General features: G+C 56.1%; 26 protein-coding genes and 2 pseudogenes. 14 read left to right on the top strand and 14 right to left on the bottom strand.

All coding sequences use genetic code 11. The annotated features are described in order from the left end of the window. The 3 genes from ACJHWK_RS21755 to fsr all read right to left on the bottom strand — a co-directional run. A partial coding sequence (locus tag ACJHWK_RS21755; RefSeq protein WP_260836756.1) for a transposase occupies positions 1-278 on the bottom strand: 278 nt, incomplete at its 3' end. A gap of 104 nt (positions 279-382) precedes the next feature. Further along, complete coding sequence (gene ybaL, locus ACJHWK_RS21750) at positions 383-2,059, bottom strand: YbaL family putative K(+) efflux transporter (protein ID WP_000546224.1); 1,677 nt, start codon at positions 2,057-2,059, stop codon at positions 383-385. Between the two features lie 237 nt (positions 2,060-2,296). After that, the gene (fsr, locus tag ACJHWK_RS21745) at positions 2,297-3,517 is read right to left on the bottom strand and encodes a fosmidomycin MFS transporter (protein ID WP_001251634.1); all 1,221 of its coding nucleotides are present in this window, start codon (positions 3,515-3,517) and stop codon (positions 2,297-2,299) included. A 217-nt stretch (positions 3,518-3,734) separates the two neighbouring features. Between fsr and ushA the strand changes: the two genes are divergently transcribed. Then, positions 3,735-5,387 carry a bifunctional UDP-sugar hydrolase/5'-nucleotidase gene (gene ushA, locus ACJHWK_RS21740; RefSeq protein ID WP_001522042.1) on the top strand — a complete coding sequence of 551 codons (1,653 nt, stop codon included), beginning with the start codon at positions 3,735-3,737 and terminating at the stop codon, positions 5,385-5,387. A gap of 36 nt (positions 5,388-5,423) precedes the next feature. Here ushA and ybaK read toward each other — a convergent pair whose 3' ends face one another. From ybaK to copA, 3 genes are all read right to left on the bottom strand, one after another. Beyond that, positions 5,424-5,903, bottom strand: a complete 480-nt coding sequence (gene ybaK / locus ACJHWK_RS21735) for a Cys-tRNA(Pro)/Cys-tRNA(Cys) deacylase YbaK (protein WP_000186631.1) — start codon at positions 5,901-5,903, stop codon at positions 5,424-5,426. A gap of 203 nt (positions 5,904-6,106) precedes the next feature. After that, positions 6,107-6,901: a TraB/GumN family protein gene (locus tag ACJHWK_RS21730; RefSeq protein WP_000365154.1), complete on the bottom strand. Its 795-nt coding sequence runs from the start codon at positions 6,899-6,901 to the stop codon at positions 6,107-6,109. Between the two features lie 428 nt (positions 6,902-7,329). Further along, complete coding sequence (gene copA / locus ACJHWK_RS21725) at positions 7,330-9,834, bottom strand: copper-exporting P-type ATPase CopA (protein WP_001522043.1); 2,505 nt, start codon at positions 9,832-9,834, stop codon at positions 7,330-7,332. Positions 9,835-10,096: 262 nt separating this feature from the next. On the opposite strand from copA, the gene glsA reads away from it, so the two are divergent. The 7 genes and pseudogenes from glsA (at position 10,097) to cueR (ending at position 38,644) form a co-directional block, all read left to right on the top strand. After that, positions 10,097-11,029: a glutaminase A gene (glsA, locus tag ACJHWK_RS21720; protein WP_000883024.1), complete on the top strand. Its 933-nt coding sequence runs from the start codon at positions 10,097-10,099 to the stop codon at positions 11,027-11,029. Between the two features lie 2 nt (positions 11,030-11,031). Next, on the top strand, positions 11,032-12,324 hold the full coding sequence (locus ACJHWK_RS21715; protein ID WP_000982170.1) for an APC family permease: 1,293 nt from the start codon (positions 11,032-11,034) through the stop codon (positions 12,322-12,324). 337 nt (positions 12,325-12,661) lie between these two features. Then, positions 12,662-14,016: pseudogene (locus tag ACJHWK_RS21710) on the top strand (TolC family outer membrane protein). A 108-nt stretch (positions 14,017-14,124) separates the two neighbouring features. Beyond that, positions 14,125-34,902, top strand: a pseudogene (siiEA, locus tag ACJHWK_RS21705) (BapA-related adhesin SiiEA). A 3-nt stretch (positions 34,903-34,905) separates the two neighbouring features. Further along, positions 34,906-37,068, top strand: a complete 2,163-nt coding sequence (locus tag ACJHWK_RS21700) for a type I secretion system permease/ATPase (protein WP_020233592.1) — start codon at positions 34,906-34,908, stop codon at positions 37,066-37,068. Next, positions 37,065-38,240 (top strand): HlyD family efflux transporter periplasmic adaptor subunit, encoded by a 1,176-nt coding sequence (locus ACJHWK_RS21695; RefSeq protein WP_001522051.1) that lies wholly within the window; start codon positions 37,065-37,067, stop codon positions 38,238-38,240. Before ACJHWK_RS21700 ends, ACJHWK_RS21695 begins: the two co-directional genes overlap by 4 nt. Next, positions 38,237-38,644, top strand: coding sequence for a Cu(I)-responsive transcriptional regulator (gene cueR, locus ACJHWK_RS21690; RefSeq protein WP_001026747.1), 408 nt, complete (start codon positions 38,237-38,239; stop codon positions 38,642-38,644). Before ACJHWK_RS21695 ends, cueR begins: the two co-directional genes overlap by 4 nt. 3 nt (positions 38,645-38,647) lie before the next feature. On the opposite strand, the gene ACJHWK_RS21685 is transcribed toward cueR, so the two are convergent. From ACJHWK_RS21685 to ACJHWK_RS21675, 3 genes are read right to left on the bottom strand one after another with little or no spacing between them, the layout of a single operon-like run. Beyond that, positions 38,648-38,851 carry a hypothetical protein gene (locus ACJHWK_RS21685; RefSeq protein WP_000664216.1) on the bottom strand — a complete coding sequence of 68 codons (204 nt, stop codon included), beginning with the start codon at positions 38,849-38,851 and terminating at the stop codon, positions 38,648-38,650. Next, a complete protein-coding gene (locus ACJHWK_RS21680; RefSeq protein WP_001305512.1) occupies positions 38,848-39,270 on the bottom strand; it encodes a hypothetical protein in 423 nt (140 codons plus the stop codon). Before ACJHWK_RS21680 ends, ACJHWK_RS21685 begins: the two co-directional genes overlap by 4 nt. A gap of 53 nt (positions 39,271-39,323) precedes the next feature. Next, the gene (locus ACJHWK_RS21675; RefSeq protein WP_001522054.1) at positions 39,324-40,340 is read right to left on the bottom strand and encodes a YadA family autotransporter adhesin; all 1,017 of its coding nucleotides are present in this window, start codon (positions 40,338-40,340) and stop codon (positions 39,324-39,326) included. Positions 40,341-40,706: 366 nt separating this feature from the next. Here ACJHWK_RS21675 and ACJHWK_RS21670 point away from each other — a divergent pair, with 366 nt between their 5' ends. Next, a complete protein-coding gene (locus ACJHWK_RS21670) occupies positions 40,707-41,069 on the top strand; it encodes a hypothetical protein (RefSeq protein WP_001001643.1) in 363 nt (120 codons plus the stop codon). 184 nt (positions 41,070-41,253) lie between these two features. On the opposite strand, the gene ACJHWK_RS21665 is transcribed toward ACJHWK_RS21670, so the two are convergent. Together ACJHWK_RS21665 and ACJHWK_RS21660 are read right to left on the bottom strand one after the other, a co-directional pair. Continuing rightward, positions 41,254-41,712 (bottom strand): NfeD family protein, encoded by a 459-nt coding sequence (locus ACJHWK_RS21665; protein ID WP_000970318.1) that lies wholly within the window; start codon positions 41,710-41,712, stop codon positions 41,254-41,256. Continuing rightward, positions 41,709-42,626: an SPFH domain-containing protein gene (locus ACJHWK_RS21660; protein WP_000904502.1), complete on the bottom strand. Its 918-nt coding sequence runs from the start codon at positions 42,624-42,626 to the stop codon at positions 41,709-41,711. Before ACJHWK_RS21660 ends, ACJHWK_RS21665 begins: the two co-directional genes overlap by 4 nt. A gap of 145 nt (positions 42,627-42,771) precedes the next feature. On the opposite strand from ACJHWK_RS21660, the gene fetA reads away from it, so the two are divergent. Both fetA and fetB read left to right on the top strand, forming a co-directional pair. Then, on the top strand, positions 42,772-43,449 hold the full coding sequence (fetA, locus tag ACJHWK_RS21655) for an iron efflux ABC transporter ATP-binding subunit FetA (RefSeq protein ID WP_001522056.1): 678 nt from the start codon (positions 42,772-42,774) through the stop codon (positions 43,447-43,449). Beyond that, positions 43,436-44,215, top strand: a complete 780-nt coding sequence (gene fetB / locus ACJHWK_RS21650) for an iron efflux ABC transporter permease subunit FetB (RefSeq protein ID WP_001295323.1) — start codon at positions 43,436-43,438, stop codon at positions 44,213-44,215. The genes fetA and fetB overlap by 14 nt, the downstream gene beginning before the upstream one ends. A 62-nt stretch (positions 44,216-44,277) precedes the next feature. On the opposite strand, the gene cnoX is transcribed toward fetB, so the two are convergent. From cnoX to tesA, 3 genes are read right to left on the bottom strand one after another with little or no spacing between them, the layout of a single operon-like run. Beyond that, a complete protein-coding gene (gene cnoX / locus ACJHWK_RS21645) occupies positions 44,278-45,132 on the bottom strand; it encodes a chaperedoxin (RefSeq protein ID WP_001295322.1) in 855 nt (284 codons plus the stop codon). Between the two features lie 60 nt (positions 45,133-45,192). Beyond that, positions 45,193-46,002 (bottom strand): NADP(+)-dependent aldehyde reductase, encoded by an 810-nt coding sequence (gene ybbO / locus ACJHWK_RS21640; RefSeq protein WP_410234925.1) that lies wholly within the window; start codon positions 46,000-46,002, stop codon positions 45,193-45,195. Beyond that, positions 45,992-46,615, bottom strand: a complete 624-nt coding sequence (tesA, locus tag ACJHWK_RS21635; protein ID WP_001295836.1) for a multifunctional acyl-CoA thioesterase I/protease I/lysophospholipase L1 — start codon at positions 46,613-46,615, stop codon at positions 45,992-45,994. The genes ybbO and tesA overlap by 11 nt, the downstream gene beginning before the upstream one ends. Here tesA and ybbA point away from each other — a divergent pair. The 3 genes from ybbA to ACJHWK_RS21620 all read left to right on the top strand — a co-directional run. After that, positions 46,586-47,272, top strand: coding sequence for a putative ABC transporter ATP-binding protein YbbA (gene ybbA / locus ACJHWK_RS21630; RefSeq protein WP_170886251.1), 687 nt, complete (start codon positions 46,586-46,588; stop codon positions 47,270-47,272). The two genes, tesA and ybbA, sit on opposite strands and share 30 nt — an antisense overlap. Continuing rightward, positions 47,269-49,683 (top strand): putative ABC transporter permease subunit YbbP, encoded by a 2,415-nt coding sequence (gene ybbP / locus ACJHWK_RS21625; protein WP_001522060.1) that lies wholly within the window; start codon positions 47,269-47,271, stop codon positions 49,681-49,683. The genes ybbA and ybbP overlap by 4 nt, the downstream gene beginning before the upstream one ends. Before the next feature lie 428 nt (positions 49,684-50,111). Next, the coding region (locus ACJHWK_RS21620) for a DUF6531 domain-containing protein (RefSeq protein ID WP_410234923.1) at positions 50,112-52,646 on the top strand (2,535 nt) is incomplete at its 3' end.

Below are 52,646 nucleotides of genomic sequence, written 5' to 3'. Positions count from 1 at the left end.
ACCGTGTTGTGGCTGGGAATGTTAAACCGGGCAGCTACCCGGGGTAGAGACTCAGAATGCCCGAGAGCATAAAGAACCACGCAAAGTTTATCTTCAGGAGAATAGCTACGCCTGTGTCTGCAATCCAGTGCCCGAGGACCGTGAAGAAGAAAAAGATTAATCCAGTGTGAGAGGCTGGTGTGAGAAAGTTGAAAGAGTTTTGCCGTAGAAATGATGCCTGCATGACCAGCCAGGTAATGATTTACAGCGGCAAGTTTTACTTCAAATGAATGTTTCATAAACTGCACCTTCAGATGTCAGATTATGTCCAACATTTGGGGTGCAGTTCATGGCGCGTCTTATCAGGCCTACATATCCGCGCCTATTATCCGGCAACCACCGTTTACCCCGTCACCACCTCACCCGCCGGTGGCGTTTCAAGCAGTTCCAGCATAGTACGGGCGATTTCACGCTCACCCATCACTACCTGATTTGCCCCACGTTCGGTGATATACGCCACTTCATCGTCATAATGGGCGCGGGCAATAATCTCAATATCCGGATTTTTCGCGCGGGCAGATGCCACAATCTCGCCCGCTTCATAACCGTTGGGAATCGTCAGGATCAGCCATTTAGCACATTCCAGATGCGCCAGTTGCATAATTTCTTCGTTCGCCGCATTGCCCAATACTGCGCGGACCCCGCGCTCTCGCAGTTCATCAACACGGGTTCGTGACGTCTCAATCACCACTAAAGGAATATCAGAGGCGAGCAATTTCTCCCCCAGCAGGCTGCCTACACGACCGTAACCTACCAGTAGCGCATGGTTGCAAATATCCACTGGGATCTGCTTCTCTTCTTCGATAGCCTCTTCCAGCGTCTGCTCTTCCAGCGTTTCGGTCTTCGCCAGATATTTCTCCAGCAGCGCAAACAGGACCGGGTTGAGCATAATCGACAAAATCGCCCCTGCCAGTACCAGGTTCTGCCCGGCTTGCGGCAACAGATCCAGCGCCATGCCCAGTCCCGCCAGGATAAACGCGAACTCACCAATTTGCGCCAGGCTGGCGGCGATAGTTAATGCCGTACGTTGGGAGTGACCAAACAGTCGCACCAGGAAAAACGCGGCTAACGACTTACCAAACAGAATAATCGCCAGCGTCGCCAGCACTGCCAGCGGTTGCTGAATCAGAATTAACGGATCAAACAACATCCCGACGGAGACAAAAAACAGCACCGCAAACGCGTCGCGCAATGGCAGCGTATCGTGGGCGGCACGGTGACTCAGTTCAGACTCGTTCAGTACCATCCCGGCAAAGAACGCACCGAGTGCAAAGGAGACATCAAACAGCTCCACCGCACCAAAGGCAATCCCTAACGCCAGCGCCAGCACCGACAGGGTAAACAGCTCACGGGAACCGGTTGCTGCGCTGCGTGCCATAATCCACGGCACCAGACGGCGACCTACCAGCATCATAATGGCGATAAATGCGATCACCTTGCCGATGGTGATCCCCATATCGACAGCAAGAGTGGCAAAGCCCACATCGCCTTGTTCCATCATTCCTGCCACTGCGGGCAGCAACACCAGCGTCAGAACCATTACCAGGTCTTCCACAATCAACCAACCGATGGCGATTTGCCCACGCTGACTGTCTATTAATTGCCGTTCTTCAAGTGCGCGCAGTAACACCACGGTACTGGCGGTGGAAAGGCATAAGCCGAACACGATACCGGTCATTAACGACCAGCCCAGCACGGCGGAGAGCGCCATACCCAGCAGCGTCGCCACGGCTATCTGGGCGATCGCACCGGGAATGGCGATGGCCTTTACCGCCATCAAATCCTTGAGCGAAAAGTGCAGACCCACGCCAAACATCAACAGAATGACGCCCAGTTCAGCCAGTTCCGGCGCAAGCTTGGTATCGGCAACAAAGCCCGGAGTGAATGGTCCTGCCAGCACACCCGCTAACAGATATCCCACCAGAGGAGAAATACGTAGTTTATTGGCCAGCATGCCGAGGATAAAGGCGAGCACAAGGCCGCCAACAATGGTGGTGATAAGCGGGGTGGCGTGATGCATTCCGTCTCCTTTTCCTGGTGGTTATTGTCCATTTTTGGCCGGGAAAACCAAAATTACAGGTAATAGTTTATGACAATTTCATTGATGATGTTTATGAATAATTGTTGAATTTTGCAGAAAAATGGAATTAGCTGCAAAAAAAGCACGGATCGGAAAACAGAAGGCGATTTAACAGAGGAAAGGCTTATGGCGACTGTAAAACGATGCAGCCAAAGTTTGCCTTTGGCTGCAATGAAATCAGTCTTTATGCCGGTTATCAGGCAGGAATATGGTCAACATCCCCAATAGTGGCAGGAAAGCACAGATTTTATAGACTAACTCGATGCTGGTGTGGTCGGCGATAAGCCCCAGAACTGCCGCTCCCAGACCTCCCATGCCGAAAGCAAAACCGAAAAAGAGTCCAGAAACCATACCGATACGTCCCGGAAGCAGCTCCTGAGCGTAGACCAGAATGGCAGAGAATGCCGAAGCGAGGATAAATCCAATAATCACTGTTAAAACCCCCGTCCAGTGCAGGCTGGCGTAGGGTAAAATCAGCGTAAACGGCGCAACGCCGAGGATAGAGCCCCAAATCACATATTTCCGTCCAATTTTATCCCCTACAGGCCCGCCGATCACCGTACCAGCCGCAACGGCAAACAGGAAGGCAAACAGATGAAGCTGGGCATTCTGGATAGATAATCCGAATTTTTGCATCAGATAAAAGGTGTAATAGCTGCTGATGCTCGCCATATAGAAATATTTCGAGAAAATGAGGATTAACAGAATGCTGACCGCCAGTACCACTTTGTTGCGCGGCAGTGGATTGATAATCGTCGCTTTTGGTTTTCCTTTATTCATTCGGTGCTGTGCCGAGTACCAACGGCTGATTTGCGCCAACACCACGATCGCCAGCAGTGCCGCAAGCACAAACCAGGCTACGTTGCCTTTGCCATAAGGCGCGATAATTACCGCTGCCAGCAAGGGCCCCAGGGAACTGCCAAAGTTGCCGCCGACCTGAAAGATAGATTGCGCCAGACCATGCCGCCCGCCGGAAGCCATACGGGCTACGCGAGAAGATTCCGGATGAAAGACCGATGAACCGGTACCGACCAGCGCCGCCGCCAGCAGAACTGCGCCAAAACTGCCCGCCAGCGCAAGCAGCACCAGACCACTTAAGGTAAAGCACATGCCAATTGGCAACGACCACGGCATCGGATATTTATCGGTCCAGTAACCGACCACCGGTTGCAGTAGCGAAGAGGCGAGCTGGAAGGTGAGGGTTATCATGCCAATCTGCATAAATGTCAGAGAAAACTCTGACTGAAGCAGCGGATAAATCGCCAGAATCAGCGATTGGATCATGTCGTTCAGCAGATGTGAGAGGCTGATAGCACCTAAAATACCAAACGATGTTCGGGCCTTGGTCGTTGACGCAGCCGCGCCCGCCACAGGCTGGGTTTGTTCACTCATTGCCATAGGAAAGTCACTTTTTCAGGGTTGCGATGTAAAGAATGATCTTATTTGTGATTATTACCCGACTAACATACCTGTATGCGTCGCCTGAAGGAAGTCTCAACGCTGAATACAGAATTTCTAATCTGGATGCAGATTTATCTTCACCGGACGCAGACTTGTCTATGATGTCGCGTCATACTATTTTTCAACACGTTGAAATCAGGTCAGGGAGAGAAGTATGAAATTATTGCAGCGGGGCGTGGCGTTAGCACTGTTAACCACATTTACACTGGCGAGTGAAGCTGCTCTGGCGTATGAGCAGGATAAAACCTACAAAATTACAGTTCTGCATACCAATGATCATCATGGGCATTTTTGGCGCAATGAATATGGCGAATATGGTCTGGCGGCGCAAAAAACGCTGGTGGATGGTATCCGCAAAGAGGTTGCGGCTGAAGGCGGTAGCGTGCTGCTACTTTCCGGTGGCGACATTAACACTGGCGTGCCCGAGTCTGACTTACAGGATGCCGAACCTGATTTTCGCGGCATGAATCTGGTGGGCTACGATGCGATGGCAATCGGTAATCATGAATTTGATAACCCGCTCACCGTATTACGCCAGCAGGAAAAGTGGGCAAAGTTCCCGTTACTTTCTGCCAATATCTACCAGAAAAGTACCGGCGAGCGCCTGTTTAAACCATGGGCGCTGTTTAAGCGTCAGGATCTGAAAATTGCCGTTATTGGCCTGACGACGGATGACACAGCGAAGTTAGGCAACCCAGAAAACTTCACCGATATTGAGTTCCGTAAGCCCGCCGATGAAGCGAAGCTGGTGATTCAGGAGCTGCAACAGACAGAAAAGCCAGACATTATTATCGCGGCGACCCATATGGGGCATTACGACAATGGTGATCACGGCTCTAACGCACCGGGCGATGTGGAGATGGCGCGCGCGCTGCCTGCCGGATCGCTGGCGATGATCGTCGGTGGTCACTCGCAAGATCCGGTCTGCATGGCGGCAGAAAACAAAAAACAGGTCGATTACGTGCCGGGTACGCCATGCAAACCAGATCAACAAAACGGCATCTGGATTGTGCAGGCGCATGAGTGGGGCAAATACGTGGGACGGGCTGATTTTGAGTTTCGTAATGGCGAAATGAAAATGGTTAACTACCAGCTGATTCCGGTGAACCTGAAGAAGAAAGTGACCTGGGAAGACGGGAAAAGCGAGCGCGTGCTGTACACCCCTGAAATCGCTGAAAACCAGCAAATGATCTCGCTGTTATCGCCGTTCCAGAACAAAGGCAAAGCGCAGCTGGAAGTGAAAATAGGCGAAACCAATGGTCGTCTGGAAGGCGATCGTGACAAAGTGCGTTTTGTACAGACCAATATGGGGCGGTTAATTCTGGCAGCACAAATGGATCGCACTGGTGCCGACTTTGCGGTGATGAGTGGAGGCGGAATTCGTGATTCTATCGAAGCAGGCGATATCAGCTATAAAAACGTGCTGAAAGTGCAGCCATTCGGCAATGTGGTGGTGTATGCCGACATGACCGGGAAAGAGGTGATTGATTACCTGACCGCCGTTGCGCAGATGAAGCCAGATTCAGGTGCCTACCCGCAATTTGCTAACGTTAGCTTTGTGGCGAAAGGCGGCAAACTGGACGACCTTAAAATCAAAGGCGAACCGGTCGATCCGGCGAAAACTTATCGTATGGCGACATTAAACTTCAATGCCACCGGCGGTGATGGCTATCCGCGCCTTGATAACAAACCGGGCTATGTGAATACCGGCTTTATTGATGCCGAAGTGCTGAAAGCGTATATCCAGAAGAGCTCGCCGCTGGATGTGAGTGTTTATGAACCGAAAGGTGAGGTGAGCTGGCAGTAATCCGAAAGTGCCGGATATTTGCATCCGGCACAATGCTTAATCGCGGCGGGCGATATCAGCAAATTTGGCATCGAGGATCTTTGCCAGATCGCCTGCCGCCAGTTCGATATCCAGCCCGCGCTTGCCGCCGGAAACATAAATAGTGGCAAATTCTTGTGCGGGGGCGTCGATAATCGTTGGCAGACGTTTTTTCTGCCCCAGTGGGCTAATCCCCCCAACCAGATATCCCGTCGAACGCTGCGCAACCATCGGATCGGCCATCTCAACTTTCTTGGCACCCAGCGCTTTTGCTACTTTTTTAAGATCCAGTTGACCTGCAACCGGCGTAACGGCCACGGCAAGGTGTTTCATATCACCGTTCACTGCCACCAGCAGCGTTTTGTAGACCTGATCCGGATTCAAACCTAATTTTTTGACGACTTCATCGCCAAAATTGGTTTCAGCCGGATCGTGCTCGTAGGTATGGATTTGAAACGAAATCTTGTTTTTTTCGAGTAATTTAACTGCGGGTGTCATGGTAATTTTCCTGCCTTAAACAAAAAAACGAAGCAAGCATACGCCTGATGGCGGTCCAAAAAAAAGAGTCATCTTGCCTAAGAGTATTGGCAGGATGGTGAGATTGAGCGACAATCGAGTTACACCGTCGCTTAAAGTGACGGCATAATAATAAAAATATGAAATTCCTCTTTGACGGGCCAATAGCGATATTGGCCATTTTTTTAGCGCAACATCTGCGGCAAATTCCCTTCTCCATACAGGTGTAGTGCACCGACTGCGACCACATAGCGCCCCGGCGGCATGGCGCATAATTTGTCCCGCCAGGCGAGATTTCGCTGATGCATCAGCACATCGTACAGCGATTGACTGAACGTATTAGGCAGCGTTATTTCATTATTTTGCGGCGGCGCATTCAGCCACCAGCTCATCATTTGTTGCAGCAACCGTGCATTGGTGTGCCAGTGGGTCAGCGTATCGTCCAGCAGTGCCAGTCCGTTGTCAGGGAGCTGGAGCAACATGGCAATCTGGTTTTCAGCCCCTTCCAGTTCAATCACGGGTTTATGTTGTTGCTTCGCCGCCTGCAATAGCTGGTAATCGATACCGTATTCTGCCCGCAGCCCCAGTTTTTGTGCCTGCGTCGCCTGAAGAACCATCGCGATTTGCCACAGCGGTTGGGTAGAAAAGAGTGAGGGAGAAATGCCCATCTCCTGGCTAATGTGCTGCAGGTTTTGGAGTTGCTCCTCGCTAATGCGCTCTTCCAGCGCCTCGCAGGCAGGCAAATTAGCAAAAGGCGTATCGCTGGTGGAAACATCCGCCTCGACGATCAGCGCATCGGCGTTTTTGAGCTTTTTGAGCAAACGGGTGGGCAGGGGAGCCATATCGTGGCTGCCCATATGAATACTGCCAATCAGATGAAAATGGCGATTGCCGGGAAGAGAGATATCGATAGCAGGCCAGGTGTAATGATTACCGCGCAGCGCGGCCCAAAGCGTTTTTACCCGGTACAACAGATCCATACGACCTCCCTTTGTGAAATATCATGCTAGCGCGCGGGGAGGGATGGCGCAAATGGAGTTATGAGGCTTGTTCAGTGGTAGCTTAAATATGATCGAAAAATTGTTTTTGCTTTGAAACGAAAGACTGCACCGGTGTTGGTGGCGTCAAAATCGCCGAGGCGTTCCCTGAAGGCCGGGGCAGCCCACATGGATGTGGGCTGAGGGCGCGTTTTACAGGGATGTTACCTCGCGCCCGACCCGGTAGCCGCAAGGGATAAGCTGAGGGTACCGCGCAGCGGCGATTTTGTTCGCCAGAGCCCGGGGGTGCAGGGGGCGGCGGCGATTGGCCGCCCCCTGCGCGCTCCCTGCGCCAGTCACTTTATATGGCATTACTCATAAAAGGAGCGCAACAAGAACTGGATCTCACAAACGCATTAAGTAAATACCAATCATTCCTTCGGTTTAAACCGCAGCAATCGGTTGGCGTTACTCACTACGGTAATCGACGAGAGCGCCATTGCCGCTCCGGCAACCACCGGGTTAAGCAGTGTTCCAGTGAACGGCCACAAAATACCGGCGGCGACCGGAATACCAATGCTGTTGTAGATAAACGCACCGAGCAGGTTCTGCTTCATATTGCGCAGCGTTGCGCGGGAAATCGCGAGCGCATCTGCAACACCCATCAGGCTATGGCGCATCAGGGTAATCGCCGCGGTTTCAATGGCAACATCACTGCCGCCACCCATCGCAATACCGACATCCGCCTGAGCCAGCGCTGGCGCGTCGTTAATGCCGTCGCCCACCATTGCCACCTGACGTCCTTCACTTTGCAGACGTTTGATCGCTTCGGCTTTACCGTCCGGTAGCACCCCGGCTATCACCTCATCAATCCCTGCTTCTTTGGCGATCGCATTGGCGGTGGTTGGGTTATCCCCGGTTAGCATCACCAGACGATATCCCGCTTTATGCAGGCGTTGCAGCGCCGCCACGCTATCACTACGCAATGGATCGCGTACAGCCAGCAGGGCTACCGCTTTCCCGTCAACCGCCAGCAGCACAGGCGTTGCCCCTTGCGATGCCTGAGCTGAAATATCTGCCTCAATCGCTTTAGTATCAACTTGCTGGTCATTTAACAGCGCCTGATTGCCCAGCAATACCGCATGACCTTCAGCTTCACCGCTCACACCCAGCCCGCGCAATGTGCGGAAACCGTTGACCTGCGGTAGCTGCATATCACCTGCTTTATCGAGGATCGCCCGTGCCAGCGGGTGGCTGGAACCTTGCTCCAGCGCCGCCGCCAGACGCAATGCCTGCGCTTCATCAACATCAGCAAACGTTTTTACTGCGACAACCTGCGGTTTACCTTCGGTCAGCGTCCCGGTTTTATCGAACACTACGGTGTCGAGCGTACTGGCGCGTTGCAGAGCGTCGGCGTCCCGCACCAGCACACCAAACTCAGCCGCCCGCCCGACGCCCGAAATAATCGACATCGGCGTCGCCAGTCCCAGCGCACACGGACAGGCGATAATCAGCACCGTGGTGGCAATCACCAGGGTATAGACAATCTGCGGTGCCGGACCAAAGAAATACCAGATTGCCGCACTGATCAGCGCAATGACTACCACCACCGGCACAAACACAGCGGAGATTTTATCCGCCAGTTGGCCGATTTCAGGCTTGCTGCTCTGGGCCTGGCGCACCATGCGAATGATTCGTGACAGCGTAGTATGGCTGCCGACCGCACTGGCACGAAACAGCACACTGCCGTCCTGTACCACTGTCCCGGCATGGACGCTATCGCCTTCGCCTTTTTGCTGCGGGATTGGTTCGCCCGTCAGCATCGCTTCATCCAGCCACGCTTCGCCCTGGGTAATCTCGCCATCTACCGGCACGCGATCGCCGGTCGTCAGGCGCAGCAACATACCTGGCTGCACTTCCGCCAGCGGCACGCTTTTTTCACCTTCGTCAGTTACCAGGCGCGCCGTCGGTGGGGTTAAATCGAGTAATTTCTCCAGCGCCTTTGAAGAACGCTGACGTGCGCGCGCTTCCAGCATATGACCGAGATTGATCAGACCGATAATCATCGCGCTGGCTTCGTAATAAAGATGTCGCGCTTCCATCGGGAACCACTGCGGCCACAGGTTGACGCTCATCGAATAGAGCCACGCCACGCCAGTACCCAGCGCCACCAGCGTATCCATCGTCGCTGCACCGTTCAGCAGGCTTTTCCATGCGCTGCGGTAAAAATGCCCGCCGGCGAAAACCATTACCGCCAGGGTTATCAGGCCGATAACCAACCACAGGCTGCGGTTGTCGGCGGTGACCATCATGTTATCGCCGATCATCCCCCAGACCATCACCGGGATACCCACCGCCAGTGCGACAATCGCCTGCCAGCGGAAGCGCTTCATCGTAGCGACGGCGGTTTCTTGCTGGCGCTCGCGGCGTTTAGCGTCATCTTCAATCGCTTCCGCGCCGTAGCCCGCTTTTTCCACCGCCTGCACTAAATCTTGTGGGGAGGCACTGCCCATCACCAGCGCAGTACGCTCCGCCAGGTTTACCCGTGCCTGAGTGACGCCCGGTACGCTTTGCAGCGCATTTTGTACGCGGGTGACACAGCTGGCGCAGCTCATGCCGCTCAGCAGCAACTGCTGGCTGTCATCGTCATCGGCGGTCGCTGCCGGAAGCGCCTCAGAAACCGCTGTCAGTGCTTCCGACGGGATTGATGACTCCGCCAGCGGTTTAGCCTTTGGGTGGCTTACAGATGCGTCATAACCCGCTTGTTTGATGGTTTCGATCAGCTGTTCTGCACTGGCAGTCCCGGTAACGTGCGCTTCAGTGACAGACACATCCGCCTGCTCAACATCCGGGCGCTGTTCGAGACTTTCTTTCACGCGTTTAACGCAGTGACCGCAGGACAGGCCGTCCAGGGTCAGGTCGATAGTTTGTGACATAAAACACTCCTTTTAAGACAGTTTTGACTGGCTGTGATAAAGGTTAAACCTTCCAGCAAGGGGAAGGTCAAGAAATTAATAAACCAGGCGGGTAAAAGTCCGTAAAGATTAAAAAATCGGCTCGATTTGCATCAGGATTAGACATTTATCTCTTTGTTTTCCTGTAGTTAAGTTGCGGGTGCTAAGTTAAATCAGGATGCCTGAAAATCGGCACCGGGGTGAGGAATTACCTCCCGCATCTATAAAAAGGAGTTAACAAAAGATGTTAGATGCAAACAAATTACAGCAGGCAGTGGATCAGGCTTACACCCAATTTCACTCACTTAACGGCGGACAAAATGCCGACTACATTCCCTTTCTGGCGAATGTACCTGGTCAACTGGCAGCAGTGGCTATTGTGACCTGCGATGGCAACATCTATCGCGCGGGTGATAGTGATTACCGCTTTGCGCTGGAATCCATCTCGAAAGTCTGTACGTTAGCCCTTGCGTTAGAAGATGTCGGCCCGCAGGCGGTACAGGACAAAGTTGGCGCTGACCCGACCGGATTGCCCTTTAACTCAGTTATCGCCTTAGAGTTGCATGGCGGCAAACCGCTGTCGCCACTGGTAAATGCTGGCGCTATTGCCACCACCAGCCTGATTAACGCTGAAAATGCCGAACAACGCTGGCAGCGAATTTTACATATCCAACAACAACTGGCTGGTGAGCAGGTAGCGCTCTCTGACGAAGTAAACCAGTCGGAACAAACAACCAACTTCCATAACCGGGCCATTGCCTGGCTGCTGTACTCCGCCGGATATCTCTATTGTGATGCAATGGAAGCCTGTGACGTGTACACCCGTCAGTGCTCCACGCTCATCAATACTGTTGAACTGGCAACGCTTGGCGCGACGCTGGCGGCGGGTGGTGTGAATCCGCTGACGCATAAACGCGTTCTTCAGGCCGACAACGTGCCGTACATTCTGGCTGAAATGATGATGGAAGGGCTGTATGGTCGCTCCGGTGACTGGGCGTATCGCGTTGGTTTACCGGGCAAAAGCGGTGTAGGTGGCGGTATTCTGGCGGTCGTCCCTGGCGTGATGGGAATTGCCGCGTTCTCACCACCGCTGGACGAAGAAGGCAACAGTGTTCGCGGTCAAAAAATGGTGGCATCGGTCGCTAAGCAACTCGGCTATAACGTGTTTAAGGGCTGATCATGATGAACACGGAAGGTAATAACGGTAACAAACCCCTCGGTTTATGGAACGTCGTTTCCATCGGCATTGGGGCAATGGTGGGGGCGGGGATCTTCGCGCTGCTGGGGCAGGCTGCGTTGCTAATGGAAGCCTCGACCTGGGTCGCCTTTGCTTTTGGCGGTATTGTGGCGATGTTTTCCGGTTATGCCTATGCGCGCCTGGGGGCGAGCTATCCCAGCAATGGCGGTATTATCGACTTCTTTCGTCGCGGATTAGGCAACGGCGTCTTTTCGCTGGCACTCTCGTTATTGTACCTGTTGACGCTGGCGGTGAGCATCGCCATGGTCGCCCGTGCTTTTGGCGCTTATGCCGTGCAGTTTTTGCATGAAGGCAGTCAGGAGGAGCACCTTATATTGCTCTACGCGTTGGGGATCATTGCGGTGATGACGCTTTTCAACTCCTTAAGCAACCATGCGGTAGGGCGGCTGGAAGTGATCCTCGTCGGCATTAAAATGATGATCCTGTTATTGCTGATCATTGCAGGTGTCTGGTCGCTGCAACCGGCGCATATTTCTGTCTCTGCGCCCCCCAGCTCCGGTGCGTTCTTCTCCTGTATCGGGATAACCTTCCTTGCCTATGCGGGCTTTGGCATGATGGCGAACGCGGCGGATAAAGTGAAAGATCCGCAGGTCATTATGCCACGGGCGTTTCTGGTGGCGATTGGCGTTACCACGTTGCTTTATATCTCGCTGGCGCTGGTTTTGCTTAGCGATGTATCGGCATTAGAGTTAGAAAAATATGCCGATACCGCCGTAGCGCAGGCAGCTTCTCCGCTGCTCGGGCATGTGGGTTATGTGATCGTCGTCATCGGCGCTTTACTGGCGACGGCTTCAGCCATCAACGCGAACCTGTTCGCCGTGTTTAACATCATGGACAACATGGGCAGCGAACGCGAACTGCCGAAGCTAATGAATAAATCCCTGTGGCGGCAGAGTACCTGGGGCAACATCATTGTCGTGGTGTTGATTATGCTGATGACGGCGGCACTAAATTTAGGCTCACTCGCCAGCGTTGCCAGTGCCACCTTTTTGATCTGCTATCTGGCGGTGTTTGTGGTGGCGATCCGCCTGCGTCATGATATTCACGCCTCGTTGCCGATTCTTATCGTAGGTACGTTGGTGATGTTGTTGGTGATCGTTGGCTTTATCTACAGCCTGTGGTCCCAGGGCAGCCGTGCGTTGATATGGATTATTGGTGCAATCTTACTCAGCCTTATTGTGGCAATGGTCATGAAGCGCAATAAAACCGTATAACACCTCTCTGCGCGCAGTACTGCCTGTACTGCGCCTTTGTCTTTAATTCAAATTACCTTTCTTATTCCTTTAATAAATAAGTCACAAAAAAATGATATATACGCGATAAATCTGTGATGCTAATCACTTATTACCGTGGATTATTCTTAATGTGTATGATGGTAATCTAATAGTCGTAGTGTATTCTAAATAAATAACGTATAAGCTTTTTAGCTGCATTTCTTTGCCCATATCAATGATCAACAAAAGAGATGCACAAGTTATTACCCTTCTTAATAAAATGAGATTGGTTATAAAAACCAGTTAAAATAATGACCTGGAAGGAAGTGACTTATCTATGGCGCGATTCCAGTTTAAAAACCGTAAAAATAATGGACTTATTTTTTTATAAGTTTTATGGTGATGGGAGAAGCTGCAATTGCTGCACCGCTGCCACAATGGGCGAATGCCCCAGCGGTAACGCCAGTTGCCCAATTATCTTTACAGGAAAGTATATTACGCGCCTTTGCGCGAAATCCCGACGTCACTCAACAGGCGGCGCAGATAGGCATTGGCGAAGCGCAAATTGATGAAGCCAAAAGTGCCTGGTATCCGCACGTTGGATTAACCGGCAATGCGGGACCGTCCCGACAAACGGACTCCAGTGGCAGGCTTGATAACAACGTTTCGTATGGCATAACCCTGACACAGCTGGTGTATGACTTTGGTAAAACTAACAACGATATCAAACTGCAAACTGCCGCCCGTGACAGCTACCGCTTTAAATTGATGGCAACATTAACCGATGTTGCAGAGAAAACGGCGACTGCCTATATGGAAGTCAGTCGTTATCAGGCTTTGTGCGATGCGGCTCAACGCAATATTCACTCGCTGGAAAACGTCTACAACATGGCGGCATTGCGCGCTAATGCTGGCCTGAACTCATCGTCGGATGAATTACAAGCCCAGACGCGCATTGCCGGAATGCGCTCAACGCTGGAGCAATATCAGGCGCAGATGGCAAGCGCCAAAGCGCAACTGGCGGTGCTCACTGGCGTACAGCCGGAGGCGATAGCCGCGCCACCTGCTGAATTAGCCGAGCAGCCGGTATCGCTGAAAAATATTGATTACCAGTCCATCCCGCTGGTGCTGGCGGCAGAAAACTTACGCCAGTCAGCACAGTACGGCGTGGAAAAAACGAAAGCGCAATACTGGCCAACGCTCAGTATTCAGGGGGGCAAAACGCGCTACCAGACCAGTGACCGCTCGTATTGGGACGATCAGTTACAACTGAACGTTAACGCGCCGCTGTATCAGGGCGGCGCAGTTTCAGCCCAGGTGCAACAGGCTGAAGGGCAACAAAAAATCTCTGCCTCGCAGGTCGAACAGGCAAAACTGGATGTGCTGCAACGAGCGTCTGTGGCATATGCCAACTGGACAGGCGCACGGGGTCGCGAAGAAGCCGGTTTAGCACAATCCGAAAGTGCGCACAAAACGCGAGATGTGTACCAAAATGAATATAAATTGGGCAAACGCAGTCTGAATGATCTATTAACCGTCGAGCAAGATGTCTTTCAGGCGCAATCGGCTGAAATAAATGCCAATTATGATGGCTGGGTCGCCGCCGTAAATTATGCCGCTGCGGTGAATAACCTTATTCCATTAGCGGGAATTAAACAGGGCTTATACAACGACTTACCCGACTTGAAATAATCCTGCCATTATTAATATCAGGTATGCCTCGTTGTTAAGTGATTACCTTTGTCTTATTTAGATAAATGGACTCGCTAAGGATATGCGCCATTTATCAGGAATGCCATTATGAGCCTGATTATTGATGTTATTTCGCGTAAAACATCCGTCAAACAAACGCTGATTAATCCTGGCGACGTCACGGTTGTTATTTATGAGCCTTCCGTGGTGCAGGTTCATGCTCAGGCCTCTGCCGTTTCGCGTTACGTCCGTGAAGGAAATGACCTGCTGATCTATATGCAGGACGGCACGGTGATCCGTTGCAACGGTTATTTCCTGCAAGCGGCGAATACCGCTGAACAATCGGAACTGGTGTTTGCCGATGGGCAACAGCTAACCCATGTCACCTTTGCCGATACTGCTGCGGGTGGTTTAGCCCCCGTAGAACTGACTGCCCAGACCACTGCGATTGAAAGCATTGCGCCATTTCTTGATACCGTTGCTCAGACCAGCGCCTTCCCGTGGGGTTGGCTGGCGGGGGCGGCGGTAGGTGGTGGTGCGCTTGGTGCACTGCTGGCAAGCGGTGGTGATGGCGACTCGAAAACGGAAGTGATTAATAACCCTACGCCACCCGCTGAGCCTGGCAACGCCACACCATCATTTTTAGTTACCGATAATCAGGGCGATCAGCGCGGCATTCTCGCCACCAATGACATCACCGATGACACCACGCCAACCTTTAGCGGCAGCGGGCAGGCGGGGGCGACTATTCAGATTAAAGACAGTAACGGCAATACTATTGCCAGTACTCAGGTAGACAACAACGGTCACTGGAGTGTCTCGTTACCCACGCAAAGTGCAGGTGAACATACCTGGTCAGTGGTGCAAATTGTCGGCAGTACCATCACTGACGCCGGTTCGATAACGTTAACCATCGACAATAGTCAGGCCAGCGTGCAGGTTGCCACCACCGCAGGCGATAACATTATTAACGCCAGCGAACAGGCCGCCGGGTTTACGCTTTCTGGCACCAGTAGTCATCTGGCACAGGGAACAGAACTCACCGTTACGCTAAACGGCAAAACCTACACCACCAGCGTAGGCGCTAACGGTGCCTGGAGCGTGCAGGTACCGACCGCCGATGCGCAGGCGTTAGGCGAAGGGAATCAGGCAGTGCTGGTCAGCGGGAAAGACGCCACAGGCAATACGGTCACCGGCGCGCAGCTTTTAACGGTCGATACCCAACCGCCAACGCTTGCCATCAACACTATCGCTCAGGACAACATCGTCAGTGCTGCGGAACATAACGCCGCGCTGGTACTGAGCGGCACTTCGAATGCAGAAGCGGGGCAAACCGTAACCCTGACCGTCAACGGGAAAAGCCATTCAGTAACCGTCGGTAGCGACGGAACCTGGCAAGTGACGCTGCCTGCCACGGAGGTACAGGCACTGGCGGAGGGGAACTACGCTGTCAATGCCAGTGTCAGCGATCGGGCAGGAAACACCACCAGCAACAGCGCGAATTTCACGGTAGACACCTCAGCACCCGTGGTCAGCGTTAACACCGTGGCGGGCGACGATATTCTTAATAATGCCGAGCAGGCCGTCGCGCAGATCATCTCCGGACAAGTCAGCGGTGCTTCTCCTGGCGATACGGTAACGGTGAAATTGGGCACTCATGTCCTGACGGGCATTGTGCTGGCAGATGGCAGCTGGAATGTGGCGCTGGACCTGGCGGTAACCCGCACGCTGGATCGCGGAGCCAATACGATTTTCGTCACCGTGACAGATACTGCAGGAAATACCGGCGCGGCGTCTCGAGCAATCACGCTGGTCGGTGTCTCTCCGTTAATCACCATTAACACCGTCTCCGGCGATGACATTATCAGTGGCGCAGAAAAAGGTGCGCCACTGACCCTTACCGGTAGCACTCAACAGGCCGAGACAGGACAAACCGTCACAGTAACCCTGGCTGGACAGAGTTTTACTACTACCGTGCAGGCTGATGGCTCCTGGAGTCTGACGGTACCTGCCGCCGCGATGGGAAATCTGCCTGACGGCGCGGTGGCGATTACCGCTTCTGTGACGGATCTCAGCGGCAATACCGGCAACACCTCCCGCACCATTACCGTCGACAGCCAGGCCCCGACGTTGAGCATCGATCCACTGACCGCTGATAACATCATCAACGCCGCCGAAAGCGGGCAGGATCTTCCCATCACCGGCACCACTGACGCCCAGCCGGGGCAGACGGTGACCGTTACGTTGAATGGGCAGACCTATCAGGGCGTCGTGCAGTCCGACGGCACCTGGAGCGTGACCGTTCCCGCCACCAATGTTGACGCACTGGCTGACGGCAACGCCACGGTCACCGCCAGCGTGAACGATGTCGCCGGTAACCCGACCAGCGTTTCACGGGTGGCGCTGGTCGATGCCACGCCGCCGGTGGTGACCATTAATCCGGTGGCGACCGATAACGTCATCAACACGCCGGAACACACCCAGGCGCAAATCATCAGTGGCACGGTTACTGGCGCGCAGGCGGGCGATATTGTCACCGTTACGTTAAATAATTCCGATTACACCACGGTGGTGGATGGTTCCGGCAACTGGAGTCTGGGTGTTCCGGCTTCCGTTGTCAGCGGACTGGTGGACGGCAGTTATCCTGTCAGCGTCTCGGTAACCGACCGCGCAGGAAACAGCGGCAGCCAGTCATTGACCGTCACGGTCAATACCGCAGCGCCCCTTATCGGCATTAACAGCATTGCGGGCGATGATGTGATCAACGCCAGCGAAAAATGAGCCGATCTCCAGATCACCGGCACCAGCGATCAGCCTGTTAATACCGCCATCACCGTAACGCTGAACGGGCAAAATTACACCACCACGACCGACGCCTCCGGCAACTGGAGCGTCACCGTTCCGGCATCGGCGGTAACCGCACTGGGCCAGGCCAACTACACGGTAACGGCGGCGGTAACCAGCAGTATCGGCAACAGCAACACCGCCAGCCATAACGTGCTGGTTGACAGCGCGCTGCCCGGCGTGACCATTAACCCGGTGGCAACCGACGATATTATTAACGCCGCCGAAGCAGGCGTCGCGCAAACCATCAGCGGGCAGGTTACTGGCGCGGAAGATGGCGACACAGTAACTATTACGTTGGGCGGTAATACTTATACGGCGACGGTGGGCAGCAATCTCACCTGGAGCGTGAGCGTTCCGGCGGCAGATATTCAGGCGCTGGGTAATGGCGATTTAACGGTGAGCGCCTCGGTCACCAATCAAAACGGCAACACCGGCAGCGGCTCGCGGGATATCACCATCGACGCCAATCTGCCCGGTCTGCGGGTCGATACGGTGGCGGGCGATGATGTGGTCAATATCATCGAGCATGGGCAGGCGCTGGTGATTACCGGCAGCAGCTCGGGGCTGGCTGAAGGCACGCTGCTTACCGTTACGATTAACAATGTGGAATACATCACTGCGGTGCAGGCCGATGGTAGCTGGAGCGTGGGCGTCACGGCGGCGCAGGTTAGCGCCTGGCCTGCGGGGACGGTGTCTATTGCTGTATCCGGGGAAAGTAGCGCCGGAAATCCGATAAGCATTACGCATCCGGTAACGGTGGATCTCACTCCGGCGGCTATCACCATCAACACTATCGCCACGGACGATGTGATTAACGGCGCAGAAAAAGGCGCTGATTTAACGCTTTCCGGCACCACCACGAATGTAGAAGCCGGGCAAACGGTCACCGTCACCTTTGGCGGGAAAAATTACACTGCCAGCGTGGCGAGCGATGGTAGCTGGAGTGCCACCGTTTCCGCTGCCGATTTAGCGTTATTAACCGATGGCAGCGCCTCCGCGCAGGCCAGCGTCAGCAATATTAACGGCAATAGCGCCTCGGCGGTGCATAACTACAGCGTCGACAGCAGTGCCCCGACCATCATTATCAATACCGTCGCCAGCGACAATATCGTCAACGCCAGCGAAGCCGATGCGGGTGTGACGGTGAGCGGCAGCACCACCGCTGAAGCGGGGCAGATTGTTACGGTAACGCTCAATAGCCCGACCGTGCAGACCTATCAGGCAACGGTGCAGGCGGACGGCAGCTGGAGCATCAATATTCCGGCGGCAGATCTTGAGGCATTGACCGATGGCAGCCACACCCTGACCGCCACGGTCAATGACAAAGCGGGCAACCCGGCGAGCACCACGCATAATCTGGCGGTGGATCTCACCGTTCCGGTACTTACCATCAACACCATTGCGGGCGACGATATTATTAACGCCGCCGAACACGGGCAGGCACTGGTGATTTCCGGTTCCAGCACTGGCGGAGAAGCGGGGGATGTCGTTAGCGTCACGCTAAACAATAAAACCTACACCACGACGCTGGATGCTTCTGGCAACTGGAGCGTCGGCGTTCCGGCGGCGGATGTCACCGCGCTGGGTAGCGGCCCGCAAACCGTGACTGCGACCGTTACCGATGCCGCCGGTAACAGCGATAGTGAGACGCACACGGTCACCGTTAACCTTACCGCACCGACCATTGGCATTAACACCATCGCCACCGATGACGTGATTAACGCCACCGAAAAAGGCGCGGATCTGCAAATTTCCGGCACCAGCAATCAGCCATCGGGCACCACAATTACGGTTACGCTGAACGGGCAAAATTACACTGCCACCACAGATGCTTCCGGCAACTGGAGCACCACGGTGCCTGCTTCCGCTGTCGGTGCGCTGGGCGAAGCCAGCTACACGGTGACGGCGAACGTCACCGACAGCGCGGGCAACAGCAATTCCGCCAGCCATAACGTGCAGGTCAATACCGCGCTGCCTGGCGTCACCCTTAATCCGGTGGCGAGCGACGATATTATCAACGCTGCGGAATCGGGCGTGGCGCAGACCATCAGCGGCCAGGTGACGGGTGCGGCGGCGGGCGATACGGTTACCGTAACGCTAGGCGGGAAAACTTACACCGCTACCGTGCAGGGGAATTTAAGCTGGAGCGTGGACGTTCCGGCGGCGGATATTCAGGCCATCGGTAATGGCGATCTCACGGTTAATGCCTCGGTAACCAACGGTGTTGGCAATACTGGCAGCGGTTCGCGCGATATTGTGATAGACGCCAACCTGCCGGGTCTGCGCGTCGATACCGTGGCGGGCGATGATGTGGTTAACAGCATCGAACACGGTCAGGCGCTGGTGATAACCGGTAGCAGCAGCGGGCTGGCGGCGGGCGCGGCGCTGACGGTGGTGATCAATAACGTCACCTATGGCGCGACAGTATTAGCCGATGGCACATGGAGCCTTGGCGTTCCGGCAGCAGACGTGGGCAACTGGCCTGCGGGTACAGTGAATATCATTGTAAGCGGCACTAACACTGCAGAAACGACTACGACTATCACCCATCCGGTCACCGTCGATCTGGCGGCGGTGGCGATCTCCATTAACACCGTTTCCGGCGACGATGTGATTAACGCCGCCGAAAAAGGGGCCGATTTAACCCTTTCCGGCAGCACCTCCGGCGTGGAGCTGGGGCAAACGGTCACCGTTACCTTTGGCGGCAAAACCTACACCGCCACCGTAGCGGGCGATGGTAGCTGGACAACCATCGTGCCTGCCGCCGATCTCAGCGCGTTACGCGACGGCGACGCCTCGGTGCAGGCCAGCGTCAGTAACGTTAACGGCAACACGGCTTCGGCGACCCACGCCTACAGCGTCGATGCCACGGCACCGACGCTTGCCATTAACACCATCGCCACTGACGATATTCTGAACGCCGCCGAGGCGGGCAATCCGCTAACCATCAGCGGCAGTAGCACCGCCGAAGCGGGGCAGACGGTAACTGTCACGCTTAATGGCGTGACTTACACCGGCACCGTCCTGGCGGACGGGAGCTGGAGCGTCAGCGTGCCGACGGCGGATCTCAGCAATCTGACCGCCAGCCAGTACACGGTCAGCGCCTCGGTAAGCGATAAAGCGGGTAACCCGGCAACCGCCACTCATGGGCTGGCGGTGGATCTCACCGTTCCCGTATTAACCATCAACACCGTCTCCGGCGATGACATTATTAACGCCGCCGAACACGGGCAGGCGCTGGTAATCTCCGGTTCCAGCGCTGGCGGCGAAGCGGGCGATGTCATCACCGTTACGTTAAACAGTAAAACCTATACCACCACGCTGGACGCTTCCGGCAACTGGAGCGTCGGCGTTCCGCTGTCAGACGTTACCGCGCTGGGCAGCGGCCCGCAAACCATCACAGCTACCATTACCGACGCGGCAGGCAACAGCGATGATGCCAGCCGCACGGTCACCGTGAATCTCACCGCGCCAACCATTGGCATCAACACTATCGCCAGCGATGACGTGATTAACGCCACGGAAAAAGGCGCGGATCTGCAAATTACCGGCACCAGTAATCAACCCGCAGGCACCACGATAACGGTGACGCTGAACGGGCAAAATTACACCGCTACCACAGATGCTTCCGGCAACTGGAGTGCCACGGTGCCAGCCTCGGCTGTCAGTGCATTGGGTGAAGCCAACTACACAGTAACCGCGAACGTCACCGATACGGCAGGCAACAGCAACTCCGCCAGCCATAACGTGCTGGTCAACAGCGCCTTGCCTGCCGTCACCATTAACGCGGTGGCGACCGACGATATTATTAACGCTGCTGAATCCGGAAACGCGCAAACCATCAGCGGCCAGGTGACGGGCGCGGCGGCGGGCGATACGGTTACTGTTACGCTGGGTGGCAACACCTACACCGCCACGGTGCAGGCTAATTTAAGCTGGAGTGTCAGCGTTCCGGCGGCGGATATTCAGGCCATCGGCAACGGCTCTCTCACCGTAAACGCCTCGGTGACCAACGTCGTCGGCAATACCGGCAACGGCTCGCGCGATATCACGATCGACGCCAATCTGCCTGGCCTGCGGGTCGATACCGTGGCGGGCGATGATGTTATTAACAGCATTGAGCACAATCAGGCGCTGGTGATCACCGGCAGCAGCAGCGGATTAACGGCGGGAACGGCGTTAACGGTCGAGATTAACAACGTTACTTATGGCGCGACGGTATTAGCCGACGGCACGTGGAGCCTCGGTATTCCGGCGGCAGACGTCAGCAACTGGCCTGCGGGTACGGTGGATATTACGGTAAGCGGCACCAACAGCGCCGGAACAACCTCTACCATTACCCATCCGGTTACCGTCGATCTGGCGGCGGTTGCCATCACCATTAACACCCTTTCCGGCGATGATGTGATCAACGCCGTGGAGAAAGGCGAAACGCTGGTGGTGAGCGGCAGCACCAGCGGTGTCGAAGCCGGGCAGACAGTGACCGTCACCTTTGGCGGCAAAAGTTACACCACCACCGTTGAAGCCAACGGCAGCTGGACGGTGAATGTGCCGCCTGCCGATCTTGCTTCGCTGCCGGACGGCGCGGGCAACGTGCAGGCGAGCGTCAGTAATATTAACGGCAACAGCGCCCAGGCGGATCGCGCGTATAGCGTTGATGCCACCGCGCCGCTTGTGACCATCAACACCATCGCCAGCGACGATATCCTTAACGTGAGCGAAGCGGGCGCAGGGATCACCATCAGCGGCACCACCACGGCACAGGTCGGGCAGACGCTGACCGTCACGCTGAATAACAACACTTACCAGACCACCGTTCAGGCGGATGGCACCTGGAGCGTGAATGTTCCGGCAACGGATTTAAGCGGATTAACCGCCAGCAGTTATACCGTGACTGCGACGGTGAGCGACAAAGCGGGCAACCCGGCAAGCACCGATCACGCGCTGGCGGTGGACGTTACCGCGCCGGATCTCACCATTAACACCGTCGCGGGCGATGACATTATCAACGCCATCGAACACGGGCAGGCGCTGGTGGTCAGCGGCACCAGCACGGGCGCGGCGGCGGGTGATGTGGTCACGGTTAACCTGAACGGTAAAAACTACACCACCACGCTGGACGCCTCCGGTAACTGGAGCGTGGGTATTCCGGCGGCGGATGTCACGGCGCTGTCAACCGGTAGCCAGACGATCACCGCCAGCCTGAGCGATCGCGCGGGCAACAGCGACAGCACGACTCACGATGTGACCGTTGATCTCAGCGGCCCGACGCTGAGCATCAATACCGTCTCCGGCGATGATATTATTAATAATGCGGAGAAAACTCAGGATCTGACCATCAGCGGCGGCTCCAGCGGTCTGGCGACTGGCACCACGGTCACCGTGATGTTGAACGGCCTGGCGTACAGCGCCACCACCGACGGTACCGGCAACTGGAGCGTTACCGTGCCCGCTTCGGCGGTTGGCGCACTGGGCGAGGCGGTATACCAGATTAGCGCCAGCGCCACCGACAGCGCGGGCAACAGCGGCAGCACCACCCATACGGTGAAGGTCGAATCGCTCCTGCCTGGGGTAATCATTAATACCGTGGCGGGCGATGACATTATCAACGCTGCTGAAATCGCCGTTAATCAGACCATTAGCGGCCAGGTCTCGGGAACGGCGGTTGCGGGGAATACGGTGATTGTCACCATTGGCGGCAATCAATACACCGCCATCGTGCAGTCAGATTTAAGCTGGAGCGTCAGCGTACCTGCGAACGTTTTGCAGGCGCTGGGCAACGGTGAACTGACCATCAGCGCCTCGGTGACTAATGGCGTGGGTAATACTGGCACCGCAACGCACGACATCGTGATAGACGCCAACCTGCCAGGTCTGCGGGTCGATACCGTGGCAGGCGATGATGTGATTAACAGCATTGAGCACACTCAGGCGCTGGTGGTCACCGGTAGCAGTAGCGGACTGGCAGCAGGCGCGGCGTTGACGGTAGTGATCAACGGCGTCACCTATGGCGCAACGGTACTCGTCGATGGCACCTGGAGCGTCGGTGTTCCGGCGGTAGATGTCACAAACTGGCCTGCGGGGACGGTCAATATTGCCGTCTCTGGCACTAACACTGCCGGAACCACAACCAGCATTACTCATCCGGTCACGGTCGATCTCGCGGCCGTGGCGATCACCATCAACCCCCTTTCCACTGACGATGTGATTAACGCCGCCGAAAAAGGCAGCGATTTGCAGCTCTCCGGCACCACCTCCGGCGTGGAAGCGGGGCAGACCATCACCGTTATCTTCGGTGGCAAAAGCTACACCACCACGGTTGCCGCGGATAATAGCTGGGGGCTGACGATCCCAGCCGCCGATCTCGCAACCTTGCCAGACGGCGCAGCAAACGTCCAGGCCAGCGTCAGCAATGTCGCTGGCAACAGCGCCCAGGCAACGCATGCATACAGCGTTGATGCCACTGCACCCTCCGTCACCATCAACACCATCGCCACGGACGATATTCTTAACGCCGCCGAAGCGGGATCGGCGCTGACCATCAGCGGCACCAGCACGGCAGAAGCCGGGCAGACGGTGACCGTGACACTTAACGGCGTTAATTACAGCGGCAACGTGCAGGCAGACGGAAGCTGGAGCGTCAGCGTCCCGACCGGCGATTTAGCTAACCTCACTGCCAGCCCCTATACGGTGAGCGCAGCGGTCAGCGACAAAGCCGGAAATCCGGCTTCAGCAACACATAATCTGACGGTGGACCTTGCCGCTCCGGTTGTCACCATTAACACGGTGGCGGGCGATGACATCATCAACGCCACGGAACATTCTCAGGCGCAGATTATCAGCGGCTCGGCAACGGGCGCGACGACCGGTAACACGGTTTCCGTGACCATTGGCACGACTACCTATACCACCGTGCTGGACGCCAACGGCAACTGGAGCATCGGTGTGCCTGCCAGCGTGATTTCCGCACTGGCGCAGGGGGATGTGACCATTACCGCCACGGTCACCGACTCCGCAGGCAACAGCGGCACGGCCTCGCACAGTGTCAGCGTGGCGCTCGGCGCTCCGGTACTTAGCATTAACACCATTGCCGTCGACGACATCATTAATGCCACGGAGAAAAGCGCGGATCTGGCGATTTCCGGCACCAGCGACCAGCCTGCGGGCACGCAGATAACCGTTACGCTCAACGGGCAAAATTACACCACCACTGCCGATGCATCCGGTAACTGGAGCGTGACCGTTCCGGCGTCACGGGTGAGCGCCCTCGGTGAAGCCACTTACACGGTGACCGCCGCCGCTACTGACTCTGATGGCAACAGCGGTTCCGCCAACCATAACGTGCAGGTTAATACCGCGCTGCCGGGCGTCACCATTAACGTTGTCGCGAGCGACGATATTATTAACGCTGCCGAAGCGGGCGCGGGCCAGAGCATCAGCGGGCAGGTGACGGGCGCGGCAGCGGGCGACACGGTAACCGTCACGCTCGGCGGGGCGACGTACACTGCCACGGTGCAGGCGAATTTAAGCTGGAGTATTAATGTTCCGGCCTCCGCGCTACAGGCGTTGGGCAACGGTGAGCTGACCATTTCGGCTTCGGTAACGAACAGCGTAGGCAATACCGGCAACGGCACGCGCGAAATCACCATAGACGCGAATCTCCCCGGTCTGCGGGTCGATACCGTGGCGGGCGATGATGTGGTCAATATCATCGAGCACGGACAGGCGCTGGTGATTACCGGCAGCAGTTCCGGTCTGGCGACGGGCAGTAACGTCACGCTGACCATTAACGGGCAAACCTATGTTGCGGCGGTGCTGGCGGATGGCTCATGGAGCGTCGGCGTTCCGGCGGTGGATGTCAGCGCCTGGCCTGCGGGGACGGTCACGATTACGGCGAGCGGTAGCACCACAGCCGGAAATTCGGTCAGCGTTACGCATCCGGTGACTGTCGATCTCTCGGCGATTGCCGTCAGCATCAACGCCATTACCGCCGATGATGTGATTAACGCTGCTGAAAAAGGCGCGGCGTTAACGCTCACCGGCAGCACTTCTGGTGTCGAAGCCGGACAAACGGTCACCGTGACCTTTGGCGGCAAAACTTACACTGCAAGCGTCGCGGCTAACGGTTCCTGGAGTACCACGGTTCCGGCGGCAGATATGGCAGCCCTGCGTGATGGCGATGCCAGCGCACAGGCCAGCGTCAGCAATGTTAACGGCAACAACGCCACTACTACCCACGCTTACAGCGTCGATGCCAGCGCGCCAACGGTGGCCATTAACACTATTGCAGGCGACGATATTCTTAACGCCGCCGAAGCGGGTGCTGCGCTGACTATCACTGGCAGCAGCACGGCGGAAGCGGGGCAGACGGTGACCGTCACCCTCAATGGCGAAAACTATACTGGCACGGTTCAAACGGACGGTAGCTGGAGCGTCAGCGTACCGCCAGCCGACGTAAGCGCCCTGACCGCCAGCAACTACACCGTTAGCGCGGCGGTGAGCGACAAAGCCGGAAACCCGGCCTCGGTTAACCACAACCTGACGGTGGATACTTCCGTTCCGGTTGTCACCATCAACACGGTGGCGGGCGATGATGTGATCAACGCGACGGAACACGCCCAGGCGCAGATTATCAGCGGCTCCGCCACGGGTGCGGCAACCGGCAGCACCGTGACGGTGACTATCGGCAGCAGCACCTTCACCACGGTGCTGGATGCCAGCGGTAACTGGAGCGTCGGCGTTCCGGCAAGCGTCGTCTCGGCGCTGGCGAACGGCACGGTGACAATTAACGCCAGCGTCACCGATGCCGCCGGAAACAGCGGCAGCGCTACGCATCTGGTGACGGTCAATACTGGCCTTCCGTCAATTACCTTTAACGCCATCAGCGGCGATAACGTCCTGAACGCCGATGAAAAAGGCCAGCCGTTGACCATTAGCGGTAGCAGTACGGGGTTGGCGACCGGCGCACAGGTTACCGTCACACTCAACGGTCATAACTACAGCGCCACCACCGACGCGGCGGGCAACTGGACGTTAACCGTGCCGGTGAGCGATCTGGCGGCTTTAGGCCAGGCCAACTATATCGTCAGCGCCAGCGCCACCAGTGTGGCAGGCAACACCGCCAGCAGCCAGGCGAATTTACTGGTCGATAGCGGCCTGCCGGGTGTCACCATCGACACCGTGGCAGGCGACGATATTATCAACGCCGCCGAAGCCGGGGACGATCAAACCATCAGCGGGGTGGTGACTCGCGCCGCCGCTGGCGATACGGTTACCGTCACGCTGGGCGGCAACACTTACACCACCACGGTACAGAGCAACTTAAGCTGGAGCGTCACCGTTCCGGCAGCCGATCTCCAGGCATTGGGCAATGGTGATTTGACCATTACAGCCTCAGTTACTAACGCGAATGGCAATACCGGCAGCGGCACGCGGGATATCACCATTGACGCTAACCTGCCAGGGCTGCGCGTGGATACGGTGGCGGGCGATGATATTGTCAACAGCATTGAACACGGGCAGGCGCTGGTAATCACCGGCGGCAGTAGCGGCCTGAATGCAGGCGCAGCGCTGACGGTCGCCATCAACGGTGTGGCCTATGCCGCCACGGTACAGGCAGACGGGAGCTGGAGCGTTGGCATTCCGGCGGCAAGCGTCAGTGCATGGCCTGCGGGGCCGTTAACCGTTGAAGTTACAGGACAGAGCAGCGCCGGAAATCCGGTCAGCGCCAGCCATCCGTTCACCGTCGATTTAACGGCGGTGGCAATCAGCATCAACACCGTTGCCAGCGACGACGTAATTAACGCCGCCGAAAAAGGCACTGGTCTGACCCTTTCCGGCAGCACCAGCGGGATTGAAAGCGGGCAAACCGTTACCGTCATCTTTGGCGGTAAAACCTACACCGCAAGCGTCGCCGCCAACGGAAGCTGGAGTGTGAACGTTCCGGCGGCAGATCTGGCAACTCTGCCAGACGGCGCGGCGAACGTGCAGGCCAGCGTTAGCAGCGCGAGCGGTAACAGCGCCTCGGCGACCCATGCGTACAGCGTTGACGCCAGCGCGCCGACGCTCACCATTAACACCATTGCCAGCGACGATATTCTTAACGCCACGGAGGCGGGAAGCCCGCTCACCATCAGCGGCACCAGCACCGCCGAAACCGGGCAGACGGTCACCGTCACCCTTAACGGCGCAACCTACAGCGGTAATGTGCAGGCAGACGGTAGCTGGAGCGTCAGCGTTCCCCCTTCAGCCTTAGGCGCGCTGAGCGCAAGCAATTACACCGTCAGCGCCACGGTCAACGACAAAGCGGGCAACCCCGGCAGCGCCAGCCATAATCTGGCGGTAGACACCACCGCGTCGGTTCTCACCATTAACACTGTGGCGGGCGATGACATTATCAACGATGCCGAACATGCGCAGGCGCTGGTGATCTCCGGCACCAGCACGGGCGGGGAAGCGGGCGATGTGGTGAGCGTTGTGCTCAACGGCAAAACCTACACCACCACCCTGGATGCCTCCGGCAACTGGAGCGTTGGCGTTCCAGCGGCGGATGTTGCGGCACTCGGTAGCGGTGCGCAGACCATCACCGCCAGCGTCAGCGATCGGGCAGGCAACAGCGACGACGCCAGCCGCACCGTGACCGTCAGCCTCAGCGCGCCAGTGATTAGCATCAACACCATCGCGGGCGATGATGTGATCAACGCGATGGAAAAAGGATCCGATCTGGCGCTTTCCGGCACCAGCGATCAGCCTGCGGGTACGGCGATCACCGTTACGCTGAACGGACAAAACTACAGCGCCACCACTGACGCCTCCGGCAACTGGAGCGTTACCGTGCCCGCCTCGGCGGTCAGTGCGCTGGGCGAAGCCACCTACAGCGTCACGGCGAGCGTCACCAATGCTCAGGGTAACAGCAGCACCGCCAGCCATAACGTGCAGGTCAATACCGCGCTACCGGGCGTCACCATTAATCCGGTAACGACGGACGATATTATTAACGCCGCAGAAGCAGGCAGCGCGCAAACTATCAGCGGCCAGGTAACCGGTGCGGCGGCGGGCAGCACCGTCACCGTTGAACTGGGCGGTAAAACTTACACCGCCACCGTCCAGGCTGATTTAAGTTGGAATGTGAGCGTACCTGCCGCCGACTGGCAGGCGCTGGGTAACGGTGAGTTAACGGTTAATGCCTCGGTGACCAACGCCGTTGGCAACACCGGTAGCGGCACGCGCGATATCACCATCGATGCCAGTCTGCCAGGTCTGCGGGTGGATACCGTTGCGGGCGATGATGTGGTCAATATCATCGAACACGCTCAGGCACAGGTGATCACCGGCAGCAGCTCCGGCTTTGCCGCAGGTACGGCGTTGACCGTAGTGATAAATAATCAAACTTACGCCGCCACGGTGCTGGCGAACGGTAGCTGGAGCGTTGGCGTTCCTGCGACGGATGTCAGTAACTGGCCTGCGGGAACGCTGAATATTACCGTTAGCGGCGCGAACAGTGCCGGAACGCAAACCAGCATTACCCATCCGCTGACCGTTGATCTCACCACCGTCGCCGTCAGCATAAACAGCATCACCAGCGATGATGTGATTAATGCCGCCGAAAAAGGCGCGGCGCTAACGCTCTCCGGCAGCACGTCCGGCGTCGAAGCGGGGCAAACCGTTACCATTACTTTTGGCGGTAAAACCTACACCACCACGGTGGCGGCAAACGGTAGCTGGAGCACCACCGTTCCGGCGGCGGATATGGCGGCCCTGCGTGACGGCGATGCCAGCGCCCAGGTGCGGGTGACTAACGTCAACGGCAACAGCGCCACGGCAACGCATGAATACAGCGTCGATAGCGCCGCGCCAACGGTCACCATCAACACCATTGCCAGCGATAACATCATCAATGCCAGCGAAGCGGCGGCGGGCGTAACGGTGTCCGGCACCAGCACGGCGCAAACCGGGCAGACGCTCACCGTCACGCTTAATGGCACTAACTACCAGACCACGGTGAAGGCAGACGGCAGCTGGAGCTTAACGCTGCCCGCCAGCGACTTAACCGCGCTTGCCAATAACGGCTACACCCTGACCGCCACGGTCAGCGATCAGGCGGGTAACCCTGGCAGCGCCAGCAAAGGTGTGACCGTCGATACCACCGCGCCCGTCATCAGTTTCAACACCGTGGCGGGCGATGATGTGATTAACAACGTCGAACACACTCAGGCGCAGATTATCAGTGGCACCGCCACGGGCGCGGTGGCGGGCGACCGCCTGGTGGTGACCATCGCCGGGCAGCAGTATGTCACCAGCACCGATGCCAGCGGCAACTGGAGCGTTGGCGTGCCTGCCAGCGTGATTTCCGGCCTTGCGGACGGCACGGTGACCATCAGCGCCACCATTACCGATAGCGCAGGTAACAGCAGCACGCAGACGCACAACGTGCAGGTAAACACGGCGGCAGTGTCGCTCTCGGTCAGCACCATCAGCGGCGATAATATTATTAACGCCGCCGAAGCGGGCAGTGCGCTGACCCTGATCGGCACAGGAACGAACTTTGCCGCAGGTACAGTAGTGACCGTATTGCTTAACGGCAAAGGCTACAGCGCTACCATTCAGAACAACGGGAGCTGGAGTGTGAACGTGCCTGCGGCGGACGTTGCAGCACTGGCGGATGGCACCAGCTACACGGTTAGCGCCTCCGCGCAGGACAGCGCCGGAAACAGCGCCACGGCCTCGCGCAGCGTGGCGGTGGATCTCACCGCGCCGGTTATCAGCATCAACACCGTTTCGACGGACGACCGACTCAACGCCGCCGAACAACAGCAGCCGTTAACCCTTAACGGCTCGACCAGCGCGGAAGTAGGGCAGACGGTCACCGTCACCTTTGGCGACAAAACCTATACCGCCACGGTTGCCGCCAATGGCACCTGGGCGCTTAACGTGCCTGCGGCGGATCTTGCCGCGCTCGGGCAGGGCGCGCAGACTATTACCGCCAGCGTGAACGATCGCGCGGGCAATCCCGGTCAAACCACGCACGCCCTGACCGTCGATACCGTTGCGCCCACGGTGACCATCGCCACGGTGGCGGGTGACGATATTATCAACAACGCCGAGCAGCTTGCCGGGCAGACCATCAGTGGCACCACCACCGCTGAAGTGGGCCAGACGGTGACCGTCACCTTTAACGGTCAGAGCTGGACTGCAACGGTCGGCAGCGGCGGAAGCTGGTCGGTGTTTATTCCGGCGCAGCAGTTTGCCGGATTAAGCGACGGCAGCTACACCATTAGCGCGACGGTTAGCGATCAGGCCGGAAACCCCGGCAGCGCCAGCCGTGGCGTGACGCTGAACGGCGACGTCCCCTCCGTCACCATCAACACCTTTGCGGGCGATGATGTGGTGAATGCAGCGGAGCACGGCTCGTCGCTGGTGATCAGCGGCACCACCACCGCACCCATCGGGCAGACGCTGACCCTGACTTTAAACGGCAAAACCTACACCACTACGGTGCAAACGGGCGGTAGCTGGAGCTACACCCTCGGCAGCGCCGATGTAACCGCGCTGGCGGACGGCAATGCCTATGTGATTAACGCCTCGGTGAGCAACGCCATTGGCAATACCGGTAGCAGCAATCACACCATTACTGTCGATCTCAGCGCCCCGGCGATGGGCATTAATATCGATTCCCTGCAAGCCGACACTGGGCTTAGCGCCAGCGACTTTATCACCAGCGTCAGTCCGGTGGTGGTCAACGGCTCGCTCACCGCCGCGCTTGCCAGTAACGAGACGGCGCAAATCAGTATCGACGGCGGCGTAACCTGGACCACGCTCACCGTTACCGGCACGACCTGGCGCTATAACGACAGCCGCACGCTGACCGATGGCAACTATCTCTATCAGGTGCGGGTGATTGACGCAGCGGGCAACGTCGGTGCCACCGACAGCCAGAATGTGGTGATCGACACCACCGCGCCAGACCCAGCGGTGAAAACCATCGCCATTAGCGCGATCACCACCGATACGGGCTTGATCACTAACGATTTTGTCACCAGCGACACGACGCTTGCGGTGAGCGGCACGCTGGGCGCGGCGCTTTCTGCTGGTGAGTTCGCGCAAATCAGTATCGACGGCGGCACCACCTGGCAGAACCTGTCAGTAAGCGGCTTAACCTGGACCTGGCTTGACGGGCGGACGCTGACCGATGGCAACTACAACTATCAGGTGCGGGTTATCGACACCGCCGGAAATATCGGCGCGACCGCCAGCCAGATAGTCACTGTGGACACCACCGCGCCGCTGGCGAGCAAAACCATCGCCATTGCTGGCATCAGCGATGACACCGGGTTAAGTAGCAGCGATTTTGTTACTCGCGACACCACGCTGACCGTGCGCGGCACGCTCGGCGCGGCGCTTGCCGCCGATGAACGGGCGCAAATCAGCCTCGACGGCGGTGTCACCTGGACCACGTTAACCGTTATCGGCACCAGCTGGAGCTATGCCGATGGTCGCACACTGACCGACGGCACCTGGAACTACACGGTGCGGGTGGTGGATCTGGCGGGGAACGTTGGGCAGACCGCAACGCAAAATGTGGTGGTCGACACCACCAGCCCGGAAGCGGCGAAAAGTATCACCATTACCGGTATCAGCGATGACACCGGAGCCAGCAGCAGCGATTTTATTACCAGCGACACCTCGCTTACCGTGCGCGGCGTATTGGGGGCGGCGCTCGGCGCTAACGAGTTCGCGCAAATCAGTACCGACAACGGCGCAACCTGGGTGAACGTGACCGTCGCCGCAGACGGCCTTAACTGGAGTTACGTTGACGGACGCACGCTCACCAACGGCACCACCACCTGGCAGGTGCGGGTGGTCGATCTGGCGGGCAACGTTGGCGCAACCGGCAGCCAGTCGGCGCAGATTGACACCGTGAACCCGGCGCAGGTGCTCACCATCGCCAGCATCAGCACCGACACGGGGAGTTCGGCAACTGACTTTATCACCAGCGATACCTCGCTCACGCTGACCGGTTCGCTGGGGGCGGGGCTTGCCAGCGGCGAAGTGGCGCAGATTAGCCTCGACGGCGGCGCGACCTGGATCACGCTCACCACCAACGGCACGCAGTGGACCTACACCGACGGCCGCACGCTGACCGACGGCAGCTACGTTTATCAGGTGCGGGTGCTGGATCTGGCGGGAAATACCGGTCCGGTGGTGTCGAAAACGGTGGTGGTCGATACGATTAACCCCACCGCGACGCCGACCATTGTGTCGTACACTGATGACGTCGGGCAGCGGCAGGGGACATTAAGCAGTTCGCAGGCCACCGACGACACTACGCCGTTGCTGAACGGCGTGCTCTCCGGCCCGCTTGCCAGCGGTGAAGTGGTTTACCTCTACCGTAACGGCCTGCTGTTAGGCGCGGTAACGATGGTAGGCGCACTGAACTGGACCTACAGCGACAGCGGGCTGGTGAGCGGTGCCTACACCTACAGCGCGCGAGTGGTGGATCTGGCGGGGAATATCACCTCCTCCAGTGATTTTGTCCTGACGGTCGATACCTCTATTCCGACCACGCTGGCGCAAATTACCAGCCAGACCACGCGCGATACCACGCCGATTATCAGCGGGGTGATCACGGCGGCACTCGCCAGCGGGCAGTATGTTGAAGTGGTGATCAATGGCAAAACCTACACCTCTGAACCGGGCGGTGCGGTGGTAGTCGATCCGGCGCACAACACCTGGTATGTGCAACTGCCGGATACCGATGCGCTGACAGTTTCCGCGACCGCCTATACCGTTACTGCGCAGGTAAAAAGCTCGGCGGGCAACGGCAATAACGCCAATATTAGCAACGGCACGGTGACGGTTAACGCGGCGATTGATTACACACCGACCTGGACCACCACCAGCAAAACCACCGCCTGGGGGCTGACCTACGGCCTCGACTCGCACGGGATGTGGACGGTGCTGGCAAACCAGCAGGTAATGCAATCGACTGACCCACTCACCTGGTCGAAGACCGCGCTGACGCTGTATCAGAGCGGCAACAACTACGCCACCAGCTCCATCGCCGATTACGACCGTAACGGTACGGGCGATCTGTTTATTACCCGTGATGACTACGGTACGGGGTATATCAACGGCTTTACCAATAACGGCGACGGCACCTTTTCCAGCGCTATTCAGGTCACCGTCGGCACGCTGACGTGGTACGGCTCGATTGTGGCATTTGATAAAGAGGGCGACGGCTATCTCGACTTTTGGATTGGCGACGCGGGCGGGCCGGACTCCAACACCTTCCTGTGGAACAACGCAGGTACGCTGGTAGGCAACTCCACCACGTCGAACAGCGGCGGTAGCGCTACGGTGGGCGGGGCGGTGACGGGGTATCTTTCGCTTAACGAAGGTTCCGGCGTCGATCTGAATAATGACGGCAGGATCGACCTGGTTCAGCACACCTACAACCTGAACAACTATTACACGCTATCTTCGCTCATCAACCAGGGGAATGGCACGTTTGTCTGGGGGCAGAACACCACCAATACCTTCCTGAGCGGGGCGGGCAGTGGCGCTATGAGCAGCAGCGTTTCCATGACCTGGGCAGATTTCGATGGTGACGGCGATATGGATCTCTTCCTGCCTGCCAGCCAGGGAAGAGCTAACTACGGCTCCCTGTTATTCAACACCAACGGCGTGCTGGGCAGTCCGGTGGCGGTGGGGGCAACGGCAACCACCTATGCCAGCCAGTTTAGCGTGGCGGTGGACTGGAACCATGACGGTCTGATGGATATCGCCCGTATCGCCCAGACCGGACAATCGTATCTTTATACCAACGTCAGCAACGCCAGCAACTGGACACAATCGGCCCTCGGAAGCAGTCAGAGCGGCACTACCAGCGGCGTGGCGGCAATGGACTACGACTGGGACGGCGCGGTGGATGTGCTGGTGACTAAACAGTCGGGCAGCGTCTATCTTATTCGCAACACCAACACGGTGAGCTACGGCACCTCGCTGCACCTGCGCATCACCGATCCTAACGGCATTAACGTCTATTACGGCAATACCGTAAAACTGTACAACTCGGCGGGAGTGCTGGTCGCCACGCAAATCATCAACCCGCAGTCGGGTATGGGCGTCAACGACACCTCGGCGCTGGTCAATTTCTACGGGCTGAACGCCGGAGAAACTTACAACGCCGTGCTGATCAAATCCACCGGCACCACCGCCAGCAATATCGACCAGACGGTCAACACCAGCTGGGGCGGCTTACAGGCCACCGATGCCACCCACGCTTACGACCTCAGCGCTGAAGCGGGCACCGCGAGCAACAACGGCAAGTTCGTCGGCACGGGCTATAACGACACCTTCTTTGCCACTGCAGGCACCGACACTTACGACGGTTCCGGCGGCTGGGTGTACAGCTCCGGCACCGGAACGTGGCTTGCGAACGGCGGCATGGACGTGGTTGATTTCCGCCTCTCGACGGTGGGTGTGACCGCAAATTTAAGCGTCACCACCGCGCAGGCTACCGGTTTTAACACCTCGACATTTACCAATATCGAAGGGATATCCGGCTCGAATTTTAACGACACTCTGACTGGCAGCAGCGGCGATAACCAACTGGAAGGGCGCGGCGGCAACGACACCCTTAACATCGGCAACGGCGGTCACGACACCTTGCTCTATAAACTGCTCAACGCCAGCGACGCCACCGGCGGCAACGGCTCAGACGTGGTGAATGGCTTTACGGTAGGGACATGGGAAGGCACCGCCGATACCGATCGCATTGATATTCGCGAGCTGTTGCAGGGCAGTGGCTACACCGGCAACGGCAAAGCCAGCTACGTCAACGGCGTAGCAACGCTGGATGCGCAGGCCGGAAATATCGGTGATTTTGTCAAAGTCACCCAGAGCGGCAGCGACACCATCGTGCAGATCGACCGCGACGGCACGGGCGGCACTTTTGCGACAACTAACGTGGTCACGCTGACGGGCGTGCATACCGACCTTGCCACTTTGCTGGCGAATCATCAGTTGATGGTGGTGTAGAGAATGAAAAAAAATGCCCAGTCCGTGGAAGCCTGGCTGGAGGCGATGATCGCCGTGGCGCGTTATTACCGCCTCGATTTTTCTCAGGAGAACGTGCGCGCAACCGTCAACTGGGAGCGCGACAGCAAGCGGGAAGAGTTGCTCACCGATATGGCGCGGCAGTTGGGAATGGGGTTACGGCTGGTGGAGTTTTCCGCCGATTCGCTTAACCCGTGGCGACTGCCGTTGATCGCCGTGTTCGATAATCAGCAGATTGGCGTGATCACCCGCCGCGATAACCACGACAATATCAGCGTTCAGTTCAGCGGTGACGAAGGGCTGGAAACCACGCTTAACGTCGCGGATATTGAAGATAAAATCGTCGAACTGGCGCTACTGCGCCCGCTCAGCGCCATCCCCGACGCGCGCGTGGATGACTATATTCGCCCGTATCAGGCGAACTGGTTCTGGAATCTGTCGCTGAAAGACTGGCGGCGTTATGGCGATATTATGCTGGCCTCACTGGTGGCGAACGTGCTGGCGCTGGCGGCGATGATTTTCTCGATGCAGGTTTACGACAGGGTGGTTCCGGCGCAGTCCTACCCGACGCTGTGGGTGCTGTTCGCCGGGGTGATGATGGCGATCCTGTTTGAATTCTGTATGCGCATGGTGCGCACGCACCTTTCCGATGTGATCGGCAAGCGGGCGGATCTGCGCATTTCGGATCGCGTTTTTGGTCACGCATTACGGCTGAAAAATAACGTGCGATCGAAATCCACCGGATCGTTTATCTCGCAGATCCGCGAACTGGAATCGGTGCGGGAGCTGATCACCTCCACCACCATTGGTGCAGTGGCGGATCTGCCGTTCTTCCTGCTGTTTGTCTTTATTTTGTGGATGATTGGTGGCTGGCTGGTGCTGGTGGTTTTGCTGGCGCTGCCCTTGCTGGTGATCCCCGGCCTGCTGGTACAACGCCCGCTGGCGCGGCTGGCGAACGAAGGGATGCGCGAGTCGGCGGTGCGTAACGCTACGCTGGTGGAAGCCGTGCAGTCGATTGAAGACATTAAACTGCTGCGCGCTGAACAGCGTTTTCAGAATCAGTGGAATCACACTAACGACGTGGCCTCGTCCATCAGCATGAAGCAACGTTTTCTCACCGGGCTACTGCTCACCTGGACCCAGGAAGTGCAGTCCATCGTCTACGTGGTGGTGCTGTTGGTGGGCTGCTTTATGGTAATGAACGGCGACATGACCACCGGCGCGCTGGTCGGGACGACGATCCTGGCTTCGCGCACCATCGCGCCGCTGTCGCAGATATCCGGCGTGCTCTCGCGCTGGCAGCAGGCGAAAGTAGCGCGTAATGGCCTTGATGAACTGATGAAGCGCCCGGTGGATCAGCCGGAACACGGCAAACTGGTGCATAAAGCGGTGCTGCACGGCAATTATCAGTTCAGCAACGCTATCTTTTATTACGACGAAGAAGAGAAAATTGCCGATGTGGCGATTGGCAAACTCAACATTCAGGCCGGAGAGAAAATCGCCATTCTTGGGCGCAACGGCGCGGGTAAATCAACGCTACTGCAAATGCTCGCCGGAATGCGTATCGCCCAGCAGGGGCAGGTGCTGCTGGATAACATCAGCATCGGTCAGCTTGATCCGGCGGATCTGCGCCGCGACATGGGGCTGCTGAGCCAGACCGGGAGACTCTTTTTCGGTTCGCTGCGGGAAAACCTGACGATGGGGATGCCGGAAGCCAGCGATGAAGATATCGAACGCGCGTTAACCCTCAGCGGGGCGCTGCCCTTTGTGCAGAAGCAGAAAAACGGCCTCAACTACATGATTCAGGAAGGGGGATTTGGCCTCTCTGGTGGTCAGCGGCAAACGCTGCTGCTGGCGCGGCTACTCATCTCTCAACCCAATATCGTGCTGCTCGATGAACCCAGCGCCTCGCTGGACGAAATGGCGGAAGCGTATTTAATCGAACAACTGAAACAGTGGATTGGGCATCGCACGCTGGTCATCGCCACTCACCGCACGGCGATGCTGCAACTGGTGGACCGCATTATCGTGATGGATCAGGGGCGGATTGTGATGGATGGCGCGAAAGAGGCCATTTTGCGTGAACAGAGCGAACCCACGACGCGACGGGTGGTGTTGCAGGAGAAGAATAAGGGGTCTGCCGCATGAATGGACAACTGCAATACAACCGTGGCCTGACTGAACCCCGCCTGCCGCGTTCGGCGCTGGCGGTACGCGTTACCGCTGTGATGCTGCTCTGTTTTCTCGGCTGGGCGTGGTACTTCCAGCTTGATGAAGTCACCACCGGCAGCGGCACGGTAGAACCTTCCGGGCGCGAACAGGTGGTGCAGTCGCTGGAAGGCGGAATTCTGTATCATCTCGACGTCAAGGTTGGCGATATTGTTGAACAGGGCCAGCCGCTGGCGCAGCTTAACCGCACCAAAACGGAATCCGACGTCCAGGAAGCAATGTCGCGGCTGTACGCGGCGCTGGCAACCTCGGCGCGGCTGCGGGCGGAAGTGAGTAATAAACCGCTGGTCTTCCCTGACGAACTGAATAAATTCCCCGAACTTATCGAGTCGGAAACGGCGTTGTACAACACTCGCCGCGACGGGTTGAACAAAGCCACCACCGGGCTGACGCAGGGGATTAGTCTGGTCAACCGTGAACTGGCGATGACCCAGCCACTGGTCAAACAGGGGGCGGCGAGCAGCGTCGAAGTGCTGCGCCTGCAACGTCAGGCCAATGAACTGGAAAACAAACTCAGCGACGTGCGCACGCAATACTACGTACAGGCGCGCGAAGAGTTAGCGAAAGCCAATGCGGAAGTAGAAACCCAGCGTTCGGTGATCCGTGGACGGGAAGACTCCCTCACCAGGCTCAACTTTACCGCGCCGGTGCGAGGCATTGTTCAGGACATTGACGTCACCACGGTTGGCGGCGTTATTGCCCCCGGTGGTAAACTGATGACCATCGTGCCGCTGGATGAGCAACTGCTGATCGAGGCAAAAATCTCCCCGCGCGATGTGGCGTTTATCCATCCGGGGCAAAAATCGCTGGTGAAAATAACCGCCTACGATTACTCCATCTACGCCGGCCTGCCGGGAGAAGTGGCGGTGATATCACCAGACACCGTGCAGGATGAAGTGCGGCGCGATGTTTATTACTATCGGGTGTACATTCGCACTTTCAGCAACCATCTGGAAAATAAACATAAACAGCAGTTTCCGATATTTCCCGGCATGGTGGCGACGGTCGATATCCGCACCGGCAAAAAAAGCGTGCTGGATTATCTGTTGAGACCCTTTAATAAAGCACAGGAGGCGTTGCGCGAACGATGAACATTAGCGATGTAGCAAAAATTACCGGCCTGACCAGCAAAGCCATTCGCTTCTATGAAGAGAAGGGGCTGGTGACGCCGCCGATGCGCAGCGAAAATGGTTATCGAACCTACACGCAGCAGCATCTCAACGAACTGACCTTACTGCGCCAGGCGCGCCAGGTGGGCTTTAACCTGGAAGAGAGCGGCGAACTGGTGAATCTGTTTAACGACCCACAGCGTCACAGCGCCGATGTAAAACGGCGCACGCTGGAGAAGGTAGCGGAGATCGAACGGCACATTGAGGAGCTGCAATCCATGCGCGACCAGCTACTGGCGCTGGCGAATGCCTGCCCTGGTGATGACAGCGCCGACTGCCCGATTATCGAAAATCTCTCCGGCTGCTGTCATCATCGGGCGGGGTGAAAATCAGTTAATCCCCGTTTGCACCGAAAGAATATGCTGCAAACTTTCTACCATTATGCGCCCCGATTGAAATAAGCCTTCCTGGATTTCGTTGTTAACATTCACAGCGTGAACCAGGGAGGCTAATAACACCACTTGCAAGAAGGCAAAAATAAACGCACCGATAATCATAATATGCGTCAGGGGGATTTTCCTTTGCTCCTTCATTTTAAATAACCCACAAACTGACCTTCCTTCATTAAGGCGACTTTTCCCGTGTGGTGATAAACAATGACGTTATAAAGACCTGACTGATAAACAGTGGCATCTTTATTGTCTTCATCAATTGCACATAATGAATCATTGAGATAAGCAAAGTTCTTACTGCTCATTCTAAAGGTCATGCCAAATCCTTTATAAATAGATTTTTTAGCGGCCTGGGCATGTTGTGCGGCTTCTGCATTTTTAAATGCCTGCGCCTCGGATGCACTTAAAATAGCCGTCTGACGCTGTTGTTCTGCGAGATAACAGGTGTCATGGCTGACGCCCTGCGCCTGGCAATCTGCGATGCGGGAAGTGGGTGAACTACAGCCAGCCAGTAATATAACCGCCAGCAGGGAAAACGATTTAATGGAACTATTCATCATTGTTAACCTTAAATAATGTACGGAAAATTGCGAATAAGAAATTGCTGTTAAAATTAGAACGAATATCCCACGCCGACACCCGCACCGAAATCAGATTGTGTATCCGCAGAAATACCTGCTTTAAGTACCGTATGCGTTCCGGCATTAAAAGATGTTCCTACAGACACCGCAGATTCACCGTTGAAGGTTCCCGCTCCCGCTGACACCATCATCAAGTCACCGGTTTTCACCTGTGGTTGTGAGGCGATAGCGATGGCTGATGCAGTTCCCGCATTGGCTTCTTTACGATTGTCCTCAACTTCGTTTTTCAGAGAATCGAAATGGTTATTGAGCGTGTTAATTTGTTGGCTGTTATCTGCGACCCGTTTTTGCGTGTTGGTTAACTGTTGCTGCGTTTGTGCGGAATCTTGTCTCAGACTTTCAATTTGCTCATGTGCCTGGACAGACTTCTGCGCCAGACTTTGCATTTGTTTATCGTATTGAGCCCTTTCTTTTTGCTGTTGTGCTGCCACATCGGTTGTCAGTGCATTCATTTTCTGCCCTTGTTCCGTGGTAGTGCGCTGATTAGCCTCATTTTGAGCCGCCAGCCTGGCATTAATCATCTCCTGATAATGCGCGGTATTTTGCGTATCTCCAGTCGCGGCGAGCGTTTTTTGTGTGGCTACGATCTGCGCCTGTTGCTCTGTAATTTGCGTTTGCTGGGCATCAGTTACCGCAGACTGTCGGGCGTTGATCATGCTCTGATAACGGGCGGTTGTCTGTACATCACCTGTAGCGGCAACGGTTTTTTGTCCTGCGTCAGGATCTGTCTGGACAGGGGGAGTCTGAGTGGTATCAGGTGTTTCAGAAGGGATGTAGTGATGTTCAGTCAAATAGGTATACGCAGCGGGGCTGTTGTCTGTGCGTTCTAAAAAGCGGGTAATCTTCTGCTCAATCTCCGATTGCGACATGCCAGAGTTAATGGCTGAAAGCTCTGTTGCCGCCGCTTCAATGGTATCACCAGCTAAAACAACAGGGCTGGATGTTGCTGAAATTATGAGTGCCAGTAAAGCTACGTTTACAGTTTTCATTCATTTTCTCTTGTTCAAAATAAGTCGCATTAATGTTTCTATAAGAAACAAATAATATTGTTTTAAGAAATAAACTGCGTTGCAATTTAATCGAAATCTACGCCGCCATTTGTGTGATGTAAAGCGCATTTTTGTCTGGTGTAAGCGTAAACACCACCAATAAGAAACAAAAAATGTTTCTTATATAAATAAAATCGAAAATCATTTTGTGCTCTTTCAATGTAAAAAAGAGTAAAGACTTGTTTTGATAAGCGAAATAAATTCTGTTTCTGGACTAAACGTGAAGCGGTTCCTGATGTGTGCTAAAATGCGTTTCTTTGATAAATCTCAATTTTTAAGAGGTTTACGCCAGGCAGGAAAATTTAAATGAATGAATTTGAGAAGATTTTTAATGAAATGAATCTGGACCGGGCATTGCTACCGATCCTTTTTCGTTCGAACCGGTCAACAGTGTGGAAATATTTAAGTGGCGATAGTACGGCTCCTGCCTCAGCTATGTCACTGATTATGCTGTTGCAGTTAATCCAGAAACGAAACCCCGATCTGTTAGCCGAATGGTTAACGCTTTCTGATTTCACCATTCCGCCAGAAGTTTACCTGGACCAGCCTGATTACTGGAAAGGGTGGGTGTATACGCAACACAAGGTCAATAAAAACGTCCTGGAATATCTAAAAAAACATTATCCGGATGAAGACCAAAAAAACATGAATAAAGGTAGTGACGAGTAATTTGCCAATGCCAGTTAATATAGCGGAGGCGGCCTACGATTCGGGCGCAGACTTCCAGGCATGATAAGACGCGCCCGCGCCGCATCAGGCATCAGCGCATAACCGCCGGATGCGGCGTAAACGCCTTATCCGGCCTACAATTCGGGCATATTTTGTAGGCATGAAAAGACGCGTCAGCGTCGCATCAGGCGATGACCGCACGGATGATCAGCGTTATCCCTTCTATCGCAATGACTTCAACATGCGTACCTGCACCGAGATCCTCGCTGGCGCTGACAGGCCATGAACTGTCACCGACGCGCATATGACCGCGCCCGTTGACCAGTGGAGATTCCAGCACAAAACGTCGGCCAATCAGCTGCTGCCCGCGCTGGTTTAAATGACTGTCGCTGTGCTTTTGTTCGCGCACCCGCCGCGACAACCATTTCCACCACAGCCAGGCGGCGAGCAGCGTCAGGACGGCAAACATCACCCCTTGCCACTCCCAACCCAGCGGCAACAGCCAGACCACCAGGCCGGTAATCACCGCTGCCACGCCGCTCCACAACAGATAACCATTGCCGCCCAACATCTCGGCTGCCAGCAGCAACCCGCCGAGACTGAGCCAGAAAATATGTGGATGAACGACCATTAACTCCATCATGGCTGAGTCCGCTTGTTGGCGCTGTCTTTCACCAGCTCGGCAATCCCGGCAATCGACCCCATCAGGCTGCTGGCCTCTAATGGCATCATCACTACTTTGCTGTTACTGGACGAACCGATCTGCTGTAACGCTTCGGTGTATTTCTGCGCTACGAAATAGTTCACCGCCTGAATATCGCCGGAGGCAATGGCTTCAGACACCATTTTGGTGGCGCGGGCTTCTGCTTCAGCGGAACGTTCACGCGCTTCGGCCTGTAAGAATGCCGACTGACGTTCACCTTCCGCTTTCAGGATTTGCGACTGTTTTTCACCTTCGGCTTTGAGGATTTCCGCCTGACGGATCCCTTCCGCTTCGAGGATGTAAGCGCGTTTGGTACGTTCCGCTTTCATCTGCGCGTTCATTGAAGAGATAAGCTCTGCCGGTGGGCGCACGTCGCGAATTTCAATACGGGTGACTTTAATCCCCCACGGGTTGGTGGCCTCATCGACAATACGCAGCAGGCGTGAGTTGATGCTGTCGCGCTGAGAGAGCATTTCATCAAGTTCCATTGAGCCCAACACGGTACGGATGTTAGTCATGGTCAGGTTGATGATCGCCAGCTCCAGATTGCTGACTTCATAGGCAGCGCGTGGCGCGTCAATCACCTGAATAAAGCACACGGCGTCGATAGTAACGTTGGCGTTATCTTTCGAGATAACTTCCTGGGAAGGGATATCGAGCACTTGCTCCATCATATTGATCTTGCGACCAATGCGATCCATAAACGGCACCACCAGACTGAGCCCCGGCTGTAACGTTTTGGTATAGCGACCAAAACGTTCTACCGTCCATTGATAGCCCTGCGGCACGATTTTGACGCCCGCGCCGACAATGACTAGCGCGACAAAAATGAGAATAGGGATAAAGATAAGCATCGGAAAAACCTCCTGTTGTACCGTCCATAATCAGCAAAATTGCTGCTTGATTAAACAAATTATACCTGATTACTGAAAGAGAGTTCCCCCTTATTCCTGCGAAGGATAAACTGTTTTTAGTAAAAATCAGAAAAAGGGAACAGTGATGCAGGAAAATAGTCCTTTGCTTCAGCTACAAAACGTAGGATATCTGGCGGGTGATGCGAAGATTCTTAATAACATCAATTTTTCGCTGCGTGCTGGCGAATTTAAGTTAATTACCGGTCCTTCTGGTTGTGGCAAAAGTACGCTGCTAAAAATAGTTGCTTCATTGATCAGCCCAACCAGCGGAACGTTACTGTTTGAAGGTGAGGATGTCAGCACACTAAAGCCAGAAATCTACCGCCAGCAAGTGTCTTACTGCGCCCAGACGCCGACGCTGTTTGGCGATACGGTATACGATAATCTGATCTTTCCCTGGCAGATCCGTAACCAGCAGCCTGACCCAGCCATTTTTCTCGATTTTCTCGAACGCTTCGCCTTACTGGACAGCATTTTGACGAAGAATATCGCCGAGCTATCTGGTGGTGAAAAACAACGCATCTCATTGATTCGTAACCTGCAATTTATGCCGAAGGTTTTATTGCTGGATGAAATCACCAGTGCGCTGGATGAAAGTAATAAGCATAACGTTAATGAGATGATCCACCGTTATGTGCGCGAGCAAAATATTGCCGTGCTGTGGGTGACACACGATAAAGACGAAATTAATCATGCGGATAAGGTGATTACACTGCAACCGCATGCCGGAGAAATGCAGGAAGCACGCTATGAACTCGCATAATATTACTAACGAATCATTGGCACTGGCATTAATGCTGGTGGTGGTGGCAATCTTAATTAGCCATAAAGAAAAACTGGCGCTGGAGAAAGATATTCTCTGGAGCGTCGGGCGCGCGATAATTCAGCTGATTATTGTCGGCTATGTGCTGAAGTATATTTTCAGCGTGGATGATGCCAGCCTGACATTATTGATGGTGTTATTTATCTGCTTTAATGCGGCGTGGAACGCGCAAAAACGCAGTAAATATATTGCTAAAGCTTTTATCTCATCGTTTATTGCCATTACGGTCGGAGCGGGAATTACCCTGGCGGTACTGATCCTCTCTGGGTCGATTGAATTTATCCCGATGCAGGTGATCCCTATCGCCGGGATGATAGCCGGTAACGCCATGGTAGCGGTGGGGTTGTGTTACAACAATTTAGGGCAACGGGTTATTAGCGAACAGCAACAGATTCAGGAGAAACTGAGTCTTGGCGCGACGCCGAAACAGGCTTCAGCGATATTGATTCGCGACAGTATTCGCGCGGCTTTAATTCCGACGGTCGATTCAGCAAAAACGGTTGGCTTAGTGAGTTTACCAGGAATGATGTCCGGGCTGATATTTGCCGGGATTGATCCGGTGAAGGCGATTAAATATCAGATTATGGTGACCTTTATGCTGCTCTCAACCGCCAGCCTGTCGACCATTATTGCCTGCTATTTAACCTATCGTAAGTTTTACAATTCGCGCCACCAGTTGGTGGTGACGCAATTGAAGAAGAAATGATGCAATGCCGGATGCGCAGCATCGCATCCGGCGTTGTGGTTCATGTGCCGATCAACGGAAACTCAATACAACAACGCATATAACTGGCGGCGATACTTCGACGCCAGTGCATCGCCGGTACCCAGCGCAGCGAGGATCTCCTGGAACGTTTTACGCGTCTGACCGTCTGCGGCGGTGAGATCTTTACGCAGATGCCCGAACAGCAACTCCAGCGCCTCTTCATTGCGCCCAACCTGATGCAGTTGCAGCGCCAGTTGCGTCGCCAGTGCGGCATCTTCTGGATTTTCCGCCACCTGCTGTTGCAACTGTTGAATTTCCGGCGTATCAGCCGCCTGCTTCAGCAGTTCGATTTGCGCCACCAGCCCCTGGTAGCGGGTGTCCTGATCCTGTAACGGAATGGTTTTCAGCACGGCTTCAGCATCTTCAGAACGGTTCAGCGCAATCAGCGTTTCTGCCAGCAGCAGGCCGATCTCCCCGTTCTGATTCGACAACTGCCAGGCGTCTTTCAGCAATGGCAGGGCGTCGGTGTAATTGCCTTCTTGCATCAGTTGCATCGCCTGCTGTGCTTTCAGTTCTTCTTCGCGCGGCAGCACTTTATCCAGCAGGGCGCGGATCGCCTCTTCCGGTTGCGGCCCCTGGAAGCCGTCTACCGGTTGCCCGTTCTGGAACAGATACACGGTCGGAATCGCGCGCAGACCAAACTGGGCGGCAATCATCTGCTCCGCGTCGCAGTCCAGCTTCGCCAGAATAAATTGCCCGTTGTACTGCGCCGCGAGGCTTTCCAGAATTGGGGTTAACTGCAAACAGTGCTGGCTACGTTCAGACCAAAAATAGAACAGCACCGGAGTGGTCATCGACTGTTCAAGAACCTGTTGCAGGTTAGATTCGTTAATGTTGACAATATTTTCTACGGACATGGAGTCGCTCTCTGTTGTCGATATTTTCTTTGACATGGGGGCTTAAGCGCGCGCTTCAACTCACCCCTGCAATATTTTGTCCATCACGCGCCCCGGCAGCAGGCGCTTAAGCACCATTACTGCCCAGGTCACCAGCGTTACCGGATAGCGCATCTTCGGTTTCTCGCTAATAAAAGCATGGCGCACTTTGTCGACCACCGCTTCCGGCCCCAACGTAAAGCGGGCGGCGATGCCGGGATTTTCGACAGGTTTATCACTTTGCGTCTGGTTGACGTTGTCGGTGAAGCGAGTACGAATGGGACCGGGTTCGATCAGGCTGACTTTAATTCCGCTGTGGCGTAGCTCCATGCGCAGCGCATCCGACCACGCCTCCAGCGCATATTTACTGGCTGCGTAAGCGCCGCGACCCGGCGTGGAGATTAATCCCATCACCGATGAGGTCATCACAATACGCCCTTCACCGTGCGGTAACATCGCGGGTAACAGGCGCATGGTGAGCTGGTGTGCGCCGAAAAAGTTGGCAGAAAACTGCTGTTCCATCTGCGCACGGCTGATGGTGGAAAGGGGGCCATACATGCCGAATCCGGCATTGTTAAAGATCCCATACAGACAATTATCGGTCAGGGCGGTCACTTCGTCGGCTGCGCGATCAACACTTTTTGGTGAATCCAGATCGATCAACACGCCGGTAAATCCCATGCTGTTCATGCGCTCAACATCATCCGGTTTCCGGCAACCTGCCAGCACATGAAAACCCTGGCGTTTTAATTCGAGCGCGCTTTCCAGGCCAATTCCACTGGAACATCCGGTAATTAAGACCGATTTTTGCATAACTTTACCTGTCAGGATCTCCGTTGCTTTATGAGTCATGATTTACTAAAGGCTGCAACTGCTTCGCCATCCAGTCGGCAATAAACGGCTGGGCGTCGCGGTTGGGATGAATACCGTCATCCTGCATCCATTGTGGCTTGAGGTAGACCTCTTCCATAAAAAAGGGCAGCAGCGGAACATCAAACTCTTTGGCGAGTTTGGGGTAAATGGCGCTAAAGGCTTCATTATAACGGCGACCATAGTTTGCAGGCAGACGTATTTGCATTAACAATGGTTCAGCGTTGGCGGCTTTGACATCCTGCAAAATCTGGCGCAGCGTTTGCTCGGTTTGTTGTGGCTGAAAACCACGCAAACCGTCATTGCCGCCCAGTTCTACCAGCACCCAGCGCGGCTGATGCTGTTTCAGCAGAGCCGGAAGGCGCGCCAGCCCTTGTTGCGAGGTGTCGCCGCTGATGCTGGCATTGACTACCGACGTTTTACTCTGCCACTTATCATTCAACAAGGCAGGCCAGGCCGCGCTGGCAGACATTCGATACCCGGCGCTCAGGCTATCACCCAGAATCAATAACGTGTCCGCTGCGGCGGCACGGAAGGTTAACAGGACCAGGAACAGGAAGGGCAAATGCCAGCGGAAAACATTGTTGAAGTTCATCATCTTAAGAAGTCCGTCGGTCAGGGGGAGCATGAACTCTCCATCCTCACCGGAGTTGAGCTGGTTGTCAAACGTGGCGAGACCATCGCACTGGTGGGCGAGTCGGGATCGGGTAAGTCAACCTTGCTGGCGATCCTCGCCGGGCTGGATGACGGCAGCAGTGGCGAAGTGAGTCTGGTGGGACAACCTCTACATAATATGGACGAAGAAGCGCGGGCAAAGTTGCGCGCGAAGCACGTCGGCTTTGTTTTTCAGTCATTTATGTTAATTCCTACCCTTAACGCGCTGGAAAACGTCGAGCTTCCGGCGCTGCTGCGTGGTGAGAGTAGCGCAGAAAGTCGTAACGGGGCAAAAACGTTGCTCGAACAGTTAGGGCTGGGTAAACGTCTGGATCATCTTCCGGCACAGCTTTCCGGCGGTGAACAGCAACGAGTGGCGCTGGCACGAGCCTTTAACGGTCGACCTGATGTGCTGTTTGCCGACGAACCCACCGGCAACCTTGACCGCCAGACGGGCGATAAAATTGCCGACCTGCTGTTTTCCCTCAACCGTGAACATGGCACCACGTTGATTATGGTGACCCACGACCTGCAACTGGCGGCACGCTGCGACCGCTGCTTACGGCTGGTGAACGGGCAGTTGCAGGAGGAAGCATGATTGCACGTTGGTTCTGGCGCGAATGGCGCTCGCCGTCGCTATTAATTGTCTGGCTGGCGCTAAGCCTGGCGGTGGCCTGCGTGCTGGCGCTGGGCAATATCAGCGATCGCATGGAGAAGGGCTTAAGCCAGCAAAGCCGTGAGTTTATGGCGGGCGATCGGGCGTTGCGCAGTTCGCGCGAAGTGCCGCAAGCGTGGCTGGAGGAAGCGCAAAAGCGCGGCCTGAAAGTCGGCAAGCAGCTGACTTTCGCCACCATGACATTTGCAGGCGACACACCGCAGCTGGCGAACGTCAAGGCGGTGGATGATATCTACCCGATGTATGGCGATCTGCAAACCAATCCCCCTGGCCTGAAACCGCAGGCGGGCAGCGTATTGCTGGCCCCACGCCTGATGGCACTGCTTAACCTAAAAACGGGCGACACCATTGACGTGGGCGATGCCACCTTGCGGATTGCCGGAGAAGTGATTCAGGAACCGGATTCCGGTTTTAACCCCTTCCAGATGGCTCCGCGTCTGATGATGAATCTGGCGGATGTCGATAAAACCGGAGCCGTGCAGCCGGGGAGTCGGGTCACCTGGCGCTATAAATTCGGCGGCAACGAGAACCAGCTCGACAGCTATGAGAAATGGTTGTTACCTCAGCTTAAACCCGAACAACGCTGGTACGGTCTGGAACAGGACGAAGGCGCGCTGGGGCGCTCGATGGAACGCTCGCAACAGTTCCTGCTGCTTTCGGCGCTTCTGACCTTGCTGCTGGCAGTGGCAGCGGTGGCGGTGGCGATGAATCATTACTGTCGCAGTCGCTACGATCTTGTGGCGATCCTCAAAACGCTGGGGGCAGGGCGAGCGCAACTGCGTAAGCTAATCGTCGGTCAGTGGTTGATGGTGCTGACGCTTTCAGCCGTTACCGGTGGGGCGATAGGCCTGTTGTTCGAAAACGTGTTGATGGTGCTGCTCAAGCCCGTTCTGCCTGCTGCACTACCGCCAGCCAGCCTCTGGCCGTGGCTATGGGCGCTGGGCACCATGACGGTTATCTCGCTGCTGGTGGGGCTACGACCATACCGCTTGTTACTGGCAACGCAGCCTTTACGCGTATTACGTAATGATGTGGTCGCGAACGTCTGGCCGCTGAAGTTTTATCTGCCGATTGTCAGTGTGGTGGTTGTGCTGCTGCTCGCCGGATTAATGGGTGGCAGTATGCTGCTCTGGGCGGTGCTGGCGGGCGCGGTAGTACTGGCTTTGCTGTGCGGTGTGCTGGGCTGGATGCTGCTGAATGTACTTCGCCGCATGACGCTGAAATCGCTGCCTCTGCGCCTGGCGGTTAGCCGCCTGTTACGTCAGCCGTGGTCAACGTTAAGCCAGCTTTCGGCATTTTCGCTCTCCTTTATGCTGCTGGCGCTATTGCTGGTATTGCGTGGCGATCTGCTCGACCGCTGGCAACAGCAGCTACCGCCAGAAAGCCCGAACTACTTTTTAATCAACATCGCCACAGAACAGGTAGAACCGCTAAAAGCGTTCCTCGCGGAACATCAGATAGTCCCGGAATCGTTTTATCCGGTGGTGCGGGCGCGGCTGACGGCGATTAACGATAAGCCGACAGAAGGTAATGAAGATGAGGCGCTTAACCGCGAACTCAATCTTACCTGGCAAAATACGCGGCCCGATCATAATCCGATTGTCGCCGGTAACTGGCCGCCAAAAGCCGATGAAGTGTCGATGGAAGAGGGGCTGGCGAAACGCTTAAACGTTGCCCTCGGCGATACTGTGACTTTTATGGGCGATACCCAGGAGTTCCGCGCTAAAGTGACCAGCCTGCGCAAAGTGGACTGGGAAAGTCTGCGGCCTAATTTCTATTTTATTTTCCCTGAAGGGGCATTAGACGGGCAACCGCAGAGCTGGCTTACCAGTTTCCGCTGGGAGAATGGCAACGGCATGTTGACGCAACTCAACCGCCAGTTCCCGACCATTAGCCTGTTAGACATTGGCGCGATTTTAAAACAGGTCGTTCAGGTGCTGGAGCAGGTAAGTCGGGCGCTGGAGGTGATGGTGGTGCTGGTCACCGCCTGCGGTATGTTGCTGTTGCTGGCACAGGTGCAGGTGGGAATGCGTCAGCGTCATCAGGAGCTGGTGGTGTGGCGCACACTCGGTGCGGGGAAAAAACTGCTGCGTACCACGTTGTGGTGTGAGTTCGCCATGCTCGGGTTTGTTTCTGGCCTGGTGGCCGCAATTGGTGCGGAAACGGCGCTGGCAGTGTTGCAGGCGAAAGTGTTTGATTTCCCGTGGGAGCCAGACTGGCGATTGTGGATTGTGCTGCCGTGCAGCGGTGCACTGCTGCTGTCGCTTTTCGGCGGCTGGCTGGGCGCGCGGCTGGTTAAGGGTAAGGCGCTGTTCAGGCAGTTTGCGGGGTGATGAGAGTAAATAAGGGGCGTTCTGGTTGAATGGAACGCCTTGTTTAAATTAATTCTACAATATGTTTCATTGATGATGTTATTGAATTGGTGATTTCCTATCTTTCTATTGCTGATATTAATCTGAATCGGTGGAGTTTAATAATTTTAAATATAGCCCTACAAGAATAACTCAGACTAATAAAATCATAAACCATATGCGTTGAATGGATATTATCCATATAGTGAATTTGTTGATGATGAATTCATCTGTGCTAAAAATGTTAGTTTAATAAAATATTGAAAGTGACCTGTAATAACAGTTGTTGTTGATTGAGAACAAATAAGTTTATGTGAAAAATATATAAATACATTAGCTGGTCTTGTGTGTCATTTTATTTTTTTGTTGCTAACACAGGAATATGAACAATAACTAAAAGGGCACTTTATATGAGCGGAAAACCAGCGGCGCGTCAGGGAGATATGACTCAGTATGGCGGTCCCATTGTCCAGGGTTCGGCAGGTGTAAGAATTGGCGCGCCCACCGGCGTGGCGTGCTCGGTGTGTCCGGGCAGGATGACTTCGGGCAACCCGGTAAATCCGCTGCTGGGGGCGAAGGTGCTGCCCGGCGAGACGGACCTTGCGCTGCCCGGCCCGCTGCCGTTCATTCTCTCCCGCACCTACAGCAGCTACCGGACGAAGACGCCTGCGCCGGTGGGGATTTTTGGCCCCGGCTGGAAAGCGCCTTCTGATATCCGCTTACAGATACGCGATGATGCACTGGTACTCAACGACAACGGCGGACGGAGCATTCACTTTGAGCCGCTGCTGCCGGGGGGGGCGGTGTACAGCCGCAGCGAGTCAATGTGGCTGGTTCGCGGTGGTAAGGCAGCGCAGCCGGACGGCCACACGCTGGCACGGCTGTGGGCGTCGCTGCCGCCGGATATCCGGTTAAGCCCGCATCTTTACCTGGCGACCAACAGCGCACAGGGACCGTGGTGGATACTGGGGTGGTCAGAGCGGGTGCCGGGCACTGAGGACGTACTGCCAGCGCCGCTGCCGCCGTACCGGGTGCTTACCGGGCTGGCGGACCGCTTCGGGCAGACGCTGACGTACCGGCGTGAGGCCGCCGGTGACCTGGCCGGGGAAATCACCGGCGTGACGGACGGTGCCGGGCGGGAGTTCCGTCTGGTGCTGACCACACAGGCGCAGCGTGCGGAAGAGGCCCGCACCTCTTCGCTATCTTCTTCTGACCGTTCCCGCCCTCTCTCAGCCTCAGCGTTCCCCGACACACTGCCCGGTACGGAATACGGCCCCGACAGGGGTATCCGCCTTTCGGCGGTGTGGCTGATGCACGACCCGGCATACCCGGAGAATCTGCCCGGTGCGCCACTGGTGCGGTACACGTATACGGAAGCCGGTGAACTGCTGGCGGTATATGACCGCAGCGGGACACAGGTGCGCGCTTTCACGTATGACCCGCAGCACCCGGGCCGGATGGTGGGGCACCGTTATGCGGGAAGGCCGGAGATGCGCTACCGCTACGACGATGCGGGGCGGGTGGTGGAGCAGCTGAACCCGGCAGGCCTGAGTTACCGCTACCAGTATGAGCAGGACCGCATCACCGTCACCGACAGCCTGAACCGGCGAGAGGTGCTGCATACAGAAGGCGGGGCCGGGCTGAAGCGGGTGGTGAAAAAAGAACTGGCGGACGGCAGCGTCACGCACAGCGGGTATGACGCGGCAGGAAGGCTCACGGCGCAGACGGACGCGGCGGGACGGCGGACAGAGTACGGTCTGAATGTGGTGTCAGGCGACATCACGGACATCACCACGCCGGACGGGCGGGAGACGAAATTTTACTATAACGACGGGAACCGGCTGACGGCGGTGGTGTACCCGGACGGGCTGGAGAGCCGCCGGGCGTATGATGAGCGGGACAGGCTGGTATCGGAGACATCGCGCAGCGGGGAGACAGTACGCTACCGCTACGATGACGCGCACAGTGAGTTACCGGCGACGACAACGGATGCGACGGGCAGCACCCGGCAGATGACGTGGAGCCGCTACGGGCAGTTGCTGGCGTTCACTGACTGCTCGGGCTACCAGACCCGTTATGAATACGACCGCTTCGGCCAGATGACGGCGGTTCACCGCGAGGAAGGTATCAGCCGTTACCGCCGCTATGACAACCGTGGCCGGTTAACCTCGGTGAAAGACGCACAGGGCCGTGAAACGCGGTATGAATACAACGCCGCAGGCGACCTGACTGCCGTTATCACCCCGGACGGCAACCGGAGCGAGACACAGTACGATGCGTGGGGAAAGGCGGTCAGCACCACACAGGGCGGGCTGACGCGCAGTATGGAGTATGACGCGGCAGGACGTGTCATCAGCCTGACCAACGAGAACGGCAGTCACAGCGACTTCAGCTACGATGCGCTGGACCGGCTGGTACAGCAGCGCGGCTTTGACGGGCGGACGCAACGTTACCACTATGACCTGACCGGAAAACTCACGCAGAGTGAAGATGAGGGGCTTGTCACCCTCTGGCACTACGACGAATCGGACCGTATCACTCACCGCACGGTGAACGGCGAACCGGCAGAACAGTGGCGGTATGATGGCCACGGCTGGCTGAGAGAAATCAGCCACCTGAGCGAAGGCCACCGTGTTGCCGTCCACTATGGCTATGACGATAAGGGCCGTCTGACCGGGGAGCGCCAGACGGTGGAGAACCCGGAGACGGGGGAACTGCTGTGGCAGCATGAGACGAAACAGGCATACAACGAACAGGGGCTGGCAAACCGCGTCACGCCGGACAGCCTGCCGCCGGTGGAGTGGCTGACCTACGGTAGCGGTTATCTGGCGGGCATGAAGCTGGGCGACACGCCGCTGCTGGAGTACGCGCGCGACCGCCTGCACAGAGAAACGGTGCGCAGCTTTGGCAGCATGGCAGGCAGTAATGCCGCATACGAACTGACC

Origin of the sequence: Escherichia sp. WS547, assembly GCF_046486065.1 — a bacterium.
GTDB classification, from domain to species: Bacteria; Pseudomonadota; Gammaproteobacteria; order Enterobacterales; family Enterobacteriaceae; genus Escherichia; species Escherichia coli.
The sequence above is the reverse complement of the archived record's forward strand: the minus strand, read 5'-3'. Positions and strand labels throughout refer to the sequence as shown.

Excerpts from the sequence above, each read along its gene's own strand:
- ybbA (WP_170886251.1), top strand. The coding sequence starts at position 46,586 with ATGCCAGCGGAAAACATTGTTGAAGTTCATCATCTTAAGAAGTCCGTC.
- ACJHWK_RS21685 (WP_000664216.1), bottom strand. The coding sequence starts at position 38,851 with ATGAAGGAGCAAAGGAAAATCCCCCTGACGCATATTATGATTATCGGT.
- ybbO (WP_410234925.1), bottom strand. The coding sequence starts at position 46,002 with ATGACTCATAAAGCAACGGAGATCCTGACAGGTAAAGTTATGCAAAAA.
- fetB (WP_001295323.1), top strand. The coding sequence starts at position 43,436 with ATGAACTCGCATAATATTACTAACGAATCATTGGCACTGGCATTAATG.
- ACJHWK_RS21675 (WP_001522054.1), bottom strand. The coding sequence starts at position 40,340 with ATGAAAACTGTAAACGTAGCTTTACTGGCACTCATAATTTCAGCAACA.
- glsA (WP_000883024.1), top strand. The coding sequence starts at position 10,097 with ATGTTAGATGCAAACAAATTACAGCAGGCAGTGGATCAGGCTTACACC.
- ACJHWK_RS21700 (WP_020233592.1), top strand. The coding sequence starts at position 34,906 with ATGAAAAAAAATGCCCAGTCCGTGGAAGCCTGGCTGGAGGCGATGATC.
- ushA (WP_001522042.1), top strand. The coding sequence starts at position 3,735 with ATGAAATTATTGCAGCGGGGCGTGGCGTTAGCACTGTTAACCACATTT.
- ACJHWK_RS21660 (WP_000904502.1), bottom strand. The coding sequence starts at position 42,626 with ATGCTTATCTTTATCCCTATTCTCATTTTTGTCGCGCTAGTCATTGTC.
- ACJHWK_RS21695 (WP_001522051.1), top strand. The coding sequence starts at position 37,065 with ATGAATGGACAACTGCAATACAACCGTGGCCTGACTGAACCCCGCCTG.
- ybaL (WP_000546224.1), bottom strand. The coding sequence starts at position 2,059 with ATGCATCACGCCACCCCGCTTATCACCACCATTGTTGGCGGCCTTGTG.
- fsr (WP_001251634.1), bottom strand. The coding sequence starts at position 3,517 with ATGGCAATGAGTGAACAAACCCAGCCTGTGGCGGGCGCGGCTGCGTCA.
- ACJHWK_RS21665 (WP_000970318.1), bottom strand. The coding sequence starts at position 41,712 with ATGATGGAGTTAATGGTCGTTCATCCACATATTTTCTGGCTCAGTCTC.
- ybaK (WP_000186631.1), bottom strand. The coding sequence starts at position 5,903 with ATGACACCCGCAGTTAAATTACTCGAAAAAAACAAGATTTCGTTTCAA.
- cueR (WP_001026747.1), top strand. The coding sequence starts at position 38,237 with ATGAACATTAGCGATGTAGCAAAAATTACCGGCCTGACCAGCAAAGCC.
- tesA (WP_001295836.1), bottom strand. The coding sequence starts at position 46,615 with ATGAACTTCAACAATGTTTTCCGCTGGCATTTGCCCTTCCTGTTCCTG.
- fetA (WP_001522056.1), top strand. The coding sequence starts at position 42,772 with ATGCAGGAAAATAGTCCTTTGCTTCAGCTACAAAACGTAGGATATCTG.
- ACJHWK_RS21680 (WP_001305512.1), bottom strand. The coding sequence starts at position 39,270 with ATGATGAATAGTTCCATTAAATCGTTTTCCCTGCTGGCGGTTATATTA.
- copA (WP_001522043.1), bottom strand. The coding sequence starts at position 9,834 with ATGTCACAAACTATCGACCTGACCCTGGACGGCCTGTCCTGCGGTCAC.
- cnoX (WP_001295322.1), bottom strand. The coding sequence starts at position 45,132 with ATGTCCGTAGAAAATATTGTCAACATTAACGAATCTAACCTGCAACAG.
- ybbP (WP_001522060.1), top strand. The coding sequence starts at position 47,269 with ATGATTGCACGTTGGTTCTGGCGCGAATGGCGCTCGCCGTCGCTATTA.
- ACJHWK_RS21670 (WP_001001643.1), top strand. The coding sequence starts at position 40,707 with ATGAATGAATTTGAGAAGATTTTTAATGAAATGAATCTGGACCGGGCA.
- ACJHWK_RS21730 (WP_000365154.1), bottom strand. The coding sequence starts at position 6,901 with ATGGATCTGTTGTACCGGGTAAAAACGCTTTGGGCCGCGCTGCGCGGT.
- ACJHWK_RS21715 (WP_000982170.1), top strand. The coding sequence starts at position 11,032 with ATGATGAACACGGAAGGTAATAACGGTAACAAACCCCTCGGTTTATGG.